The organism is Acetomicrobium sp. UBA5826, from assembly GCF_002433005.1.
GTDB lineage: Bacteria > Synergistota > Synergistia > Synergistales > Acetomicrobiaceae > Acetomicrobium.
Genome location: NZ_DJHF01000022.1, coordinates 57672 through 115342, shown reverse-complemented (window position 1 = coordinate 115342; position 57671 = coordinate 57672). Strand labels below are relative to the sequence as shown.

Here is a 57671-nt window from a genome sequence, read left to right as displayed (position 1 = left end):
CTCGGGTAAGGCCGAAAACTACAACGTCCGGGGTATATGCACTACCGGTTCGGCTAGAAAGCTTTATGAGCGCATCCTCGTTAGCCAATCGAAGAAAAGGGTCCTTGAATCCGAGGGCTTTATAGTCCTTGACGGTGCCGTAGATGAAATCACCTGCCATGCCGTTGGCATTAAACATCACGATCCGGCCATAGATACCATTTTCGAAATAGGCGGCCAGGACATGAAGTTTACGACCTTTAAGGTAAAAGGCAGTGTGCCCACAGATGAGATTGAGGAAGCTCGCATGAACTATTCCTGTCAGGCAGGAGCGGGTCAGACCCTTGAGAATATGGCACAGCTTTTGGACCTCGACGTTAAATCCAGCCTCCAGGAGGCGGCGCTCAAGGCCGATACAGTTCCTCTGATAGATTCAACTTGCGGCGTCTTTATGGAGATGGAAGAAAACAGGCTCATAGCAGAGGGCTTCTCAAAGGAACAGATTGCAGCGGCGATCATAAGGGCTACGGCTGCTAGCTATTTCAACAAGTTCGTGGGAGGGCCGCAGCACGTAAAAAGCAAATGCTCATGCCAGGGCGGTCCCGCTTTGGGGTTGGCCTTTCTGGCTGCAATGGCCCAGGTCACGGGCAAGGAGATATATGCATATCCCCATAGAGAGCTTTTCGGCGCTTGGGGAGCAGGTCTATTTTTGCGCAACAGGATATTGCAGCTGCAAACCGAAGGAAAGGAAGTACGATCCGCCTTCAGGGGTTTCGAAGTGGTTGACATGAAATTCGAGAAACGGGATGTCCTGTGCAGCGACCACTTTGGGCCTTTGTCCTGTGGAATGAGAAACTGTAAGCTTAAGATATTTTCCATAGGAGGAGAAGAGGTTATAACAGGAGGATTCTGTCCCAGGGGAAACAGCGAGGGGGCTGGTCAAAGCAGAAAGGATTACGTCGAAATCTATCATAAGTTATTGGATGAACACTTCGACGGCATTTTATATGAAGACCTGGATGAGCTCGATGGATTGGATTTGCCCACGATTGGAATACATAGAAGCGGCGTCACCCTGGGCGATTTGGGCATATGGTCGTCGGCTGTCTTTAAAAAGCTGGGATTTCTACCCGTGTTCACGCCGAAATCGGATGACGAGATAGCCCAAGTAGGCATAAACATCGCTCCCACGGAGTTTTGCATTGCCATGAAGCTTGTAATAGGACATGCTGCATTACTTTATCACGACAGAAGGATCAAGCATATTTTCAACCCCTGTTTCATAGAGGAAACCAGGCCCGAGAAGCCCCATCGCAAGTTTTGCATCTATACTGAAGCTGAGGGCTATCTCCTGCAGGATATATTGGGAATAGAGCCCGAAAGGGAGTTTTTAAGCGTGCTCTACCTTGGCGACGACGAAAGATCAGCCAAATCTTTACACGAAGAATTTCGCAGGCTCGGCTACGATTTCAGCGTTGAAAGAATTTTGGAGGCCATGTCCTATGCAAAAGAGAAGCTCAAGGCTTTCAAAGAAGCAGTTTATAAATACGGCGACGAATTCTTGGAGGAGCTGGAAAGGTCAGGCGAAGTGGGCTATGTGGGATTGGGAAGGGATTACGTGATTTTGGATCCCCAGGCCTCGTCAAACTCGGGGTCGATGTTCTCGAAGCAGCGGGGCATGAGGTATATTCCCCAAAGTTTTCTCGAGAAATACTATCACGATATCCCCATCGATGAGCTATGCTACAACGAATATTGGTATCAAAATGCCCACATACTTCAGGCTGCTATATATACGGCAAGACATCCCAGACTGTTCCCGATCAGGCAGATGAACTTCGCCTGCGGTCCCGATTCCATGAAGTTTTATCATGAGAGCGAGATCTTCAGGAGGGCGGAAAAACCCTTTCTTCATCTTGTTACCGATGCCCAGACAAATAACGCCCCCTTCGTCACGAGGGCCGAAGCTCATGAGCGCGTCGTCCAAAGGGCAAAGCCCAAGACGGACATGCCTCTGTCCGACTTTGTACTTTTTCCTCATGACGGGGAAAAGGAAAAGGTGAGCTTAGGGTCCCGCGTATGGTTAATACCTTACATGGGTGAGGCCAGTCGTTTTGGAGCTGCCGTCTTGCGACACTATGGCGTCAATGCCATGGCCATGCCCACGGCCACCAGCGCATCCAAGGACGCCGCAAGCAGGTTCATAACGACGGAGACGTGTTTCCCCCTTCGCGGGGTAGTTGGTGACGTGATGGCTTCCATAGAGGAGCTTGCCCGAGAAAGGGGAAAGGAGTGGGTCAGAGACAACATCGTTATATTTTTACCGACCACGTCGGGTCCCTGCAGGTTCGGCAAATACGGAGAGGTATTAAAGATATTTTTGAAACAGGAAGGACTTGACTCTGTTCCCATAGTGAGCCCCTCCACGGACAGCAGCTACATAGAGATAGAAGCCCCCGAGCAATTCGGCGGAACATTGGGAAAGGCCAATGCCCTTATAAACGTTTTTAGGGCCATTAAAATGGCGGATATGGTGGATGATCTTATCCGCAAGTTCCGCCCCTATAGCGACGACAAAAAGGCCTTCGACGAGCTGTGCAAGCAGAGATTGGATCTGCTGGAACATTTGTTAGTTGAAAATAGCGCTTCTTATGCAACGCTGAAGCGGTGGACGAAGGAGACCATGGTCCTTTTTATGAAAGAAGCCCCAAAGGCCAAACATCATTCCTTGCCCCTCATCCTCTACGTGGGAGAAATTTACACGCGGCAACACGATCCCTACACGGAATACGTGATAAAAAGGCTGGAGGAAGAGGGTTTGGAAGTGGTCAGGGGGAGCATCACGGAGTGGCTCNNTACGAATATATCAACTATCTGACGATCAGGGACAACCCCAAATTTCCTTATAAGTTTGCTCAATTTTACATGGAATACGCCGATTGGCGATTCAAGCGGATCTTCGGAGAGACCGCCAAGGAAAGGGAGGTCCTGCCTAAACCCAGCGTCATAATAGAAGACCTCCAAAAAAGCAGGAGATACCACGGAGATATCACCGGTGAATCTCCTTTGGTAATAGGCATCTTTTTGAAGTTTTTGCGAGGGGAATTACCAGGCAACGGGCAGAAGGTCTGCGGGATATTCCATGTGGGTCCCTTTACCTGCATGCAAGAAGGCGTCGCCATGGCCAAGATGGATGCCATGTTGAAGGAAGAGACCAAAGACAACCACGGTTTGATCGTGCCCGTGGTCCATGCCTTTTTCGGAGACTCGGCCAACACCAACCTGGAGGCGGAAATAGCCGCCTTCAGAGAGCAGTGCCGTCTTAAGGCCAGGATGAACGGTTCCGTGGGTTTTAAAAGCAAAAGAACGAGCCCTGCCGTAAAGGGTAATCTCGTGATTCAAGAAAGGTCTTAGCACTGAAATAACGAGCTTTTGTCAGACCTTTGCCCGGCTCGGAGCGATGAGTGGAACTTTCCACGATTTGCTCCGAGCCGGGATTTTTTGTTGACTACTTATGCTATTATCTGCTAGTATCAGCTATAGCATATTGCGGGAGGAATAGGTCATGAATCGCGCAGAAAGGCTTGAGAAAATCGAAGAAATTCTGAAAAACGCCTCCTCGCCCGTAAGCGGCTCCTATCTTGCTGATCTTTTTGGGGTCAGCCGTCAGGCCATAGTTCAGGATATAGCGATCTTACGAACCCAAGGCCTGGAGGTCATATCCACTCCTTCAGGATACTATCTAGACAGGATAAAAAAATTACGGAGGATTATAGCCGTTAGACACAGCAAGGAGGAGATATTCGATGAACTTCTGGCCATCGTCGAAGCCGGAGGGAGAGTGCTCGACGTTATGGTCGATCATCCTCTATATGGCGAGATAAGGGGAAGCATAGGAGTGGCATCGCGTAACGAGGTAACCCGTTTCGTAAATATGCTCGAAAGTTCAGGCCAGGAACCGCTGCTTTCCCTTGCAAGGGGCTTTCACTTGCATACTGTCGAAGCCGATGACGAGGAGACCATGAAAAGGGTAGAAGAGGCCCTTAAGAAGCTGGGCTTTCTATTTTTGGGTTAATAAAACTTGAGGGAGTGTGATCATCCTTGGTCGAGAAAGAAAGATATTTGATTGTTCTGGCTTTGGGCCTTGCCCTTTGCAACTTGATCGTTCCCTATTGTTTTCTGAGAGAAAGCGGGTCCTTTCTGTTTTGGATATTGACCACCCTCTTCATGATTGTAGCTGGGACCGCCTATACCAGAAATTGGGGCAGAAAAAAGGAGAAGACCTCATGACAGCCTCCCTTTTAATGGCAAGCGTTGGTTTATGGTTCGTCATCGGCTCCTATATATCCTACTCTTCGCGCCAGAGGGGAAAAATCGATTTGGCGGATTACTTTTTGGGCAGTCGAAGGATAAACGGCTTTGTTTCCGCAATGACCTATAGTGCCACTACATACAGCGCCTTCATGATGGTGGGGCTTGTGGGGTTGACATATCGTTATGGCGTAGCAGCCCTTGGGTTTGAGCTTACCTACCTCATGGGTACGGTTATTCTACTCGTCCTCTTTGCGCCAAGATATTGGATTGCAGGGAGGAAATACGATCTTATAAGCCCGTCGGAGCTGTTGAGTTTCAGATACGAAAATAAAAGCGTAGGTGCGCTGAATTCTTTGTTGTGTATAGTTATGTTGATACCTTACGCCTCTGTGCAGTTAATTGGAGCAGGCTATCTCGTCGAAACTTTATCAGACGGCTCTTTAAGTTATACGACTGGGACCGTCATTGCTGCCATTGTCACCTTTGTTTTTTGTTGGTGGGCAGGTCTCCGTTCGGTGGCCCGCACCGACGCTCTCCAGGCGGTTATCATGTTCGTAGCCAGCCTCATGCTTGTAGGTTATCTGGCCTTGAAGTTGGGTGGTGGCGGTTTTCACAGGGTCCTCGTCGCCGAAAGAAGTGATTTGCTTCGCCTTAACTGGTCGCCCTCCTTTTTTGTGGGATTGACATTACCCTGGGCTTTTTTTGCAATCACCAACCCGCAGGTGGTACAACGCCTTTTCATTCCAAAGGATTGCGTCAGCATAAGAAGGATGATAGTGGGTTTTTCCTATTTCGGTTTCTTTTACACCGTGATTTGCTGCATATTGGGGTTGATGGCCGCGTTGATGGTGCCGGGCCTTGATCTTCCCGATAATGCAATGCCCATGTTGTTGAAAGAAGTTCCGCCGGCCATTTCGGTGGTGGTATTTGTGAGCATATTGGCTGCGGCGGTATCGACGATGAATTCCATCGTCCTTACCTTGAGCAACATGTTCGGAAGGGATTTGCTCAAGGCCTATAACCCGGGCCTTTCTGAAGAAAGAGAGCTAGCCATTTCCAAAATCATCATAGTATGCCTAATAGCCGCATGCCTTTTATTTTCTCAGCTTAAGCTCGACTTGATCGTCGTACTGTCCTCGCTTGCTTCGGGGGGGTTGCTCGTGCAATTGCCCTCGATCATTGGAGCCTTCTTTTGGAAAAAGTCCAGCGCCAAGGGAGCGGTGGCCAGTATATTGGTTGGCGGGATTACTGTAGGCTTTTTGACGGTCGCCAACCTAAAACCCTTAGGGCAGTGGCCTGCCATTTGGGGACTGCTGACATCCTCCGTCGCATTCGTCCTTATTAGCAAAAAGACCCAACCCCCAAAGGGGGCAGAGTCTTTTTTAAGGGAACTTAAGGAAGATTTAACGGCCAAGTTTGGCTTTTAATTCTCTCTTCCCAACTGCCTTTCCGCTTCGTCGCAAGCGTCTCGGGCAAGGCGCTGTGCTTTAAGAGAAGCATCGCGTATGGCCTTCATGAAGGCAGTCCTCACCTTGCCGTCCTCAAGTGCATAAATGGCATCTATAGTGACGCCCCCGGGCGTCACCACCATATCTCTCAACTCGGCAGGGTGTTTCCCGGAGCTCAAGAGAAGGTGAGAAGCTCCTATGACGGACCATGCCGCAGCTCTGAGGGCGAGATCTCTTGGCAATCCCACTTGAAGTGCCCCGTATATCATGGCTTCTACTACTGTGTAAAGATAGGCCGGGCTTGAGCCTGCCATAGCCGTCAAAACGTCGAGGTGCTGCTCGTCCACTTCTTCGTATTCACCCATGTCCCCGAAGATTTTTGTGATGACGTTCTTGTCTGAGTCGGTTACGTTTTTCCCGCAAGAATATACGGTATATCCTTCCTTTACCTGAACGGCAATATTGGTCATAGCTCTGACCACTCGAGAGTCGGGAATTACACGTTGCATCAAGTCAAGGTTTATGGATGCCGCGAAGGAGATCACCAGCTTATCCTTGAGGCAGTGAGAGAGATTTTTCAAGAGAGGTATCACCTGATAGGGCTTTACGGATATGACGATGACCTCTGCTTCCGATACCGCCTTATCGTTGTCGGAAGTTATGTTGATGCCCTTTTCGGCTAGAGGGGACAACCTCTCGATTTTGCGCCTAGTGGCAGTAACCTGAAAATCATCGCTTATGGCGCAGGCTATAGCCCCACCAATGACTCCTGCGCCTATAATGGCCACTTTTTCCCTTTCCATTGCGATCCTATCCTCCTGTCTGTGTATATCTTGAAAGGGATTATTGTCTATATTAGCCCGATCAAGAATTTTTCTCGCCATTATAACAGCTAAATCTCCTTTGCGCACCTACCTTTTGCCAGTTGAGTCGCTGTCCGTCTATGGTAAGATAACAGAGAGTGTCGAGGAAAGGAGGGACCTTCGTGCTCGTGAGGGCGCATCTTTGGCTTACGGGAAGGGTGCAGGGGGTGGCCTTCAGGTATTATGCAGCCGCTAAAGCGAAAGAACTAATGGTTTCCGGTTTTATAAGAAATCTGGACGATGGAAGGGTTGAGGTCGTGATCCAGGGAGAGCCGGAGAGCGTGGAGAAGATGATCCATTGGTGCAGAAAAGGACCCCCTCACGCTATTGTAAAAGATGCGATCATGGTCTACGAAGACCCCGATCCGGAGTGGAAAAATTTTGAGATAAGAGGTTGATCGACTAAATGGAAGAGATCACGGTTTTTGGCGCCGGCAGTTGGGGTACGGCTTTGGCAAATTTGCTCGGGGAATTGGGACATCGGGTTGTCCTATGGTGCAGGAGGTCCGATCAGGCCCGGGCTATAAATTTGTTGGGCGAAAATCCGAATTATCTCAGAGGATACAGAATCTCTTCAAATGTAACGGCTACTTCCAATATCGACGAGGCAATTGAGTCGCCGAAATGGGTTTTGGCGCTCCCAACTCAGGCCGTAAGAGGCTTTTTGATGGAACTTTCTGGGAATATGGCACCCCAAAGGCCTGAAATATGCAACGTTGCCAAGGGTATAGAAATAGATTCGGTGTCCACCGTCAGCGAAATAGTAAAAAATGTCTTGGGCGATGTTTCCTATTCTGTGTTGTCCGGCCCCAGCCACGCCGAAGAGGTAATCCGGGGTTTTCCCACGGCAGTGGTGGTCGCTTCCTTGAAGGTAGAGGCTGCCGAGATGTGGCAAAACGTCTTTTCTCGTCCCACCTTCAGGGTTTATACTTCAAACGATGTCGTCGGGGTGGAAATCGGCGGGGCGGTCAAAAACGTCATAGCCATCGCTGCCGGGATTGCAAAAGCCATGGAATTGGGAGATAATGCTTTGGCAGCTCTTGTAAGCAGAGGGCTGGCCGAAATAATGCGGCTTGGAGCGAAGTTGGGAGCTAATCCCCTGACGCTTTCCGGCCTTGCGGGCGTTGGAGACTTGATCGTTACTTGTTTCAGCAGCCACTCGAGGAATATGCGCCTGGGTTTTGCCGTCGGCATGGGAAAATCCATGAAAGAAGCGTCGGATGAACTGGGTCAAGTCGCAGAGGGAATCTATACCGTTAAAGCTTTGAAGAAAATGGCACAACAGGTGGGAGTGGAACTTCCTATCGTCGAAGAGGTGTACGCCATATTGTACGAGGGCCTTTCGCCCAATGAGGCATTGAGCAACCTTCTGTTGAGGGATCCAAAGCCCGAGTTGCCCCCGGCTATGCAATGGATGTAAAATTTTACATGATTGTAGCTTTTGAAAATAACTTCAACAAAAAAATAGGAGGGATTTTTCATGGCAAAAGCGGTAGTTGATAGGGATACCTGTATAGGATGTGAAGCATGTGTTGGTGTTTGCCCGGCCGAGGCGATCAGCATTGAGGACGGGAAAGCTAAAGTGGACCCCGATACCTGCATAGAGTGTGGAGCCTGCGTGTCCACCTGCCCGGTATCGGCAATATCCCAATAGCATAGTTGAGTTCTAATATTTTTGGGCCTAGGCGACTAGGCCCCTTTTGTTAAGCAAATGTCAAAAGATAAACTGGCAAAATCATGCGACATTTTGTGCCTTTTCGAGAAAGGCGGTTTTGAGGCCTACATAGTAGGAGGAACCGTAAGGGATTTGGCAATGGGATCCCCCTTTGGCGACGTCGATATTGCGACATCGGCAAAGCCCATGGATATAGCGAGCCTCTTTCCGGAGGCCAAAAAAGTGGGCCGTGATCCTCTCTGTACCTTCGTCATTCCTCAGAATGGATGGACTGTCGAGATAACGCCTTTGCAAGGTGAAATACTATCAGAAGACCTATCGCGAAGGGATTTCACCATAAATGCCATGGCCTTAAATAGGTTTGGAGATCTCTATGACCCCTTTGGCGGTATGAAAGACCTTGTAAATAAGGTTCTTCGTTTTACCGGCTCTCCGAGAGAGCGAATTGAAGAAGACCCCGTCCGCTGCATAAGGTTGTTCAGATTCGCCTCAACTTTGAGGGAGTTCGAAGTTTCCCACTCCTCTATGGATGCTGTAAGGGAGAGTTTATCACTCTTTAAGGACGTTCCCCTTGAGCGAATAGGCAAAGAAGTCTACAAAGCCTTAAGAGGAAGCCCATTTACGTTCTTAAAGCTTTTGGAAGATACCGGATTTCTTGCCTCAACCCTTCCTCACGTCTATGCACTTCGTGGGGTTCCTCAGGATCCCCAATTTCATCCCGAAGGCGATGTCTATGAACACACCAAGCTGTGTTTGAAATATGCCGAAAAGATCACGAAAAGGTGTGATGTGCGGGCGGCAGCTTTGTTTCATGACATAGCAAAACCGTACACGATGAAAGAGGATGAAGAAAGGCTGCGATTCATAGATCACGAGAAGAAAGGGGGGGCTTTGGCCAAGGAGATAATGGGTCAGTGGGCATGGCCGGCCTATTTCGTGAAAAAAGTTTCGGCCTTGGTCAGATGGCATATGGTCCCTTTGATCTCGACAGCTCCAAAGCGCATTCCCCGTCTTTATCTTGAGTATGGCAAAGCCTGGTTGGATGGACTCTTCCTCCTTTCATATATAGATATAAGTTCAAGCAACAGAGATTATTCCAAATGGGTAGAGAATCGACAGATTGCCCTGTCGTGTCTTTTTAAACTTTCTGATGATGAGAAGTTGATATCTGGCAGAGATGTCATGGATATACTAAAAATCGAAGAAGGCCCTGAAGTGGGGCGTATCATATTTGAAATATACGAGATGATGGCAAAGGGCGATATTAAAAGCCGGGAAGATGCCATTGATTACCTAAAGAAATTAAATGAAAGTTAAAGAGAAGCTGTAAGACATTTTCGAGTATATTTGATAAAATATAATTGGTTCGTTATCAGTAAACAATATACAAGCGAGGTGAATTGCGATGGCTTGGAACCCCAGAGAAATTATGAAAGAGCTTGAAAGCGGTGTGAAAGAAATCGGCCGTGAACGCCCAGAAGTGGAGGCCTTTATAGAGTTCACGGGTAAGCTGATGACGCCAAGATCTTTGGATCTCAAGACCAAAGAGCTGATATGCGTTGCCGTGGCAGTATACACCAATTGTAAATATTGCATTGTCACCCATGTCTATAATGCCCTTAAGGCCGGCGCCACCGGAGATGAAGTCATGGAAGCTGCTCTGGTTGCCTCGCAGTTTGGAGGCGGTCCAGCCGTAGGCCATAGCGTCACCTTGGTAAACGAAGCTATCAAGGAGTTCGCCGGCGACTTCGGGAAGAAGTCTTAACTAATTCAAGCTTCTTTGATGCCGTAAAACATATCTTCAAGCGGTTTTTGGATCGCCCTTCGCTGCCAGTTTATCGGGAAGGGCGATCCTTTATAGGGGTCACAGAAGTTGACAAGGCAAACCTAGAAGACAGGAGGGTAATTCTTGCAAGAAAGGCAAAAAGTCAAGATAAGTTCGAAGTATTGGCTGGGGATGGTCAAAGAACGGGGCGGTCATTTCATGATTGCCATGCGTACCAATATAGCTGGCTGATGAATGGCTTATGTAGGCCCGGCGGGCCTCATAGGCAGCCCCGATGAAGCGGATAGAGAAAATTTCATACCCTTCGTCGTAGAGGGAGAGGATGACATAACCTGTTGGATCCATAAAGAGGTATTAGAACATTTAAAAGAGGTCTCCCCAACGCGGGAAGGTGACTACTTATTTGCTTCCGACGGAGCAGGGAGGCTGAGATTCAGGTTCTGCGATCGAAGTTAAGTGCAGCTGCCGGGCATTTGAAGAAAGAAAGCGATTCATCTTTGCTTTTAGAGCTTTACTTTGCCTGATGTGCAAAAGGCGATAAATTCATCCTTTTCTAGAGGAGGGCTGTATAGGTAACCCTGAACGTATCTTATGCCTAAGTTCCTTAATATTTCGAGCTGTTCCTTCCTTTCCACTCCCTCGGCTATTACTTCCATGCCCATAACTTCGCCGACCTTTGCTATTCCCCTCACGATAACCCTGTCCCTTTCGTCGGTTTCGATGTTATCGACGAAGGATTTGTCGATTTTTAATATATCTACTGGAAAATCTTTTAAATAGGAAAGGGAGGAATAGCCGGTGCCGAAGTCGTCAATGGCAACCCCGATTCCCAAGGTTTTCAACCTTTTGAACAGCTCTTTTATCTTGTTCCTGTCCTCCATGAGCACGCTTTCCGTTATCTCCAACATTATCCTCTCGGGATTTACGTCGGCATCGGAAATTATCTTAAATACCCTTTCGAGGAAGGTCTCGTTGTGGCACTGTGAGGCCGATACATTGATCGAAAGCTTTCCGAGCTCAATGCCTTGGCTAATCCATTCTGACATCCTTTGGCAACATTCCTTGAAAACCCAAAATCCTATGTCTGGCATAATGCTTATTTCCTCTGCTACCGGCAAAAATAATGCGGGAGAGATGTTCTCACCGTTATGTCTCCACCTCAACAGGGCTTCGGCACCGAAGACCCTGCCCGTCGAAACATCTATCTGTGGTTGAAAGGTCATTCTGAATTCTTTTCTCTCAAGAGCGGACAAAAGGGCATTTTCGAGGCTAAGTCTACTTCTGTATTGTTTTTCAGAATAATTATCGTAAAATGCGAAACTATTGCCTCCCCTGGATTTCGCCTTATTCAGCGCGATTTCAGCTTTTCTCATTAGCTCGGATTCTTTCGTCCCGTCAACAGGCGCAATGACTATTCCCATGCTCAATCGAACGTATATGGGGCCTTTATCGCTGGCGAAATGGTCCTGCATGACCTCGATAAGATCCCTGCCTATTCGCCTGGCCTCAAGGGGGTTTTCTAAAGTTGCTATAAGAGCAAACTCGTCTTCTCCTAAGCGGTATAACGTGTCATTTCTATGCTTTTTGTTCGATGACAGACGTTTTGAAACGAGCTGCAGAATGTGATCTCCGTAAAGATAGCCAAAGGTGCTGTTTATTAATTTGAAACGGTCTAAATCCATTAAAAAAATGCCGACCTGTTTCGTCGAATTAAGGGCATCGCCTACCTTCGATTTCAGGTCCTTCAAAAAATAATTCCTGTTATAAAGGCCGGTAAGAGGGTCCACGTAAAGGTAATTGTGAAGTTGCCGGTCTTTTGCCTTCACGTCGGTCAGATCGGTGAAGATGCTTACGAAATATCTGGTTACGCTACGATGATCCTTTAAGGCATATATGGAAAGCAATTCCGGGTAAACTTCCCCGGACTTGCGCCTGTTCCAAATTTCCTGTTCCCAGAAACCATCCGTCAAAATTGAGTCCCAGAGGTTTTTGTAGAATGAATGGTCGTGATAGTCAGATTTTAAAATTCTGGGATTTTGTCCGATGGCCTCCTCGGCGGAATACCCGGTAATTGTCGTAAATGAGGGATTTACCCAAACGATAGCCCCGCCCGTATCGGTGACGACAACCCCCTCCTTGATGTTATTGACAATCAACTCGAGCATGGGAAAGTGGAAATAGGAATTTATACTGTTCAGTTTATCGCTCATGATGAACCCCGCGTCGTTTTTTAATCAGCCCCAAAAAGGCATCCAAGGATTGTGCATTTGCAACGTCTTCGACGGTTAGCCATGCCCGCCTTGCCTGGGCCACCCCGAAGAACATGTGCTCCTCTTCTGCCGTATCATGGGCATCGGTGCTTATCACGAACATACAGCCGTAACTGGAAGCCTGCTTTATCCTTTTTTCCGACAGATCGAGCCTGCTTGGATGGGCATTTATCTCAAGAAGAGTTCCCGTCGAGGCGGCAGTCTTGAAAATCTCCTCCCAATCCGCCTCCGCTTCCTCCCTTGATCCGAAAAGCCTGCCCGTTGGGTGAGCCAGGATGTGAACGAGGGGATGAGAGATCGCCCTTATATATCGCTCGGTCAGTTGATCTCTATCCTGTCTCAAATTTGAGTGGATGGCAGCTACTACCACATCGAAGCTCTTTAAAAGCTCATCGTCATAGTCTAAAGAACCGTCAGCTTTTACCTCTACCTCCGTTCCTTTAAGTATCACTATTTTACCTGCGAGCATTTCGTTCAGCTCGTCTATTTCGCGCCACTGTTGTGTAAGTCTGTCGGGAGTAAGCCCCTTAGCTACGCCCAAACCCTGAGAATGATCGGTTATCAGGATATAGCTTCGGCCAAGCTCGCAGGCTTTCTCTACCATCTCTTTTAAGGGCCTCTTTCCGTCGCTCCAATTGGAGTGTATTTGAAGGTCGCCCTTTATATCCTCTGTCTCTATCAATTTTGGGAGTTTCTTTTCCAGGGCAAGCTTGATTTCCACGGTTCCCTCTCTCAGTTCAGGCGGTATCCATGACATCCCAAGCCTTCCGTATACGTCTTCCTCTTTTGGGCAAAGTATTTCTACGCTGCTTATTGTATCCGTCAACGCATATTCGCTCAAGCTCAAGTTCTTTTTCAGGGCCGCCTCTCTCAATAAGATATTGTGCTGCTGGCTTCCCGTAAAGTATTGCAGCGCCGTTCCCCATCTTGCGGGTTCAACTATGCGCAAATCGGCCTGCAACCCTCCTTTTAGCCTCATGCTGGTCTTCGTCGGACCCGATAAGATGACCTCATCCACGATCCAGAGATTTGTAAAAGTATTCGTAATTTTTTCCGATGCCTCGGCTTCGGCTGCGACGAGAATGTCCAAATCTCCCACGGTTTCTTTCATACGTCTCAATGAGCCGGCGGGGGAGATGGCGATTATGCCCTCGCAGTTTTTCATGTGATCTAAAATGACCTGTAAATACTTCCACGCCTCGCCCAGGGGAAATCTCGAGCTTAGACGCTTTTCTTTAAAGGCCTTGATGCCTTCGAGTATTTTTCGCTCGACCTTCGGTCCAAAACCCGGCAAATCCTTGAGTTTTCCCTCTCGCGCCGCTCTTTCAAGTTCCTCCGGCGTTTCGATGCCGAGCATTTCCCAAACCGTTTTTATTCTCTTTGGGCCCATCTCCGGTATTTCATAGAGGGAAAGCAGCTTATCGGGGACTTCCTCCGTCAGTTTTTCGTAAAATTCCAATTTCCCGCTTTCCAGAAGTTCGCAGATTTTCTGTTCTATGGCCTTTCCGACCCCGGGAATTTCCTTTAACTTTCCCTCTCTGTAGAGTGCATATATGTCTCTGCTTTCGTTTCTCAAACTTTCGGCAACGCGTCTATATGCATTAATTTTGAACCTATCCTCTCCCTTTATCTCCAAGAGGAGGGCTATACGCTCAAAGATCTCCGCGACGGCATTTGAGTCGATATTTCCTTCCATCCTATTTACCTCCTGTTTGAACAACATGTTTCATTGTCCGATAGAAAAGTTAGTAATATTATAAATGCAAAAGATTTCCATGCATCGACTGCACCCGTAAGATTTATCAAATTATTAAATTAGAGGCTGAGTTTTGATGAAAGATAAAAAAGGTACGTTGCCATTACTTATGCCATTTCTGGTCTTGGGAGCGGGAGTCATAGCCGTATCGACGGGAGCAACAATCATCCGTCTTGCGGAGGCGCCGGCTTTGGTAATATCCGCCTATCGCGTGGGGCTTGCCAGCCTTCTCCTATTTCCCTTTGCCTGTCATTATGCCAAGGAAGAGATAAAATCGTTGACGTTAAAGGACCTAAAAGTTGCAGTTGCTTCAGGTGCTTTTTTAAGCCTGCATTTTGCTTTTTGGATATCTTCGCTCGATTATACGACAGTAGCAAGTAGCGTAGTGCTGGTCAATACAAACCCCATTTGGGTTGCCCTGCTTACGCCCTTCATGAGCAGTGACAGGCTAAGAGGGATGTCTCTGCTGGGAGTGGCTTTCAGCGTGATAGGGAGCGCTGTGATAAGCGCAGGCGATTTTGCTCTCGGGGGGAAAGCCCTTTACGGGGACTTTCTTGCCATAGCCGGAAGCTGGTGCGCTGCCTTTTATCTTCTGTTCGGTCGCAGGCTGAGGCAAAAGCTGTCTCTGCTTTCATATATAACAATTTGTTATTCCACTGCAGCGGTGATCTTGTTCGCCCTAATCGTATGCCTTGGCTATCCTCTCTTCGGTTATCCCAAAAAGACGTGGCTATGTTTCTGGGGGTTAGCGCTCTTTCCTCAGATCATCGGACACAGCAGTTACAACTGGTCCCTCAAATATTTTTCAGCAGGTTTTGTGGCAATCGCCTTGTTGGGAGAGCCCGTGGTAAGCCCTATTTTGGCCTACTTTGCGTTGGGCGAGGCGATAATGCCCATTACGATATTCGGCGGATCGCTGGTATTGGCGGGAATTGTTCTGGCTGCTTTAGGAGAAAACAGAGGAAAACAGGAGTCTTAGTTCAAATACACTAATATAGTGACAACATATCGGTTTTTAAGACGATCTCTTCACTTTTTAGTATCGAAGTGATATCATATACGTAAATAAGGGGATTATTATCGGGGGATTGGAGCAAATAAGGGGGAATTTTAATGCTAAGCGCTACGTCAAACGGAGCGATAGAGGATTTGCTCTGTCGTTATGAAAAAAATCCGCGTTTCTTATTACAGCTGCTTCTCGATGTCCAAGAAAGATTTCGTTACGTGCCAACCGAAGCAATGCGTTCAATTGCCAGATATTTCGATATTCCGGAAAGCAGAGTCTTTGCTGTTGCCACTTTTTACAAGGTTTTGAGCCTGGTCCCCAAAGGAGAAAAGACGATAAAGGTCTGTCAGGGGACAGCTTGTCATCTGCGAGGCGGAAAACAGGTATTAAATGTTATTGGCGAAAAGTTGGGTATTGCCGCCGGGGAGACCACCGAGGACGGAATTTTTACCTTGGAAACGGTGAATTGCCTCGGATGTTGTGCCATGGCTCCCGTTATGATGGTTGGCGATAAGGTTTACGGCAAGCTGACCGTGGATGACGTAAGCAGGATATTGGAGGCGGAAAAAGAAGATGCAATCCTTTCTAAGACCAGATGACCTTCGCATTTACAGGCAAAACTTAAAAGAAGCCAGAGCAAAAGTTTGCGATACCCCAATGGTGCGCGTTTGCTGCGGGACCGGATGTGTATCGAATGGCAGTATGGAGGTCTTGAAAGCCTTCGAGGAGGCTTTACGGGGAGTGGGCGAAGTCGAGGCTATGGCGAAATTTACAGGTTGCCACGGCTTTTGCGAGAGAGGACCCATAGTGATCGTTTCTCCCGGCGAGATATTTTATCAAAACGTAAAGCCGAAGGATGTTAATGAAATTGTGCAGAGGACGATTCTAGGAGGCGAAGTTGTAGAGCGCCTGCTTTACCGTGACCCGGTAACAAAGAAGACATTTAAAAAGGACCACGAAATTCCCTTTTACGCCAATCAGCATAGGCTGGTTCTCAGGAGGTCGGGGCATATAGATCCCACATCAATAGAAGATTATATAGCTACGGACGGCTACGAAGGATTGGCGCTGGCTTTAGAGCTAGGCCCCGACGAGATTATAAGGCGGGTTACTGATTCCTACCTGCGAGGACGCGGAGGAGGAGGTTTCAGGACGGGGTACAAATGGAAGTCGTGCAGGGATGCGGAAGATTTCCCCAAATACGTGATAGCTAACGGTGATGAAGGCGACCCGGGTGCTTTCATGGACAGAAGCTTAATGGAAGGAGACCCCCACAGCGTCATTGAGGGGATGATAATCGGGGCTTATGCCGTTGGGGCACGGGAAGGTTATATTTACGTGAGGAATGAATATCCTCTTGCGGTTAGAAGGCTGGAGATAGCTATAGAGAAGGCGCGAGAATGGGGTTTGTTGGGCAAAAACATACTGGGTTCGGCTTTTGATTTTGACATACAGATATGCAAGGGCGGCGGAGCTTTCGTGTGCGGCGAATCATCGGCTCTGATGCGATCGATAGAAGGCTTTCCCGGCGTCCCCAGGGTTAAGTACATTCATGCTACCGAACAGGGCCTCTGGGATAAGCCAACGGTGCTCAATAACGTCGAAACCTGGGCTAACGTTCCCATCATTTTGATGAAGGGTGTCGAGTGGTACAAAACATTGGGTACGGATAGAAATCACGGCACAAAGATCTTCGCCTTGGTGGGCAAAGTTAAAAACACAGGGCTTGTAGAGGTTCCAATGGGAGTTACGCTGCGCAAAATAATATACGATATAGGCGGCGGAACTTTGAAGGACAAGGCTTTCAAGGCAGTTCAAACGGGAGGTCCTTCTGGAGGTTGCATACCCGCATCTTTGCTTGATCTGCCTGTGGACTTCGATACCTTGGTCAAATCAGGATCTATGATGGGTTCGGGCGGTATGATCGTAATGGACGAGAGGTCGTGCATGGTCGACGTCGCCAAGTATTTCATAGATTTTCTCGTCGAGGAGTCCTGTGGCAAATGCACTCCCTGCCGCGAGGGGCTCAAGGTGTTGCAAAAGTTGCTGCACGATTTGAGCGAAGGAAAGGGCAGTTTGGAGGATGTTGCGCTTTTGGAGGATATGGCTAAGGAATTGAGCAAGACTGCACTATGCGGATTGGGAAAGACGGCGGCCAATCCAGTGTTATCCACTTTAAAGTACTTTTATGAAGAATACGAGGAACATGTCGAAGGTTATTGTCGTGCAGGGGTGTGTCAGGGGCTTTTCGTGGCAAGCATAGATCAGGGCAGCTGCATCGGTTGCGGACAGTGCGCCAAGATGTGTCCTGCAAAGGCCATTTCGGGCGAAGTTCGCAAACCTCACGTCGTCGATGCGTTAAAATGCATCGGTTGCGGACAGTGTATGGACATCTGTCCTACCAACTCGATTACCTCCTCGAGGAGGGGTGAAATTGCATAATTTCGTGGACTTAAACATAGACGGGAAGGATTTATCGGTTCCTTCGGGGACGACCATATTGGAGGCTGCAGGGATGGTGGGCATAGAGATCCCTACGCTTTGTTATCATCCTGCATTGCAGCCCGACGGCAATTGCAGGCTCTGCATGGTCGAGATATTCAGACCGGGCAAAGGGGGCGAACTTGCCATATCCTGCATGTATCCTATACGAGCCCCAATTGAGGTGCGAACGAAAAGCGATGAAGTGGTGAAGGCGCGTAGGTTCGTCATAGGGCTTTTGCTCTCTCGAGCGCCTGAATCGGAAAAGTTAAAGGCGTTAGCGGAGGAATACAGTGTAAAAGAGGACCCTCGCTTCTCATTTGATCCGGACAATTGCATAAGGTGCGACAGATGTGTAAGGGCCTGCGAAACGCTGGGACCCAGTGCCATAGGACCGGCGTGGAGGGGATTTAACAAAAAAATTGTTACGCCCTTCGTGGAACCGCCAAAAAGTTGCATAGGGTGTGGGGGCTGTGCCGAAGTGTGCCCTACCGGCTACATAGAGTGCGTCGACGAGGGCGACAAAAGGACGATATGGGACCGCGAATTTACCTTGATCCGATGTCCGGATTGCGGTGAGGTCTATACCACCGAGGAAGCATTGAGGTTTACAGGAATAGAGGATCCCGATGCCAAGCTCTGCCCGAGGTGCAGAAAGCGGGAATATGCTTCTAAGTTCAGGATCTTTTGATATTTGGAATTTAAATAGTAAATAGGTTTGGGCCTGTTTAAGGGGGAATAGGCCTGTGCGAAAGTTAATAAAAAATATAGAGGGGGGATTGGAAATGGAGAAAGTGCTTCTCATTTCTCCCGAGAAGTGCGTAGGCTGTGGCAGTTGTGAGCTGGCATGCTCCTTGGCCAAAGAAAACGAATTCAGACCTTCTTTGGCACGCGTAACGGTCTACAGGTTTGAGGCGGGAGCAAACGTGCCCATGACTTGTCAGCAATGCGATGACGCTCCTTGCATCGGCGTCTGTAAGACGGGAGCCCTTTCCAGGGACGACAATAACGTGGTTCAGGTGGATGCGTCCAAGTGTATAGGATGCAGAATGTGTGTGATGGCTTGTCCCTTTGGCAACATGTCTTACCATTGGGAAGAGAATACTGCCATCAAATGCGATCAGTGCGATGGAAGTCCCTACTGTGTGGAATTTTGTCCGACTAAGGCTTTGGACTATGTGCCGGCGGATGCTATAAGCCTCCAGAAGAAAAAAGAGTTTTCTGCTAAGTTCGCCAAAATAGCCCAGGAGGTGAGCGAGTGATGTTTGGGTACATGGGCAAAGTCCTACGCGTAAATTTGTCGACCAAGAAGATTACTACGGAACCTCTGAGGATGGATTGGGCCAAGGATTTCTTAGGAGCTAGAGGTTTGGGAAGCAGGTATTTTGTCGAGGAGGTCGATCCCAAGGTCGATCCTTTAAGCCCCGACAACAAACTCATATTCGCTGCCGGACCTGTTACCGGCACGCTTGCTACATCGGCGGGGAGATTTAACGTCGTAACAAAAGGCCCTTTGACGGGTACGATAGCTGCTTCGAACTCGGGAGGTTATTTTGGTCCCGAGTTGAAGTATGCGGGCTACGACATGATAATTTTCGAAGGGAAATCTGCAAATCCGGTGTATTTGTGGATCTATAACGATCACGTAGAGCTTAAAGATGCCTCTCACGTTTGGGGCAAAGACAGCTACGAGACCACAGATACTCTTTTATCCGAGACTGATCCCGAAGCTAAGGTGGCCTGCATCGGTCCTGCAGGAGAAAAGCTGGTGCTTTTTGCCTGCGTTATGAACGATAAGCACAGGGCGGCCGGCAGGACCGGGGTTGGAGTTGTCATGGGCTCTAAAAACCTGAAGGCCGTGGTGGTAAGAGGAACGGGTGGGATAAAGGTCACGGATAAAGAGGGATTTTTGGAGGCAGTTAGGAAGGCCCGCAAGAAGATAGCCGAACACCCAGTGACCGGCGGAGGGTTGCCGGCCTACGGCACGAACGTCTTGGTGAACGTGATCAATGCCGCCGGTGCGCTTCCGACGAGGAACTTTAAAGAGGCGTGGTTTGAAGGGGCCGATAAAATTTCCGGCGAGACCATGACCGCAACCATCCTTCTGAAAAACAAGGCTTGCGCAAGCTGTGCGTCCGCTTGCGGAAGGGTTACTAAAGCTATGGGAGAAATAGGGGAAGGTCCGGAATACGAGGCAGTTTGGGCCTACGGAGCGCAGTGCGGCGTGGACAATCTGGAAGCCATCTCCAAGGCAAACTTCATCTGCAACAAGCTTGGCATGGATCCTATAACCATGGGAAGCACTATAGGGTGTGCGATGGAGCTTGCGGAACGAGGTTTGATAAAGGAGAAAAAAGCAGGTGTTTCACTGCATTGGGGAAACGCTGAGGCGATAGTGAAACTGACGGAAGACACGGGCTATAAACGAGGCTTTGGGGAGGAATTGGCGCTAGGATCGTATAGGTTGGCCGAAAAGTACGGACACCCAGAACTCTCCATGTCGGCCAAAAAGCAGGAGATGCCCGCTTACGATCCGAGAGCTCTTCAGGGCATGGGTTTGGAATATGCCACGAGCAACAGAGGAGGGTGTCACGTAAGGGGATACTTAACTTCGCCCGAAGTCCTCGGCATACCAGAAAAACTAGATCCTACCGATACTGCATCCAAACCGCAATGGACTAAAGTCTTCCAGGATTTGACGGCTGCTGTCGATTCATTGGGCTTTTGCCTGTTTTTGACCTTTGCCTTGGATGCAGGCGATCTGGCCTCTGAGGTTGCACCTATCATCGGCAGAGAGGTAACCGCGGAAGATTTGCTCCTTGCCGGCGAAAGGATATGGAACTTGGAAAGGCTTTTTAACTTGACGGCTGGCATATCTCCGAAGGAAGACACTTTACCTCCTAGGTTGCTTAATGAGCCGATTCCGGCCGGTCCGTCCAAGGGAAGGGTGAACAGGCTTCACGAAATGCTTCCCAAATATTACGAACTCAGGGGATGGAGCAAGGAAGGAATACCTACAAAGGAAAAGCTAAAAAGCCTTGGGCTGCTTGACATCGCAGCAAAATATTCGCTGTAGTTTTAGCTTTATATAACACTTAAATCTGCTAAGAAAAAACTCAGGGAAGGGACTTCCTTCCCTGAGTTTTTTTGGATAACATGCGATAGTATGTTTGACATGGACAAGGAAAATATTTGCCATAAATTATGCAGCCGAAATCAGATGGAGAGAAAAGACGATGAAAGTGTTGGCGGCCTATTTCTTGGATTTAGCGTTAGGGGATCCCGAGGGTTATCCCCATCCCGTAGTTATCATAGGTAAAGCCGTTACCTGGCTGGAAGAAGAACTGAGAAGGCGGGCCAAAAACCCTAGAGAATTAAAAACAGCCGGCTTTGCCCTGTGTTTTTTGATAGTCGCTTCATCTTTCATCTCATCTTATGCGCTCATCCTTTTGGCCCGCTTAATACATCCTTATCTTGGAGATTTATTAGAGATTTTTATTATATACACATGTCTTGCCACCAGGGAGCTTGGCAGGGCCGCAAACAGGGTGTATGATGCTCTGATAAGGGGCGAACTTGCAGAAGCCAGGACAAGATTGTCCTATATAGTGAGCAGAGACACGCACAGGATGAACCAAGAAGAGATTTCAAGGGGCGCAGTAGAGACAGTAGCGGAAAATATATCCGATGCCATCATAGCTCCCTTGTTTTACGCATTTATCGGAGGAGCGCCTTTAGCGCTTTTTTATAAAGCAACGAACACTTTGGACTCCATGGTCGGTTACACCAACGAAAAATATAGGGATATAGGATACGCTTCGGCAAAGCTGGACGATATATTGAATTTTATACCTGCCCGCATAACTGCTCTTTTGATAGTATTAGCTTCTTTTCTTATGGGTTATGATTATAAAAACTGCTGGCACGTCCTTCTCAGAGACAGGTTAAGGCATAAAAGTCCAAATAGCGCTCATGGCGAAGCGGCCGTAGCCGGTGCTTTGAACATTCAGCTAGGTGGCATTAACTACTATTTTGGAAGACCTGAAATGAGGCCGATCCTTGGCGATAAAAGAACAGAAATTTCGCCAGGGCATATAAAAGACAGCATAAGGATCATGTACGCTTCCTCGATATTGGGGATCGTGTCCTTCTATGCGTTGGCCTTATTGTTTTGACGTTAACGGAGGCTTGCAATTTGCTGGGACAAGCTGAGGAGGAATGAGTATGCGTCCCTATGAACACGGTGGCAATGTTTATGACTACGAAGGCGAGTTAATCGATTTCAGCTCGAATATCAATCCCTTGGGGATGCCGAAATGCGTCTTCGATATCGTAAAAAAGGCAGATCTTACCAGATATCCAGATATAAAATATCGCAACCTTAAAGAGTCAATAGCACAATACACGGGCATTTCTCGAGAGAGCATTATCGTTGGAAATGGTGCTTCAGAGCTCATACATCTTTTTGTGAGAACCTTTAAAGTAAAAAGACCCATCATACCATCGCCTTCCTTTTTGGAGTACGAAAGGGCTACATGCGTAAACGACGGAGAACCCATATGCTTTAGGTTAGAGGAGGAAGAGGGTTTCAAGCTAAATTTAGGCGATCTCATTTCACGTCTGCAATGTGGGGATTCTTTGATTATAGGTAATCCGAATAATCCTACCGGACAGGTAATCTCGGCCGATGAAGCGACGGATCTTTTGAAAGCTGCCGATGCTTTGAACATGCCCGTTATGATAGACGAAGCTTTTATAGAGTTCGTTAAAGAGTGCAAAAACTACGAATCCCTTTCTCTGGTCGAAAAATATGACAACTTGTTTGTCGTAAGGGCAACAACCAAGTTTTTCGGAATGCCGGGACTGAGATTGGGATACGGCATTGGAAACCCTAATCTTATTGAAAGGCTGGACAGCAACAAGGAACCGTGGACGGTCAACGCCTTTGCCGATCTTGTGGGCAGGGAAATTTTTAAGGACAGCTCCTATATAGAGGAAAGCAGGATGTATATCAATAACGAAATAGATTATATGCTTAGTGCGCTGAATAAGATAGATAATTTAGTTGCCTTTGATACGAAAGTTAATTTCCTTTTGTTAAAATCCAAATATGCGAAGGCGAGCCTGATCAAGGAAAGACTAGTCGAGAGGGGCATATTGATCAGAGATGCCTCCAACTTCAAGTATCTGGACGATCGCTTTTTCAGGGTGGCCGTCAAGCGCCGAGAAGAGAACGAAAGGCTCATAGAAGCGTTGAAAGGCATTCTGCCTTAATTTTCCCGTGGAGAGTTATTCCTTATGGAAGACCGGTACGATTTAAAGATAAGGGCGCGTTATGCTCGTAGGGTTATATCGATTGGCTTGGTATGCAATTTGTTGCTGATGATTTTTAAATTGACGGTAGGGCTGTGGGGCAAGAGCAGCGCCCTTGTGGCCGACGCCGTCAATTCCTTGTCCGACTCCATAACCGATGCCGTAGCGTTGATAGGCTTTTGTATTACCGGAAAGCCTCGTGATGCCACCCATGATTTTGGACATGCCAAGTTTGAGACACTATCCACTTTGGTAATAGGCATTTTCCTCATCGCAGCTGCCGGGTTCATATTGTGGAACAGCATAGACAAGATAATTTCCGTGGCCGGAGGAGTGTCTATAGAGAAGATAAGCGTCATAACCTTGATTCCGGCGGCCTTTACAATGGGAGTCAAAGAGCTATTGTATGTATATACTAACGGAATGGCGAAAAAGCTGGATAGCAGCACCTTGAAGCTCAAGGCGTGGGACCACAGAAGCGACGTCTTTCTCGCAGGAGGAACTTTTTTGGGTATCGCCGGAGCAGTGCTCTTGGGCGAAAAATGGCGCGTATTGGATCCCATAACAGCGGCAATTTTGGGAATGATCATATTGAGGCTCGCCATTCCGCTGGCAATGGAGAGCATAAACGAACTGTTAGAGGCTTCTCTCCCCGAGCAGGAGGAGAAGGACATTCTTGATATCATATGGAACATACCTGATGTAAAGGGAATTCACGATTTGAAGACACGCCGTTTAGGGCCCCATATCGCCGTGAGCGTTCACATCATGCTAGAAAGCGGGATGACGCTTAATAGGGCACACGACATAACGGTTCAATTGGAGAGAGATTTTAAAAGGCGCTTCGGTCCCCATAGCATTATAACGATACATATGGAACCGGCAGATAGCAGGAGGTTGTCGAAAAGTTACCCGAAGCCCGAGGAAAAAGAAAGTTAAGGCAAGCCATGATGGATAGGAAGTTCCCCAATCCCCGTCCTTCACTGCTTGCCTTTTGGACTTAAGCCACCTCAGGGCGATAAAATACGGCTTTTTTAAAAGGGCTCAAATCCCATCTCTGTCATGAAATCTTTGTGCATTTGTTGAAGTTGGGAGTCTATTATCGACATATGCTCAGCTTCCCAGTTTGCCAGCATATTTAAGACCTTTTTCCCGTCGGTATTATCAATTTTTTCGGCAGCCTTCTTGTAGAAGTTGTTGAAATCGCGCTCCAAAGCCAAGGCCATTCTAAGCAAACTTATATCGGATACGCTGGATACGAGGGAGCTTTGAAGCTCTCCTTCTATCCAGGGTTTTCTCAAGAACTCCCGGGCGGACTCTTCGTCCATTTCCGTCGCGGCGGCAGGATCCCATTTGCCGGCGCTTTCGATTTTTTTCAGTTGATCTTGAATGAAATTACAATGAGACAGTTCCCAATCGGCCAGATAGTTCACGAGCGATTTGGCCGTGGGATCGTTAACTTTATTTTTGGCGTTCAGATAAAAATCCCTCGCTTCGCCTTCCATTTTTAGGGCAAATTCCAATATTTTTTTCTCCATTTCCAATACTATTCCTCCCTTGATGTCCTGGTTTCCTTTTAAGTATACCACTCTTTTCCTATTTAGCCTCCGGCTCTTAAGAATCGCAACCTAAATTTGCTCATAAAATCATCGTATTTATCGTCCTCGACGACAATTTTAATGCGTATGGAGATAAAGTTCATAGCGCCAAGTTTGATATTTTTAGGTTCGTCTATATGGGCATTCCAGAATGGTCCTTTGTAAACATCGGGTTCCTCTTCCTTTCCCCCCATTTGGCGAAACCATTCGATGAACTCATCCTTTTTAATTGTCCTCATCTCAAGGAGTATCTCTTTACTCATTGCGAGACCACCTTATCGTTAAATAATGTTAACTTCGTTATCAATTCCGATACAGCACATTAACGAACAATGCAAATCCTGTTTTTGCCCTCCTTTTTTGCTTTATATAGAGCTTCGTCAGCTCTCTTGAAAATTTCGTCTAAAGACTCACCGGGATTTGCGTGAGTGAGACCAATACATACTGTGGGCGATACCTCTTCCATGAAAAAAGCCTCTTCGATAATATGTTTTAACCTCTCGGCCATAGGGATCGTTTGATCGATGGAGTTTTGGCAGAATATCAGAAATTCGTCTCCCCCCCATCGTACGAATATGTCATTCTTTCTCAAAGACTTCTTTATGGCTTCTCCAAATTTTGAAAGAATCGCATCCCCCATAAGGTGTCCGTAAGTGTCGTTTATAAGTTTAAAGTTGTCCAAATCGATCATTATTAAGGAAAATGGGCAGCCAGGTTCTTGATTTAAGCCTCCATTATTCATTTTATCCAAAATGCGCTTTATATAAGCCTCTCCGGTCCACCTAACCAAAGCACCCGTAAGGCTATCGGTTGTGGCGACGCTGTAGAGATCGCTGATGATTTGTTCCTGCCTCAAAACTTTACTTTTATAGCCCGTTATGTCGACCATAACAGCTGCGATTTTAGCCGGTTCGCCCGAATCGAAGTCCTTTTCGATGGGCCTAGCTTTCCATTCCAACCAGATATACTCATCATTTGGTTTTTTGATCCTAAATTGTAGGACAAATATTGCGTTTCTTACCAGGCATGCATATAAGCCAGATATGAAATGTTCCCTATCATCGGGATGTATCAAATTGACAAATTTGTCCAAAGAACCGAGATAAACAGTACTTTCATATCCTAATAACTGGAGTAGGGTATCGCTAATATAAATTTCGTTAGTTTTCATATCGAGTTCCATGTAGGCGATACTTCCTATCTCAAGGGCAAGTTTCAGGCGGTTCTCTTCTGCGATAAGCTTTTCCTGGGCTTTTTTTAATTCGGTTATATCTATGATTATTCCGACTATTCCCAATATTTCTCCTTTTTGGTCGCTTATAGCCCTTTTCCGCTCGATGACATAGTACTTTTTGCCGTTTATAATTCTTACACTTTCGTAGGTGACACAGTCAGTTCCTTTGGGATCAAAAAGAGGTTTTTCCTTTTCGGCGCAGGTTTTTGCGTCCTCCGAAGTGAGTATTTCAAATACGCTTTTGCCTATAATATCTTCTTTTTTTAAATGCAGAAAATTTTGAAGAGCTTTGTTGCAGATCAAAATGACCCCCCTGTTGTCTTTTAGGTAAATCGGTTCCGGCAAAAGATCTATCAGGGTGAACAAAAAAATTCCGTCATAAAGCCTGTCTGAGAGAGGTTTGGCGTGTCTTTTGCGATGATTAACCACCAAAATCGTTATATATACAGAAATTACCAACAAAAACAAAAAGAGGATAACGATATGATAAATAAGTTTAGGTCCTTCCGCCGAATTTGACACCAATAAGGTTTTTAATACATTCATAATTGAGATTAACAAACCCCTTTCAAAAAGCATTACAATCATACATTGGAAATAAGTGAGCATTCGATCTGATATGAAAACTTATCCCGGTATTGATAGCGCTTCATAATTGACGAACCAGGATATCCGCAAAAGCCCGAAATTATCGCAAAAACTTTGTGCAAAGGTGGTATAATTTAAAAGAATTATAAATGCTTACAGGAGGGATGTAAAATGGCCCGGATGGCAGAAGCAAAATTCACCATGCCCCATATCGGTCACGAAGAGCATCTTTGCTATTTGGAAAACGTAAGATATATCGATTCTAATTTAGAGGAGTATAAAAAATTAGTCAGAAACCCCAAATTCGTCTGTCGAAGATGCGGCAGGGCGGCTGCAAAAGCCGAAAATCTTTGCGATCCTGAAGCACTGTAAAATAAATTCATTTAATGTGGATCAAGGCGGGATAATTTATCCCGCCTTGATCTGTCTTTTTACAGGCCCAGTAACGTTTCGACCTCTTCCTCGTGATGCATTTCCTCACCCATTATATGGCGTATCACGTGGAACGTAACGGGATCTTTGGCTGTTTTCTGCAAGAAGTTAATGATGTCTGCATATACCCCTATAGCGCCTTGTTCGGCAACGTGGACTGCTTTCAATATGCTCTCGTAATCGGATCTGTCCTTGGGTATATCGACTTTTGGGTAATTGGCCTTTTTGGTTATCTCGTCCCAGTCGTCAATGGGTTCTCCGCCTAGCTGTATTATGCGTTCTGCCAGCTCTTCCGAGTGTTCCATTTCTTCCTTGGCAATCTCTTCGAGCTGATCAGCCACAGTTTTGGCGTGAATTCCCTTAACTAAAAGGGCGGCAGTTTTGTAATAAAAATAGGCTACAAGTTCATCGGCATAAGCTTTGTTCAACAGCTCTATCAGTTTGTCTGCATGTTCTTCTACCAGCTTCCTCGTTTTCTGTGCCATTCCTCATCCCTCCTAAAAGGTAAAGTTTTCATACTTTTATAAAAATATTTTAGCCCAAATATTTTATTTACACAACGAATCGACGAAGAGTGGGTCGAGTAAACTAAAGTTCCGATATAAGCCCTACCCTACACTGAATTTGCACATAGTGGTATACTAGAATAAAATGTAAGTGAGACGATGAGAGAGTTTAGAGATAAATCGTCAACGCGATATGCAGATAGCAAATCTGCAAGGAGGTAAGAATGATGAGCGTTATCAAGACAGGAGTGAAGTATGTATATCGCTTTGACGAGGGTAACGCCGGAATGGTGGACCTTCTGGGCGGCAAGGGGGCTAATTTGGCCGAGATGAAATCGCTAGGTTTGCCCGTCCCAAACGGGTTCATCATATCGACCGAGGCTTGCCGTGCCTATATGAAAGAAGGCCTCGGACTGCTTGATCAACTGTGGCCTAAAGTCGTAGAGCATATGCATTATCTTGAGCATGTCAGCGGAAAGACCTTTGGGGGAGAAGAAAACCCGCTTTTGGTGTCGGTTCGCTCGGGAGCTCCCATATCCATGCCGGGCATGATGGATACCATATTAAACCTTGGGCTTAACGACCGTACGGTTCTAGCTCTTGCCGAAAACTCCAGGGATCCGCGTTTTGCCCACGATTGTTACCGAAGGTTTATACAAATGTTCGCTAACGTGGTATTAGGTATCGACCTTGATCATTTCGAGAAGGTTTTAAGCGAACATAAAAAACAACTTAACATCAAATTTGATCATCAGATACCTGAAGAAAATTTGGCGAAAATAATCAGTCATTTCAAGGAGATAGTGAAATCGGAAAGCGGAGAACCCTTTCCTCAAGATCCTTGGGCCCAGTTAAAGATGGCCATCGAGGCTGTATTTAGGAGTTGGAACAACAAGAGAGCGGTAACCTACAGGAAAATTGCCAATATACCCGATGATTTGGGAACGGCTGTCACGGTAATGGAAATGGTCTTTGGAAACTTGGGGAGCGACTGTGGCACGGGCGTGTTATTTTCCCGCAACCCCTCTACGGGCGATAAGGAGCTTTTCGGCGAGTTTTTGATTAATGCTCAGGGCGAAGATGTCGTGGCAGGAATAAGAACTCCCCAACCTATAGGAGCATTAAAGGAGGTCAGTCCACATATTTACGAAGAACTTAAAATTGTCGCCGAAAAGCTTGAAAGACATTTCAAAGACATGCAGGACATAGAGTTTACGGTAGAGAGGGGCAAGCTATATATACTCCAAACTCGAAACGGGAAGCGCACGGCTAAGGCTGCAGTAAGGATAGCATCGGACATGGTCAAGGAGGGCATAGTCGATGCCCGCACAGCGGTGACCAGGGTAACGCCAAAAGAGATCGAACAGCTGCTCCATCGACAAGTCGATCCTTCGGCAGATTTATCTTCCATAGCAGAAGGTATAGCCGCATCTCCCGGCGCCGCTACAGGAAAGGTGGTTTTCGATGTAGACGAGGCCGAAGAGCGCGGCAAAAGCGGAGAACCTGTAATACTCGTAAGGCCTGAAACGACGCCCGAGGATATACACGGTCTTTCCAGGGCAGCCGGGTTGCTTACGAGCAGGGGAGGGCAGACGAGCCACGCCGCTTTAGTTGCCCGTTCATTGGGAATTCCCTGTGTTGTAGGATGTGAGGCGGTAAACATCGACCTTATCGGAGAGAGATTTACCGTAGGAGAATTTACCGTTAAAAAAGATGATGTAATAACGATCGACGGAACCAGCGGAAAGGTGTACCCGGGAGAGGCTCCCTTAATCGAGCCCTCCATGCACGAAGAATATCTTCACCACTTCCTGGATATGGCCGACATGTTCGCCAGGCTTCAGGTGTGGGCAAACTGTGATACCCCTGAAGAAGCGCGGCAGGCTCGAAAGCTTGGCGCAAAAGGAGTCGGGCTGTGCAGGACGGAACATATGTTTAGAGAAAGCGATCGCCTTTCCATAATGCAGCAGGTTATTGTGGCGGAAAAGGTCGAAGACAGAATGGATGCATTGGAAAAGCTCGCCAGATTGCAGAAGGATGATTTCGTGGAAATTTTTGAGGTGATGCAAGGCCTTCCCGTTATTGTGAGATTGTTGGACCCCCCTCTAAACGAGTTTTTGCCGAAGGGTAAGGATGTAGCCAAGAAGTTAGCCCAGCTTTGGTCCGAGGGCAGAGGAGAATCTCCAGAAGCGCAGAGACTGGAGATCCTTTTGAAGAGGATTGAAGGGCTTCAAGAGGGCAACCCTATGTTGGGCTTCAGGGGTTGCCGTATCGGCGTGCTCTACCCCGAAATATACGAAGCTCAGGCGAAGGCCATTGCTCAGGCGGCCTGCGAGCTGATTAAAAGAGGCGTTGACGTCAAGGTCAAAATCATGGTTCCGCTGGTCGCGACCGGGCAGGAGATGTGCATGCTTCGGGCGAACATAGAAAAGGCAGTTGCCGAAATTGCCGAATCTTACGGAGAGAATTGGAGATGCAAAATAGGCACGATGATCGAGTTACCAAGGGCAGCTATAGTCGCCGATGAGATAGCTGAATACGCCGACTTCTTCAGCTTCGGCACCAACGATCTCACTCAGACAACTTTAGGCGTATCCCGGGATGATGCGGAGGGTAAATTTTTGGCAGCCTACGTGCGTCTGGGGATATATACGGAAGATCCCTTCCGCACTTTAGACCGCAAAGGGGTGGGAGCCTTGATGAAGATGGCAGTCGAAAAAGGCAGAAGCGCGAAAAAAGACCTAGAGCTTGGTATATGCGGAGAACACGGCGGGGATCCGTCGAGCATTGCCTTTTGCGACCGCATTGGGCTTGATTACGTCAGCTGTTCGGCAATGCGTATTCCCGTAGCGAGGCTTTCGGCCGCCCATTCATCGCTGGGTCTGCTAAATTAGATCTTCGACCTTCGCATCATATCGGGGATCCAGGCATGAAAAGGGTTTAATGTCGATTACGGGGGTGCCGTCTATTGCCTCCAAGCCGATAAGATCTATATAGTAATTCCTCAAAGCGATCAGGCGGCACCTGTTTGTTCCTATCGAATTTGGCCTCGTCGGAGAACAGGTTGCAAATACCCCCCGCAAAGGCTTCGAAGTATCTCCCCTCGGATGTACCAGAAGGGGAGATTTCTCAATATTGAGATTGAGGTGAAACAAAAACATCACGAGGACTTCTCTTTCTTCTTCTAAGCCTAACAATCCTTCCTTGAACTCGGGATATATTTCCACGGAGCATCTGACGTTGTGAAATAAATCCGGTTTGACAGGCTCCTTTATGGGGGATAAAACTTTTCCTATAGGAGAGATTCCCCACAAACCACTCACACTTGTTCCTCCTTATCCTCGTAGGATTTTATCTGTTCCAGGAATTTAAGGTTCCTGCTCTGCTGGTATTCCTCTGGGTTAAACTTTCTGATCGGCTTGTAGGTTTCCTTAAGTAGTGGCGAGGAAATCAGATAATCTGCCGTAGATCTGTCGCAGGCAGTAGGTATGTTGTAGACGACCGATATCCTCAGCAGTGCCCTTACGTCAGGATCGTGGGGTTGAATGTTAAGGGGGTCCCAAAAAAAGATCAATATATCGATCAAGCCATCGGCAATTCGAGCTCCCAACTGTTGGTCTCCACCCAGAGGGCCCGATTTGAATTTGAAAACCGGAACCCCAAGCTCTCTTTCCAGCAAGAAACCAGTGGTTCCTGTAGAGTAGAGGTCGTGTTCCGTTAGGGTGCCTTTATTATAAAGTGCCCACTCGATGATGTCACCCTTCATGCTGTCGTGAGCGACCAAAGCAATTCTTTTCCTGTACACAGCTTTTCACTCCCCTTTGTTACTTTCACGATATAAAATGACAGAACGTCTAAAATGCTATAATCATTCCCGGGTGATGTCAAGTGAAAAATGGCGATGATAAGAGGTTCGAAGAGATATTTGTACTTCTATATTCCGCGGCCAAGTGGGGTATTCTCTCCCTGTTGGCGGGTTTAATTGTAGGAGGGGCGGCTTCTATCTTTTTGCATCTCCTAGAAGGTTCTGTTACCTTCGTGGGCGGGCTGCCGCCTTTTTGGCGTATTTTGCTGCTGCCCCTGGGGCTTCTGGCAAGCGCCTTTTTGATAAAGACCTTTGCCCCAGAGGCTCACGGGCACGGAACGGAAAAGGTCATCGAAGCCGTCCATTACAAGCAAGGATATATTCCTTTAAAGGTAGTTCCCGTTAAGCTTGCGGCCACTATAACGACTCTGGCTTCAGGGGGCTCTGCAGGCAAAGAGGGTCCCTGTGCTCAAATAGGCGGAGGCTTGATGTCCTGGCTGGCAGGTCTTCTTCGCCTGGACGTAGAGGACAGAAAAAAATTGGTAGTTTGTGGTATATCTGCCGGTTTTTCGGCGGTCTTCGGAACCCCGATCTCCGGTGCGGTATTCGGGGTGGAGGTGCTGTACATAGGACAGATGCTTTACGATGTATTGTTGCCGTCTTTCATAAGTGGTATTATAGCCAGAATCGTTGCAACCAGTTTTGGCATTCCAGGTTTAGCCGGTAGAATTATCCCGATCTCGTTAGAATGGAAGGTCATTTTATTATCGGTAATGGCAGGCATTTTTTTCGGATTTGTTTCAATTATGCATATCGAAATGCTTAATTACACGGAAAGCAGGTTCAAAAAGCTCGATATGTCTTGGTGGAAAAAGCCCCTTTTTGGCGGATTTTTGCTGTTGGCTATGGCTTTGACGCTGGGTACCAGATATCTCGGTCTTGGTATGGATACGGTTTACGAAGCCCTTTCAGGCTCCAGTGTTCCCCTGTTTGCTTTTTTTATAAAGTCCCTTGCCATGGCGATCACCCTTTCCTGCGGAGGTAGCGGGGGTGTGTTGACCCCCACCTTTTTCGTGGGTGCGACGGCAGGAGCAACCTTTGCGCGACTTACGGGATCCGATCCGATTTTATTGAGCGTAATGGGGTTTACGGCCGTGCTCGCCGGTGCCGCTAATACCCCTATAACCGCCAGCATTATGGCCATGGAAATAATGGGTCCCCAAGCTACACCCCTGGCTGCCATAGCTTGTGTCCTTTCCTTCGTAGTCAGCGGTCACAGGAGCATCTATCCCACGCAAGTATTGGCAAGACCCAAATCCAAAGTTTTCGAGATTCCACCCTACTCCGGCGAGCAAGCTTTTTATAAAGTTAAGATCCTTTCTTCTAAGATATTTCTGTCAAGATATATCAGGGCTTTAAGAATTAAGCAGAAAAACAAATAGCTAAACCGAGACTTTACTTTTCTAGTAAGAATAGGGGAGATGAATTTATCGATGAGGACAGGTCTTTATTTCGATGGCTGTAATTTGAGGGATTTAGCTTCAAAATACGGGACTCCTTTATATGTGGTTTCAAAAAGCATCATCAAAGATCGATGTCGAGAAATACGGGGAGATTTTCTTGGCCATTACGCAAACTCTCGTGCCTATTATGCCGGGAAGGCTTTTTTGACTATTGCTATGTGTAGTTTGATAAAAAAAGAAGGATTGGGCCTTGATGTCGTATCGGGAGGAGAGCTTCACCTGGCTTTAAAGGCCAATTTTCCTACGGCAAATATAGTGTTTCACGGTAACAACAAACTTCGCCAAGAAATCGAGACGGCTATAGACAGAGGCGTGGGAAGGATAGTCGTCGACTGGGAAGGGGAATTGGATTTAATTAATGAAATTGCATCTTCGAAGGGGCGGCGTGCGTCGATCCTTCTTAGAGTGACGCCCGAAGTGGAGGCTTTAACACATAAATATATACAAACAGGTCACAGGGGATCCAAATTCGGCATCCCTTTGGAGCGCGTACCCTATTTGGTGGAAAAGTCGCTCTCGATGGAGCACATTGCTTTGAAGGGCCTTCATTTTCACCTGGGGTCTCAGATAGAAGATCATAGGCCCTACGTACAGGCTATAGATGTCGTTACTGAGCTTATGGCAAATTTACAGAGCGATAAAAGTTTTATCCTCGAAGAGCTGGATATTGGGGGCGGTTTTGGCATCGCTACCCATGGAGATGCTTCTTCAAAACCGCTATCCTATTTCGTGGATCCTGTAATGGAAAGATTAAGGGCCAGATGTTCTGCCTTTGGGTTATCTCTGCCCTCCGTTGCTATAGAGCCCGGTCGATGGATAGTAGGTGAAGCGGGAATAACTTTGTACACCATAGGAGCCATCAAGGAAATAGCAGGTTCTACTACCTATGTAAGCGTAGACGGCGGAATGGCGGACAATCCCAGGCCCGCTCTGTACGGGGCTAAATATGACGCCGAAGTGGTGGGTAAGGAAGGCCTGCCAAAGGACAGAATCGTAACCGTGGCGGGCAGGTGTTGTGAAAGCGGTGACATTTTGATAGAAAACCTTCCTGTCCCAGACGATATTAAGCCAGGAGACCTGCTGGCGGTTTTCAACACGGGAGCATACAACTATTCTATGGCCAGCAATTATAATATGCTTCCCAGACCTGCAGTTGTTTTCGTCGAGAACGGAAAGGATTTCCTGGCCGTCGAGAGAGAAACCTACGACGATTTACTGGCCAAGCAAAGGTCGATTTGTGACGATTAAAAGCCTGTTTTACAGAATTTGTCTCTCGGCTAATAAGTGAATTATAATTTAAAAATATAGACAAATTTAAAGATAATTGCGATTAATTTGAGGGGGAATGAAATTGGCTTTCGGATACAACGGAAGGGTTTTGCACGTCGACTTATCTGCGGAAAGGATCGAAGTGGAGAATGTTAGCGACGAATTCTATAGGACCTACATGGGGGGTTCTGGTTTAATAGGCTACTATTTACTTAAGATGATGAAGCCCGGCATCGATCCTCTGGGCCCGGATAACGTTCTGGTCTTTGCCCCCGGAGCTTTAACGGGCGCACCTTTAGGAGGGATGTGTCGTTTTGCCGTGGGTGCCAAGTCGCCTTTGACAAATGCCTTTGGACAGTCTGAGGCCGGAGGTTTTTGGGGGCCTGAGCTAAAGCGTGCCGGCTTTGACGGGATTGTCATAAGGGGCAAAGCCTGTAAACCGGTTTATCTTTATATAAACGACGGAGATGTGAGCATATGCGATGCCGGAGATCTATGGGGGAAAAAGACCGGCGAAGTTCAGGATGCGATAAGAGATAGACACAAAGACCCCGCCATTAGAGTTGCCCAGATAGGGCCCGGCGGAGAAAACCTAGTAAGGTATGCCTGCATAACTAATGAATTAAAACATTTTAACGGCAGAAATGGACTTGGAGCCGTGATGGGTTCCAAGAACCTCAAAGCTATCGCTGTCCGAGGTAAAAAGCAGATTCCCATAGCGGACCATAAGCTTATGTCGGAAATATCCAAGAAATTCGGCTCTACGGTAATGGAGAATCCTCTGACCAGGGGGTTGTACGAAAGCGGAACAGCGGCTTCCGTTTTGGGAAATAATGCAGCCGGGATTTTGCCGACCAAAAATTTTCGTTACGGTGAATTCGACAGGGCCGAGGCAATCTCTGCGAAGGCTATGAATGAGAAGATATTAGTGGCAAGGGAAGGCTGCTACGCCTGCCCCGTGAGGTGTAAAAGAGCCGTTAAATCGGATCGTTATGGAGTAGAGCCACGATTCGGCGGCCCTGAGTACGAGACACTTGCTTCTTTTGGATCGCTCTGTTTAGTCGATGACATAGAAGTTATAGCTAAAGCAAATCAGATGTGCAACGAATACACCTTGGACACCATCAGCACCGGGATGACCATAGCCTTTGCCATGGAATGCTTCGAGGCAAATATTTTGACCGGAGACGATACCGACGGAATAGAGCTGACCTTTGGCAACGGCGAGGTCCTCCTGGCCATGATAGAAAAGATAGCAAAAAGAGAAGGCTTTGGCGACGTTCTCGCCGAGGGCAGCAAAAGGGCCTCCGAAATCATAGGAAAGGGTTCGGAAAAGTTTGTCTTGACGGCAAAGGGTCAGGAGTTACCGATGCATGAGCCAAGGGGGAAATATTCATTAGCCTTAGCTTACGCTGCTTCCGAAAGGGGGGCAGACCATATGGTTGCTGCCCATGATACTATGGTTGCTTCAAAGGACCAATATGGTTTCAAAGAAATAATGCCTCTGGGTATTTTGGAGCCCGAAAGTCCTACCGTCTTCTCAAACTTAAAAGTGCGGACTTTTGCCTACCTTTCCATGTGGTGGAGCTTTTTTAACGCTGCAGGTATATGTGATTTCGTGCCGGTGCCTAGAAGCTCTATGCCCATAAAAGATGTCGTAGATGCCATGTGCGCCTTCACCGGATGGCAAACGAGCGCATTTGAGCTGATGAAAGTCGGGGAGAGAGCTTTGGTGCTCGCCAGGATGTTCAATGCCCGTGAGGGTTTCGATGTCAAAGAAGATACCTTGCCGGAAAGGTTGTTTTCTCCCCTCGAAAAAGGTCCTCTTTCCGGGAATTCGCTTTCTGAGGAGGAATTTCAGGAGGCGCTGCAAATATATTACGCAATGATGAATTGGGACGAAAGGGGCATTCCTACCAGAGGAAAATTGTCGGAATTGGGGCTCGACTGGATAGCGGAAGACGATGGCCAAGGTTATAGTATTTAGCGGCGATCGATTGACGGAGCATATTGTAGAGCTGGATCGGGCCGTGACGTTGGGATATATACTCAATAAAGTAAATATTTCAAGGGAAGAAGTGGGATTTGCAATCTGTCGCTCGAAGTACATCTCCCTGGATGATCTGGTGAATCCGGAAGATGAAGTGCGGATCTTTCCTCCCTTGGGAGGGGGTTAAATGTATTATGGCTCTTAATTCTCTATACGTTAAGAAGGGGTTTGAACAAAGCATCCATGAAGGGCACCCATGGATTTACAAAAATGCGATAAACAGGATAAGGGGCGACTTTACTCCGGGCGATTTAGTCGAGATCAAGGATTGGCGGGGGAAATTCTTAGGTATAGGGTATGCCAATCCCTCTTCATACATTGTTGCACGAATCCTGACCAGAAAACAAGAAAGGATAGACGAAAGTTTTTGGCGCAAAAGGCTCAAATCTGCCCTGAACTTCAGGTGCAAGACCGGAATTGCCGAGCTTGATGCCTACAGGATGGTCTTTAGCGAAGCGGACTTTCTGCCCGGTGTAATTATTGACAAATTTGGCGATTATATAGTCTTGCAGACCCTGACGCTCGGGATGGATAGGTTCAAGGAAATCATCGTAAGGGTATTAACCGACCTCTTTCCCGTAAAAGGCATATACCACAAAAACGACGTGCCCGTGAGAGCAATCGAGGGATTGTCTCAAGAGGATTGCCTTCTCTTCGGTGAAGTGCCCGATGAAGTGATAATCGAAGAGAATGGCGTAAAGTTTTGCGTAAATATTGCCGGAGGCCAAAAAACGGGACACTTTTTGGATCAACGTCGAAACAGGGTCCTATTGAAGGATATATCAAAGGGGGCCGATGTGCTGGATGCCTTCTGTTATACTGGGGGTTTTGGCCTCAACGCTGCCAGGTTTGGCGCGAAAACCGTCTTTGGCGTAGACGTATCGGAGGATGCTGTAGCGACGGCAAGGCGCAATGCCGGCCTGAACGGATTTGACGCTGTTTGCCGATACGATGTGGCAAACGTTTTCGACCGCCTAAGGGAGTTAGAGCCAAAGGGTCAAAGGTACGACGTAATAGTTTTAGACCCGCCGGCCTTTGCCAAAAACAAAAAGGCTGTTGAGGGGGCTCTCAGGGGATATAAAGAGATCAACTTGCGAGCCATGAAAATAATCAAAGAAGGCGGTTTTCTTCTGACCTGCTCCTGCTCTCACCATATATCGTGGGATCTCTTTGAAGGGGTTATATTTGAGGCGGCGAAGGACGCCGGCAAAACACTTCGCGTCGTTGCCAGGGAGGGCCAACCGCCGGATCATCCGATGCTTATGGGCTTTGACGAGTCGCTGTACCTTAAATGTCTTCTTCTCGAAGTTTCTTGATGATTTTATTCGGGCAAAGTGCCTTGGCCGTCTCCCCGTAATTCCGCTGAGACAGCGGCCTTTTCCTTTTTTCTTATTACGGCGACAAAATACAAGCTCAGGATGGGCAAGGCACCGATGACAGCCAACGCCCAGGTGATGCCAAGGTGGTCGCCTATAATCCCCAAAGGCGGAATCAATAGGCTTCCCAATCCCCATGCAAAACCCATGACTATAGAGCTTGCCATTGCCCTCGACTCGGGCATCCATTCTTGAGAGATGGCGCCCGTTATGGGAGTCGTGGCCTCTATTAAAGCGGCTCCCAAGGTGAAAAGCAAAATCGATATGACGCCTTTTAGCAGTGCGGCAGGGATGAGTAAAGCTCCCCCCAGAGCCATACATAAGAAGATTATACTGCTTTTGCTGGTACGGTCGGCGATGTATCCCCCGATTAAAGGCGATATCGATCTTGCTATCATTATGATGAAGAGCACCTTCCCCACATCCCCGATGGTGCCTCCTTTGATGGCTATGGCTATGGGCATGAAAAATTGAATGCCCTGAATCGATGTATCCCTTATTACGGCGACGCATAGGGGCGCGAAGGTTATCTTTATAGAATGCAATATGAACTTTAAGCCCTTTGTATTGTCCGATCTGCGACTTGTCTCCTTGCTGGGGATGGAGGGTAAAAACTTAAAGACCAATACTGCATAAAGCAAGACCGGAAGGGAGGTCGCTATGGGCATGAAGGCCTCTCCCAACCTTTGGTAAAGATAGGCACCGTAAAGGGGGCTCAAGGCGCTCGCCAATATTCCTCCCATTGAAAAAATGGAAAAGGAAAAGGACAGATTTCGCGAGGATGATACGTGTCCTACCGATCCCTGACCTTGAGGATGAAAGGTAGCGCTTCCTATGGCCCACAATCCTACGAAGAAAAAGGCCAGCGCGTAGCTGGGAGACGAAGGTATAAGCGAAGCTCCCAATGCAGCAAGTATCGGGCCTACCAGGATCATCAGCGGACGCGATGTTTGGTCTGAAGCGTAGCCCAAGAGAGGCTGCAAAAAGGAGTTTATTATTCCCGACAGAAAAGTCAACATGCTGGCCTCTGTTATCGACAGCCCCAGCTTCATCATCAAGATTGGGGTGAAGGTAACCAAAAAGGCGGCATGTATATCGTTTATAAAATGACCCATGGTGAGAATGGCAAGTCCTTTATGGGCATTAGCTTTTAAATCCCCGGTCTTCAAAAGAGCATCCCCTTTTTATTAAAATTAAATGTGTTATTATTTAAATGTAATATACCAAAATAGGTAGTTTAGTCCAGAGGGGGTGTCGAATATGCCTGTAATTACTGTCAGCGGTCCGGCTTTGAGCCTAGAAAAGAAAAGAGAATTGGTTAAAGACCTTACGGAGGCGGCGAGCAAGATCATGGATATACCTAAGGAAGCCTTTGTGGTGCTGGTCTCCGAAAATCCCCAGGAAAACGTAGGAGTTGGCGGGATGCTTTTGGCCGACAAAAAACAAGATTGTTCCGAAGAAGCCCCTGCGGAAAAGCCAAAGCGTGGGGGCTGTCGAAGGAAGAAAACCGAAGCTTAGGTTATTTGAGATCTCTCCATTGCCTGGGGATAAATAATTAAAACAGCAGGATTAAGCACTCAATAACCCCCGCATAGATTACCCTTAGTAAAGGGAATCTTACGCGGGGGTTATTGATTTGCATCCTTGGTCGCCATGTTTATGTAAGTTATTTTATGTTCTTGCCAGAAAAAAGAATATCACCAAAGCAGCGATGATGACATGAATTGTATATTGACGTAATTTACCTGTATGAATTTTAGCCACTATAGTCGGACAGAGGGTCAGGATGCCGTAAAGCTTGATTAATAGAAAGTCCAGATCATAAATTTTGTGTTTTCCGGGGGTAAGGGTTTTTTTAAAGACGATAAATAAGATCCCTCCGGTGAAGATTGGGATTATGGCCGAGAGTAGAGCTTCGGTCTCGAAGAAATTTCCAAAATTCATTCCCATAAAGTTTGGAAGAAGTTGAGGGCATATTCCCAAGAAGATCGTCATAAAAGCCAAAAGGGCCATTCCCGTGTTTTGAAATATTCTCTTTTTGTAGGACAAAAGAGGGTTATAATGGGGAGCTTTTCGAACAACATCTCCTTTAAAAAAGAATCCGTAATAGCTCAACTTACAGAAAGACAATACTGTTCCGACATTTGCTGCTTGAAGGATCCAAACTACTGTATAAAATGAATTTTCTTTTAACGATGCTTTGATCATGGCTTTGCTAGCAAAACCGCTCATGCCGGGAAAGCCCGATATTGCTAAAGCTCCTACCAAAAAAAATGCGAAAGTAACGGGAAAAGCTCTCGCAGTGCCATGGCCCCAAAGGCTAAGATCTCTCGTACCGTATGCTTTTTCAATTGAACCTATGCACAAAAACAATAGACCCTTAAAGAGAGCATGAGCTACTGTGTGATATACTCCAGCAACGATGCCAAGAGCAGTCCCAGTTCCTATTGCCGTGACGATATAACCCAATTGACTTATTGTATGATAGGCCAGTAACCGTTTAGCGTCGTGTTGGGATATTGCTTGGATGATGCCGTATAAAGCCATTGATGGACCGAGGACCATGAGCACGTCTGTCGCAGGAAGAGAGGCCAGTCTGATAAGGCCATATATTCCTAATTTGACGGAAAAACCCGATAGGAGGGCACTCGTCGGTGTGGGAGCTTCGCTATGAACTTTCGGAAGCCAAAAGTGAAGCCCTAAAAGGGCGGTTTTAATGCCTAATCCCGAAAGGAACAGCCAAAGGAGATGAGGAGGGACAGGGCCCATGGCAGCGCTTCCTCTTTCGGCTATCATGATGGCTGCACCGACAAAGACTAGAAGCGATCCGGAAAGTTGAGTCAGCAAATAGTAAAGGGCTGTACGAAAATTTAAAGGCAGGATCATGAAAAATAGCATTATAGAGGACATTTCGAGAAATACCCCAAAGAAAAACCAGTCTCCAGAGAAGAGAGCCATACAGGAAAAGACACAAAACATCCAGGGAGAGAGGACGAAAAACCTACGTTCTTTGGCTTGTTTCTTTTCTACATAATCCAGAGAGAATATGGAGATTGAAATTGCCATAAAAAGGGCCAACATAGCCATAGACAAAGAAAGTTTATCGAAGACGAAAGAAAACTTTAATATTTCCATTGTCGCCACTGTGTCATCACCAGCCTAAAAAAATCGAAACCAAACATGAAGCAAGCCTCATTTTGACAACATAGTAGATATGTATTCTGCCGTATCGACTGCATTAAGGCCGATATCCGAAACCAACTTCCAGAGAGATGGAACGAGAGGAACGATTCCCAAAAAAACGCAACACAGAGCACAAGCTCCTGCTATAGCAAGGTTCCAGTAAGGGTATGTTTGTCGTGGCGGCGGATCGCCAGATGAGTAAAAAAACGATAAAACTCGCATGTAGTAAAAAGCCGAAATCACTGTTCCAAAGGCTAGGGCTAATGCTGGAATTACATTTCCTGCTTTTGTCGCAGCGAGCATCAGGTACCATTTGCTCATAAATCCGCCAAGTGGATGAATGCCTACTATTGCGGCAGTTAATAGGGAAAAGACGATGACGAACCACCGGCGATGATGGTAAAGACCTCGAAGATCGTAGATGTTGCGGGTTTTCATGTCTTCGGCGATATGCCCGGCCGCAATGAAAAGCCCCACTTTCATAAACATGTGGTTGATCGCATGAAAAAAAGCTGCAGAAATGCCAGCAGCCATTCCCGTTCCAACCCCTATAAGCACGTAACCTATCTGTGCAACCGTGGAATAAGCCAATAATCTTTTTATGTCTTCTTGTCTCAATGCCATTAAATGACCGCCCAATACGGATAGTGTTCCTACGACGGTGATAACTGTAAAGACGGCTGGTTTTGTTTCGAGGAAGAGTAGTAGAGACAGTCTGAGAAGGGTATATATCGATACCTTTACCACGACTCCCGAAAGGAGGGCACTTACGGCCGTTTGGGCGGAAGAGTGGGCATCTGGCAACCAGAAATGCACAGGAAAAGCTCCAATTTTAATAAAAAGGCCTATCAGCAAAGAGGCTGCAATAACTGTCAAAGCTTCATTCGGTATGTGGGGTAGTACCAGAGAAAGCACTGCCATATTTAACGATCCGGTGGCCATGAAAATATAGGCGATGCCCAGCAAAATAAAAAAAGCGCCAATCGTGCCGAGTACTAGATACTTCAATCCTGCTTCAATAGCTTGCCACGATATGGTAAAGGCAACGAGAAGGTATGCCGCCAGCGAAAAAACTTCGTAAAAAACGTATAGATTAAAAATGTCTCCCGTTATCAATACGCCATTCATTGAAGCCTGAAGCAGGAAAAAAATAACATAATACCTCCACGGTCCCTCCTTTAAGCGCCCGTAGGAAGCTAAAAATGCCGCTCCTCCTCCTATGGCCGAAAGAAAGAGAAAGGCAGCTGATAGTTTATCTACAATAAGGACAATGCCCAGCTCTGCAGGCCAACCCCCAAGGAAGGAAAGGGCGGATTGTTTCCATCCCGATATGGCTGCAGAGATTGTGACGAAAAAGACGGCTATGCCAAATAATAATATAGCCCTTTTTAGCCAAGTTTTTCTGAAAATATGTATCAAAGGGATTAAAAAAGCCCAAGTGAGGGGGATGAGTACAGTCAATAGTGAAATCATCCTCGAAGACCCCTTATTTTATCCAAGTCTACCGTTTTGTAACGTTGATGTAGCTTTATTACGAAAGCAAGGGCCAAAGCCAAATCGCTTGCCCCTATTACGATTGCTGTCAAGGTAAAAGCATGGGGGAGGGGGTTTACGGCAATGCCTTCTATTGGCAAAATGGGAGGACGCCCCCCCTGCACAAAGCCAGCGGCTACTATCAGCAATAAAACAGAGGATTCCATAAGGGAAAGACCTATGACCGTTTTAAAGAGGTTTCTTTTGGATATTATTGTATATAAACCAATGCAGAATAAAATTATAGCAGTGCCGTGGCTTAACGTGATTATAGTCATTTATTCTTCACCCCCGGATGCTTGGTGACCTCGAATTCCAAGAGCTTAATCATGCTGTAAAAGATAGTGGACAGCCCCGCGCTTACTTTCATGCCTACTGCGATATTTAGTAGTGGTATAGATCCGCCACTTAGAAATCTGCCTACCTCCCCCTTTGGGTAGCCAGCGGCGATATTAGCGAGAAAGCCCGCCCCGGTCCAAAGCCCAACGAATCCAATGAGAACAAACATGAGAGCTCCCGACGATTCTATCAGTTCTTTTGTCTTGGGCTTGATCATGACTGCTTCAAAGCCAGAGCCGTAAACAATACAGAAAAGGATTGTAGCGGTAGCAAAAACTGCTCCACCCTGAAAGCCTCCGCCGGGAGATATGTGTCCCATGAGCACTATCCCTGCAGCATACAATAGCAGAAAAGGAATTATAAAACTTACTCCCCTTTTCACAATGAAGGACAATCCCGTAGAAGAGATTTTGAATTTGCTTTTGGCAAATAACATCGCGATGCCGCAAACCGACGTGTAAATTACCGACGCTTCGCCTAGGGTATCTAAGGCTCTGTAATCGAAGAGTATGGCAGCAACTATGTTTGTTGCGCCCGTTTCTTCGGCGGCACTTTCGATGTAATGTGCCGCAGGGCCTATTATGATTTGGGTCGGTTCAAGGGCGAGGATGCCCTTCCAGAACTGCCATCCTAGTGCAAGGCAAAGCAAGAAAGTCACGATTCTTAAAAAACAGGACTTAGACATCACTGCTACTCCTCGTCATTTTCTCGTCTGCCTTCTTTTTGTGTTTGGCTGTAGGCGACCAAAAAAAGAGACGTGATTAATCCGGAGCTAATGACAGCCTGTGTAAGCGCAACATCGGGGGCTTGAAGCGCAACAAAGGCTATTGCCAATAATACGCTAAAAACAGAAAGACTTATCACGGCACTTAAGATGTCTTTTATCTCGGATGCCACCAAAGCGGTCAAAATCAAAAAAAAGCAGACAAAGGAGTAAAAGAGGGCACTCACCGCTCGGTCTCCTCGCCGTTGTTGTTTAAATTTTCTCCATAGTCGTCTTTATAGGAGACCGTAGGCTTTATTCCGTGCAAATAGCAGGCTCTTGCAATAGCGTGGGAGGAAATGGGATTCGTGATCAGAAAAAAGAGAGCTATGAGCAGAATTTTCGCCTTGACTTGCCATGCAGGATAGTAAAGAGCTGCTCCGACCAATGTCATTAATGCTCCTCCCGTTAGCGCCTTGGTTCCGGCGTGAATTCTGGTGTAAACGTCGGGGAATCTTATCATTCCCAGAGCAGATGTCATGGCGAAGAATACTCCAACCACCATAAAAGCGCATGCAATTGCCGAAGTGATATCAATATTCATCGGTGAAGTTCTCCGTGCTCAAAATACTTAGCCATTATAAGGACATCTGCGAAGGCTAAAATGGAAAAGGCCAAGGCAATGTCCAAAAAAATTCCATTTCCGAAATCTACGGCAAGCAAAGCCAGGACTGTTGTTAAAATAATCGTAAGAGCATCGGCAGCTACTATTCTGTCTGGAACCGTCGGTCCGATTATGACGCGCCAGAATCCCATGAGAGAAGCGATCATCAATCCCCAGAGGGCCAGTCTTATCATTCCATCATCCTCCTTAGTCGTTCCTCGAGCTCTTTGACTTCTTTGCGCACCGAGTCTGCATCTAAGGTGCGAAGATTTATGGAATGGACGAATAAATTGTGATGCGCTAAATCAATGTCGACAGTCAAAGTGCCAGGTGTTAAAGTGATCTGGTTTGCCAAGATGACTAAAGTTGTTTTGTTTCTAATTGAGGTTTCAAGTTTGACGATGCCAGGTTTTAACTCGATATGCGGTTTTAGAGCTAAGAGGGCGACCTGAGCGGTAGCCAAGAGAATATTTAAGACATATAAGGGAAAAAAGGTAATTGCTTCCCTAAATCGAAAGTGCAGAGGCGGTTCTTTGTGGCGATACAACTCGTGTACGGTGGGGAAAAAGGATAGGTGTGAAATTCGGGTAATGACAAAGCTCAAGGCCAACCCAACAACCAGAGCAGGAAGTTCTAACTTCCATGTAAAAAGAACCCAGAATAAAAAGAGAACCACGAAGAGCAAAATAGATTTTTTGCGATAGGTCCCCATATTACAGCTCCTTTTCTATCTAGAGTTTAAAGGAGTTGCAGGAGCATACGATTGACAATACAAAAATATCACAGGCTATAAGAAATTCTTGATAAGGTAGATCAGACAATCCCTTTGAATATCCTTTTGCAATTGCCGCCGCTATTTTAAGCCAACTAAAATGCTAATAGTTAGCAAAAAACAATTAATTTACCTTTGTTACTATAGAACATTAAACGAGCAGGTACGATCTTATCATGTCCTAATTTTTGAAGTCAACCCCTTTTGGGCTCTATTTCAAATAAGGCACTGGCTTTGCGTCGACGAACAAAAGGTTCCTGAAAAATGGTCTAAAATGATTTAGCAAATAACATAAGGCGCATTTAAGCTAGTGGCATTCAAAAAAGTGACGCTGGATCGACGGCATTTCCTAAAAGATAAAGCCCAAAGTGCAAGTGTGGGCCCGTGGCCCTTCCGGTCTGTCCAGAAAGAGCAATAACTTCTCCTTTTTGTACAAATTGGCCTTCTTTAACGGAGATCTCGGATAAATGCATATAGCAGGAAATGACTCCGTTCCCATGGTCGACGTACACGCTCTTTCCGCCGAAGTAATGATCTCCTGTAAGGGATACGACGCCGTCTGCGGCGCATTTTACAGGCGTTCCGACGGCTGCCCTGAAGTCGATTCCTCGGTGGGGATTTCCTGGGGTACCGTTGTAAATTCTTTTAAATCCGTAGGGTGATGTAACGATCCCATTAACGGGACGTTGTAACGGCAATTCCCAATGTCGTCGGAGAGTGACAGCGTTAATGATATCTCTTACCAATTTCGATTCCTTTTCTATCCTTTCCAGGACTTCTTTGGGAGGCGTTGCCATAGCTTGCGGTACCTTCAGTTCCTGGGTCTGATAAGATTTTGGCTTCACCTTTACATCATGCCGCAGAGTCCAAAATTTACCTCTTTCGTGATATCTCACTATCAGTTCGTGAACGCCGGGGCCTGTATCCTTTACATCTGTTCCCAAAAGCATACTCGCTTCATATTTGCCTTCCGAAAAGGCGACATTTAATGGACCTTCTTTGTCAAGCCAACGAACAGTTACGTCGGTTAAAGGGTAGGGCGAGACGAGACGCATTAAGAAAGGTTCTCCCAGGCGCGTCGCATAGGTGCATTTAAGTTCTGCGGCTTCCGCCAGCGTAGATAAGACGAAGATCGTTATAAAAGTGCTGTATAATATATTTTTTATCTTTCTATTCAAAATATTATTCAAAATATTGACCCCCCAAAGAAATTGATGTCGCCATATGTGCAAGGGAAATGGTAACATACTTGTAAAAGATATCAAAAAACCGTTATGTAACGCTGATTGAGAAACCAATAAAGATAATTGGAGGTAAAATGATGAATTATCGTAATGAAGACAGAACTGGAAGCCGCTGGCCGGGCGGGCCATCCCTTAACATGGGCTGCGGAGTCGTTCTGCCCATCGTTATTTTGGCCGTTATCTTAGGTTTTGTTCCCTTTGTTCGATTCTATACGGATTTTATCTGGTACGATGCCCTCGATTACGCTGCTGTTTTTTGGAAAAAGTTCTGGCCTCAATGGCTCCTTTTTGGCTTCGTTTTCATACTATCCATGGGTATCATCAGATTTAGCTTAACGCGGGCAAGGAAGACGGCCTTGGAAGCTGTGGTCTTTTTCGATTCCCCCTTGAACCTGCCTCGGGTAAAGATGTTGATCAACGCCTTTGCCCTAGTCGTTGCTCTTGCTTTGGCCTTCGGGGCAAAGGATCAGTGGGCGATGGTCTTGAGGTTTTTGAATCGAATGCCCTTTGACGCAAAAGATGCAATTTTCAATAAAGATATTGGATTTTATATATTCCAATACCCCTTTTATAGGTATGCACAAAGTCTTTTGTTTAAAGTCTTTTTGATTTCGTTGATAGGTACGGCTTTCATCTTCTTTATCGCCAGAGCTCAGGGAAGAGTTGACATGGAGTCCTACAGACAAATCCCCCTTTCGGCGCGAGAGCGGTTGCAATTGGGGATTTTGGCCGGCATTTTAATGCTTTTGTTGTCGTTGGGGTATTGGTTTGACCGTTACGAACTTCTCTTTTCTCCCCTGGGCGTCGTCTACGGAGCGGGATATACAGACTTGCATGCTCGCCTGTTGGCCTTAAACGTCCTTGCCACAGCCGTCGCCGTCATCGGGCTTTTTCTCCCCATAGCTGCTAGACGCAAAAGTTGGAAGTTCATAGCAGTCTTGATTGGAGTATGGATCGTTGGAACAATTGGTTTGCGGGGCATATATCCAGGGGTAATTCAAAGATATGTAGTAGAGCCCAACGAATTTCAGCGGGAAAGCCCTTACATAAGACATAACATCCTGGCCACGCAACGCGCATACGGGTTAGACGATGTAGTATTGCGCCATATCACTCCCAAAGACGGAGTGACGATGGAAGACCTTAATAAAAACATCGAAACCATAGAGAACATAAGGTTGTGGGATTACGGCCCCTTGCTTAGAAGCTACAAGCAACTTCAGGAAATTAGGACCTATTACGATTTCCCCGACATCGATATAGATCGCTACTATTTACAAAGCGAAGTGCCCAGGCAGGTGATGCTCGCCGCAAGGGAATTAGACGTTCGGCAGCTTCAAAACCCTACATGGGTGAATATGCATCTCGAGTTTACCCATGGTTATGGTATAGTAATGAATCCTGTCAATGAGGTAACCCCAACGGGTTTGCCCGTATTTTACGTTCAAGATTTGCCTCCCAGGATGACCATTCCCCTTTCCATTGAATATCCTCAAATATATTACGGAGAAATGACCGATTATTATGTTCTGGTAAAAACGACGGTTCAAGAGTTCGACTACCCCGCTGGAGACGAGAATGTCCGCTCCACCTATGAAGGCAGCGGAGGAGTTCCCGTTAATTCTTTATTACGCAGGTTGGCATTTTCCGTTCGCTTTGGCGATACTCAAATTCTTTTTACCGACGTAATCACGTCGGAGAGTAGGATCATGTATTACAGGAATATACTCGAAAGAGCTAAGCGTATTGCGCCCTTTTTGCTTTTCGATCAAGATCCCTACCTTACGGTGATGGACGGAAGGCTTGTGTGGGTGATGGACGCTTACACCATAACCGACAGATATCCCTATTCGCAGCCAACACTTCTATCGACCAAAGCCGGAAAGATACGTTTTAACTACATCAGAAACAGCGTAAAAGTTCTGGTTGATGCCTATGACGGTAACGTTGAGTTTTACATTTCCGATCCTGAGGATCCTTTGATCCTCAGTTGGAATAAGATATTTCCCGATCTGTTTAAGCCCCTGGAAGAGATGCCCCCTGAGTTGATCCTCCATCGACGTTATCCCATGGACCTTTTTCAAGTGCAGGCTCAAATATTTGCCGTGTATCACATGACGGACCCAAACACCTTTTACAACAGAGAAGACGTCTGGTCCTTCCCCACACACGGAGGATCGCAGGCATCGCCCTATTATATCGTCACGAAGCTGAGAGAAGAGGAGAGGGCTGAATATGTCTTGGTCACGCCCTATCTCCCCACAGGAAAGAACAATATGATTGCCTGGTTAGCGGGGCGTTGCGATGGAGATGCTTACGGTCAGCTGGTGGCCTATGTATTCCCGAAGCAGAAACTGATTTACGGCCCCCAGCAGATAGAGGCATTGATAAATCAACATCCCGAGATATCGGCACAGGTTTCCTTGTGGGGACAGAGAGGCTCGGACGTAATATTTGGAAGATTGCTGGTGATCCCTTTGGAGGATTCGATTTTGTACGTGCAACCTCTCTACTTAAGGGCAGAAAACAGCGATCTTCCCGAACTCAAGAGGATAATCCTTGCGGCCGGTGGCCGGGTAGTTTGGGGAGAGCGCTTCGATGACGTAATTAGCGATTTATTTGGAATTGAGGACGAAAGGGAAACCAAAGCGGCAGAATCTCCTTTGTACAAATCGGAGGGCTTGCCTGAAGGCGGTACCCTCGGGGAATTGGTAAGGAGAGCCAGGGAAACATACAATGAAGCAGAGGAAGCATTGCGAAGGGGCGATTGGGCAGGGTACGGAGAAGCTTTAAAGCGCCTGGAAGGTTACTTGCAGCGCCTGGACGATTTGACGAGACCCTTGCAGGAAGAGGAGATCAGAGATGAATATAATTTAATTGATTGAGTTTTGTTGGAAAATTATTGTAGCGTGTTGTCCCAGAAATATGATATCATTATCCAAAGGATTGATAGGGGTAGCTATGGATATACAAGTTGAGGAGGGGAGATATAAATGGAAAAAGCAAAGGTATCTGTCGTTAAGGCAAACGGAATAAAGGGAAACGGGGAATTTATGGGCGGTAAATTTGTGAGATACGATGAAGACGTAGCAGCGATAAAGGCGGCGGTCAAGAAAGCCGTGGAGTTGTCCCTGGGAAGCATCGATGCCATAGTTAAACCAGGGGATAGGGTATTGGTTAAGCCCAATTTGGCATTTCAAGCACCTCCTGAAAGTTTTGCCGTAGTAGATCCCAGAACGGTGGAAGCAGTAGTGGCTTTCCTGAAAGAGGAGTCCAAAGCTGCGGAAGTGTGGGTAGGTGATAATCCCTCTTTAGGGCTTCACGTTGGCAAGGCAAAACCAGCCTTCAAGGAATCGGGGATGGAAGAAGCTGCGTTGCGTGGCGGGGCAGATCGAGTAATATATTTCGACGAAGAGTCCACCGTCGTTGTTGAAATCCCTGAGGGAAGGGTATTTAAAAAGGCCGAGGTATTTCGTCCTGTTTTAGAGGCCGATGTTGTTATCAATTTGCCAAAGATGAAGGTTCATGTTGGCGGGACCGTTACTTTAGGCATAAAAAATTGGAACGGCATCGTTCCAAACAGGCACCCAAGCGGACAGCAACAGGGTGCCCACAGGATAGATCTTGGCCAGAAGCTGGCTGATATGCTGCGAATTAGAAAGGCGGATCTTACTATAATCGATGGGATCATCGGCATGGAGGGACAGGGACCACATGCGGGAACGCCGATCGAGATGAATTTGATAATAGCGGGTAGGGACACGGTGGCCGTAGACACAGTCACTTCGTATATCATGGGTTTTGAGCCAGGGGAAATTCCGGCCGTTAGGATAGCAGCTACAGAGGGGCTCGGAGTGGGTGATTTGGCCTCCATTGAGGTAGTAGGTGAAAAATTGGAGGATGTTAGGAAATTTTTTAAACGGGCTAATGACAACCCTGTTGGGGTATACAAAGGTTTAACGGTAATAATTCAGCAAACCTGTCCAGGTTGTTACGTGTATCTACGTGGAGCTCTCGATTCCTTCAAGAACACAGGAATTGACGTGGAAAAGATGGTTGCAGAAAAAGGCGAATGCGTCTTCATTGCAGGTGGAGTACCTGACTTCGATCCACTTTATGCAGAAGGCAAAAATCTTTTTGTCTTAGGTGACTGCTGGAAATACTTCCCTTCCAAGGAAAAGGTCGAAGAAGCGATGAAGCTTGCAAAGAAAGTCTTTACATACCCAGGTTGTGCTCCCGTTTATGTTTTCTCAAAAGTAAACACCGATCTTCAGGCCTTTGCCCAAGGAAAGGCGTAAAAACTCAATGGCTCAAGCCGGCCGGCTTGAGCCATTGAGTTTTTAGTATCACATCTACAATTCCTATTTTTGAAGAGAGAATAGAGAAGATAAAATAGGAAACTAAAGCAATTATCTTGGGAGGTGATGTCTCAGGATAGAGCTTTTTGGTTGTTCCCTTGCGGTTTTGTACAATATTTTGAGAGGGGGTTACAAAGGTGAATTTTGCTACGCTTCTTGCTTCTTTCGGTGGTGGAGTATTTGGTGCGGCTTTAGGCGGGCTGCCTGCTTTCGTGTTCACCGGTTTTGCTGTTTTGGTTGGAGCAGCAGCTGTGCTTGGGGGGTCTTCCTTTGACTTTATTTCTAATGTAGCTTTTGGCCCTGTCTTCGGCCCTCACGTCGCCTTTTGCGGGGGTGTTGCCGCTGTTGCCTATGCCGCTAAAAAGGGCATACACGGAGCAGGCAAGGACATAGTCTCCGGAGGGGCTGGGTTTAAGGATCCCATGGCATTGTTGGTGGGCGGTCTCTTTGGTATTTTAGGTTATCTTTTGGTTTCTGTCTTCAATACAATTTTTCCAGCAGGCTTCACCGATAATGTAGCTTTAACGGTGTTTTTGTCGAACGCCATAGTACGTTTGACCTTTGGAAAAACAGGACTATTTGGCACGTTGAGCGAAGAAGCTAAGGCCCGAGGTCGATTTACACCGGGAGGAAACGACGTGTGGGTGCCCCACCAGCAGGATTTCGGTCAACTTTTTATGATTTCTCTGGGAGTTAGCTTAGTCACAGCATGGTATGCTCTTGCTGTTATAGGAATAAATGAAGCATACTTCCCTGCGGCAGCCTTTGTAGGATTCGGCATCTCGGCTGCAACTTTGGTGTTCCTCTGTTTTGGGATAAACGTTCCAGTTACGCATCATATGACAATTATCGCTTCATTGGCGGCGATTTTCAGCGGTTCTTTGTTCATTGGTGCCTTGATGGGCGTAATATCAGCTTTTGTAGGTGAATTTGCCTCTCGTACCTTTGTCATACACGGCGATACCCACATTGACCCTCCTGCGACGGCTATTTTCATAATGACCTTCGTTTTGTGGGTGATCTTTTAGGCGGGTAATTTAAAGCGATTTAATTTGGCAAACAAAAACAAGACAGCATCCATTTTATCGTTGGATGCTGTCTTGTTTTTTATGTATATATGCCTTATTGCGATCGCCCCAATTTGAGCAAAAAGTACGACAATATATCTTTACAAAGAATCATTTTAAATTGAGAAAATAAAATTCTATTGGACATTTTTATCGTTTCATAGTATATTTAGTATTACATGCAATATTATTGTATGTAATAATTTGAAGAATGTTTGGGCATTCCAGATGCGGGATTTGTTCATATATTTTGTCATGCAATAGCGATACTTTATTAGGTCAGACAGCTTTGTTCTTGAGATAACTATAGGATTATAAATATCAAAGGGGGTAGTTGTGGTGGAGATATTTGGCTACATGCAAAAGTACGATTACGAGCAGGTTGTTTTGTGTCATGATGCGGCCTCAGGTTTAAAGGCCATCATTGCAATTCATGATACGACCTTAGGGCCTGCCCTTGGGGGTTGTCGTATGTGGACCTACGCATCCGAAGATGAAGCCATCGAGGATGCTTTAAGGCTCGCCAGGGGTATGACATATAAAAATGCTGCGGCCGGCCTCAATCTAGGAGGGGCCAAGACTGTCGTAATAGGAGACCCTAAAAAGGACAAATCGGAAGCGTTATTCAGGGCATTGGGCAGGTACATCGAATCTCTGGGCGGCAGATATATAACGGCGGAAGACGTAGGCACGAATGTACAAGACATGGAATATATAAGGATGGAGACCAAATATGTTGCCGGGTTGGGAGAGGGAAGCGGTGATCCGTCTCCATTTACGGCCCTGGGGGTATTTCAGGGAATAAAGGCAGCTTGCAGGGAAGTTTTCGGAAACGACGATGTAGCCGGCAGAAAGGTCGCGATCCAAGGTGTAGGGAATGTGGGATTTAACCTGGCAAAATTCCTGAAGAAAGCTGGAGCGGAACTTATCGTGACCGATATCTTCGAAGAAAACGTAAAAAGAGCGGTGAACGAACTGGGTGCAAAGGCAGTAAAACCCGATGAGATAATCGGTGCAGATTGTGACGTATTTGCACCTTGTGCGCTTGGCGCAATCATCAACGATGACACCATAAATAAACTAAAATGTAAAATAGTAGCAGGTTCTGCCAATAATCAGCTCAAGGAAGAAAGGCACGGAGATATTTTGCAACAAAAGGACATCCTTTATGTGCCGGACTATATCATCAACGCCGGAGGCGTAATTAACGTCGCTGCGGAGCTGGAGCCGGGCGGATATATAAAGGAAAAAGCCACAAGAAAAGTCGAAGCCCTGTACGATGCTGTTTTGGAGGTAATAGAGATTGCAAAGAAGGAAAACATACCAACGTACAAAGCAGCGGACAGGCTGGCTGAAAATAGGATAAATTTATTGGCAAAGGTAAAAAGCACATATATATAATAGCATTAAAGCACAGCTAACTAAAAAGAGAGCAGGTTAGCTTGCCTGCTCTCTTTTTAGTTGGCTATCGATAGAGCCTGAATCAGGCGTTTATCTTTAGGTATTTGAAGCGCTCTACTTGTTCTTTTATAGCTCTTTCTACGGGTATGCGTTCCATGCTCGATGCGCCAAAGAATCCCACGATGCCTTTGGTGTGGGCGAATATGTACTCGACGTCCTCGGGTTCAGCGATGGGTCCTCCGTGGCATATTACCATTACATCCGGGTTGACCGATTTCGCTGCGTCATGTATGTCTTGAACGCGTTTTGTTGCTTCTTCGAGCGTCAAAGCTGTCTTGGCTCCTATGCTTCCCTTTGTGGTCAACCCCATATGGGCAACTATGACGTCAGCGCCTGCCTTTGTCATGGCGATGGCTTGTTCGGCATCGAAGACGTAGGGGCAGGTAAGCATATCCAATTCGTGGGCCATAGCAATTGCTTTAACCTCAAGGTCGTAGCCCATTCCCGTTTCCTCCAAATTCTGCCTGAAGACTCCGTCGATCAGTCCTACAGTCGGAAAGTTTTGAACGCCGTCAAAACCCATCTCCTTGAGCTCTTTTAGGAATACTTTCATGAGCCTGAAGGGATCGGTTCCGCATACTCCCGCTAAAACGGGGGTGTTTTTTACGACGGGAAGAACTTCAGAAGCCATTTCCACGACTATGCCGTTTGCGTCACCATAGGGGAGAAGCCCTGCCAAGGATCCTCTTCCTCCCATACGATATCTGCCCGAGTTGTATATTATGATTAAGTCAGCTCCGCCGGCCTCCGAAAACTTGGCGGAAATCCCGGTTCCCGCACCACAGCCCACTATTGGTTTTCCTGCAGCTACGTTCGAACGCAACCTTTTCAAGGCTTCCTCTCTTGTTATGAATGGCATTTCTATTCACCTCCAGATTTATTTACCTGATAAAAACTCAAACATTTTGTCCGTCACGGCCTTGGCAAATATTGGGTCATTTATGTTGGCGTCGATTTCTATGAGGGGAATGTCTTTTCTCAAATTTTCCTTCAATGACTTAAGGAGCGCTTCGTTTGCCTCGGGCCACCAAAATTCTCCTCCCGGCGAGTCAAGTTGCGATAGGCCCTTTAGAGGAAAGAAGACAGCGGTCGGTCCCTTTGAATGGTTCAGCCTTTGAGCCATTATCTCTCCGAGTTTGGCGTTTTCCTCAGGAGTGGTACGCATCAAGGTCACATTCGGATTCCATGGGTAAAGTTTTCTCTTTTTGTACTTTTCGGGAACCGTGTCGATGGCCCAAAAATTCACCATATCAAGACATCCGGGTGCTACGACTTGAGGGATGCCCTTCAAGCCTGCTGTTATAAGCCTCTTCGGGCCCGCCGACATCACTCCTCCGCAGAGCTCATCGGCCAACTCCGTGGTAGTCAAGTCCAGAGCTGCCACGAAATAGCCGTTTTCAATCAAGTCTTCCATTGTCATTCCACCGGTGCCGGTCGAGTGAAACACCATGACTTCGTAATCTTCTTTTTCCATTATCTCCTTGCATTGATTGATCAGCTGGGTCGTATTGCCGAACATGGAGGCTGCTATCAGTGGTTTGGTTGCGACTTCGGGGACTTCAGTTTCGAGCATTCCTGTGAGGGCTCCTGCGGCTCTGGAATAGACGCCTGCGCTTATCGCGTTCACTCCCGCTACGTCTACAATTGAAGGAACCATTACTATGTCCTTGGTCCCGACGTAAGGCTTAGTATCGCCTGATGCCACAGTAGATACTAACACCTTTGGAGTTCCGAGGGGGAGAGCTCTCATAGCAGCAGATATTATGGCCGTTCCTGCGGATCCGCCCATGCCAAATAGGGCGTCAAGTTGCCCCTCTTTAAAAAGCTTTTTCGCGATTTCAGCGGCACCCTTTGTCATAACCGCCATGGCGAGGCCTTTGTCGCCCTTTCCTCTTAAAGAAGCTAAACTTTCTCCGCCTGCCTTTGCTACACTATCGGCATCTATGTCGGGTTTGAAAGAAGGATCGCCTATCACCCCTACATCTACGACGATAACTTTAAAACCCTCCGCTTCGATTCTTTTCTTGACAAAGGCGTAATCCTCACCCTTTGTATCCAGTGCGCCTACCATGACCACTTTTTTTGCCATTTGCTTCACCGCCCTCCTGTTATAGTTTTTTCTTAAGGTGGTAGTGCTATTATATGTTATAAAGATCCAAAAAAATACTCGAGAAGGAGTGGTGTGAATTGCTTTTGAATGAAGAAAGAAATTTATTAGTAGATTATGGCAAAAAACTCATAACAGCCGGACTTACCAAAGGGACGGGAGGAAACATCAGCGTTTTTAATAAAAGAGAAGGTTTAATGGCCATCTCTCCCAGCGGGATGGATTATTTCGAGACGAAACCCGAGGATATCGTTTTAATGAATCTTGAAGGCAAGATAGTCGATGGCTTAAGAAAACCATCGAGCGAATGGAGAATGCACCTGATTTTCTATCAGAACAGAGAGGACGTAAAAGCTGTAGTCCATACGCACTCCATGTTTGCCACTACCATAGCAACCTTGCGTTGGGATGTGCCTCCCGCCAGTTACCTTATAGCCTATGCGGGAAAGAAGGTCCCCTGTGCACCCTACGCTACCTTCGGCACCCAGGAGATAGCCGACGCTGCGTATAATACGATGGGCAAAGAATATAACGCCGTTCTGTTGGCTAATCATGGCCTCATAGCCGTTGGCCCCGATATGCCTTCTGCCTTCGGTATCGCAGAGATAATTGAGATGGTTTGCGAAATCTACTATAGGGCCAAGTGCGTTGGTGAACCGACGATACTCTCCGATGATGAGATGGATCTGATGCTGGAAAAGTTTAAGACCTATGGACAGAAGTGAGTGATACGAGATGAAGTTTCTAGTTGTAGGAGATGGTTTCGTAAAAAGCTTTCTCTTCGTAGATGTGTTTAGGAAGTATTTTCCCGATGCGGAATTTGTCGAACACGAAGTCCCTTGGCCCAACGAACCATTTTACGATACCGATGAAGTAAAAGAGTGTTCTGGTAACCCTGATGAGCTGATGCCTCTAGTCAAGGATGCAGATGTCTTAGTAGTCGACACGGCGCCCGTTACGGAAGCTTTATTAAAAGCTGCTTCAAAACTAAAGGCAATTGCTTGTACACGGGGCGGTCCCGTCAACGTCAACATAAAAGCCTGTACCTCAATGAAAATTCCGCTTTTCAATAGTCCCGGAAGAAACGAATCGGCAGTGGTCGAATTTACCGTTGGCGCAACGTTGGCTTTGATGAAAAACATGGCTTTAGGGCACTATGAGTTAAAACGTGGGATATGGAGGGGCGACCTATATCTTTACGACAAGGTCGGCCCTGAACTTTCCGATCTTACTGTCGGCATAGTGGGCTACGGAAAAGTAGGGCGTAACGTCGCAAAGATGTTTTCCCTATTTGGATGCCAAGTTTTAGTTTACGATCCCTATGTAACGCCTTCAATTATTGAAGAAGAAGGATACAAAAGCACAGGTTTTGAGGAGCTTTTGAAGACGGCAGATGTGGTCAGTTTGCATGTCAGGTTTTCTCCCGAGACGGAGAAGATGATGGATGAAAGTAAATTTAACTTGATGAAGTCCACTTCTTATTTCGTCAACACGGCAAGAGGCGGCATAGTGGATTACGATGCCCTCTACGAAGCTTTGGCGAAGGGGAAAATAAAGGGTGCTGCTTTAGACGTGTTTGATCCCGAACCGCTGCCCCCCGATCATCCTTTGACGAATCTGGATAACGTCCTGTTGACTCCCCACATCGCAGGGGCGTCGCAAAAAAGTGCGATCAGGGGCATTGAAACGGTCGCCGGATCGCTTTATTTGTATTTTGATAAGGGAGAGCTAAAAAATTGCGTCAATAAAGAAATATTTAGCTGATTCGCTTGGTCTTTAGTGAAAACCCAGTGAGGAGGGATAGGGATGAAAAAGTTTTTGATAGGGATCGATGCTGGTACATCTATGGTCAAAAGCGTGGTTTTTGACGACGAGGGCAATGAGCTGGCAGTGGCCAGGCAAAGGACTGCTGTGTTAAACCCAAGGCCAAATTGGGACGAACAGGATATGAACGAAGTATGGGAAGCCGTAGTCAAAACTATTAAAGAGGCCGTCACAAAAAGCGGCGTCACCGGCAAGGAGATATGCGCCATAGGAGTGACTGGACAAGGAGATGGGTGTTGGCTCATTGACGAAAAGGGCAATCCGGTGCGTCCTGCCATTTTATGGTCAGATGGAAGAGCGGGAGATTTAATTGCAAGATGGCAAGCGGAGGGCATAAGCGATAAGGCCTATAAGATTTTGGGCTCCGTTCTTTTTTCTGGGGTTCAGGCTGCAATAATTAAATGGCTCGACGAAAACGAACCGGAGTCTTTGACAAGATCGCGATGGGCCTTGTACTGCAAGGATTGGCTAAAGTACAAATTAACCGGTGAAATCACTACAGATGAGACCGACGGATGTGTTCCTCATTTCGATATAGCTAAACGCAGATATTCAGAAGAACTGTTGAAGATGTACGGGACCTTAAAGTATGAATATTTACTTCCCACTGTAAAAGCTCCCCTTGAAAATCATGCACCCCTTAGCCAAAAGGCGGCTTTGCTTCTAGGTCTTCCGTCGGGCATACCGGTAATAGGAGGACCCTTCGATGTGATCGCCACGGCTACCGGCGTGGGTGCCATACACTCTGGTGATGCCTGCTCCATAATTGGTACCACATGCTTTAACGAGGTCGTAATGGATGGTCCTTATATAGAGCCGATGAATGTCGGATTTACAATGTGTCACGGGTTTCTCGGACTGTGGGTGAGGGCCATGGGAGTCATGATGGGGACGCCCAACCTCGATTGGATTTTGGCGCAGGTGGGGAGGCCCTACGAAGAGGAAGCCGCAGAAAGAGGTATGTCCTTCTACGATGTGATAGAAGAGCACGTGAAAAAGCTTGAGATAGGAGCCGGAGGAGTGGTATATCATCCCTATCTTAGCGCTAGCGGCGAAAGAGCCCCCTTTGTCAAGCCCACTGCCAGAGCTCAGTTTTTCGGGATCACCGCTACTCACAATAGAGATAATCTTGTAAGAGCGGTAT

At 46.9% G+C, this 57671-nt stretch carries 55 protein-coding genes (2 of these 55 cut by a window edge); 34 read left to right on the top strand and 21 right to left on the bottom strand.

What is annotated here, in order from left to right; all coding sequences use genetic code 11:
• From B3N34_RS08050 to B3N34_RS08035, 4 genes are all read left to right on the top strand, one after another.
• Positions 1 to 2857, top strand: the 3' portion of a protein-coding gene (locus B3N34_RS08050) for an acyl-CoA dehydratase activase-related protein (RefSeq protein WP_286976628.1). It extends 1157 nt beyond the left edge of the window; the window shows 2857 of its 4014 coding nt (coding positions 1158-4014); the start codon falls outside the window, past its left edge; the stop codon is at positions 2855 to 2857.
• Between the two features lie 687 nt (positions 2858 to 3544).
• Positions 3545 to 4054: a transcription repressor NadR gene (locus B3N34_RS08045; protein ID WP_091461431.1), complete on the top strand. Its 510-nt coding sequence runs from the start codon at positions 3545 to 3547 to the stop codon at positions 4052 to 4054.
• Between the two features lie 26 nt (positions 4055 to 4080).
• Complete coding sequence (locus B3N34_RS08040; RefSeq protein ID WP_040348709.1) at positions 4081 to 4269, top strand: hypothetical protein; 189 nt, start codon at positions 4081 to 4083, stop codon at positions 4267 to 4269.
• Positions 4266 to 5720, top strand: a complete 1455-nt coding sequence (locus tag B3N34_RS08035; RefSeq protein WP_286976624.1) for a sodium:solute symporter family protein — start codon at positions 4266 to 4268, stop codon at positions 5718 to 5720. The genes B3N34_RS08040 and B3N34_RS08035 overlap by 4 nt, the downstream gene beginning before the upstream one ends.
• Here the strand turns inward: B3N34_RS08035 and proC are convergent.
• Positions 5717 to 6625, bottom strand: coding sequence for a pyrroline-5-carboxylate reductase (gene proC, locus B3N34_RS08030; protein ID WP_286976621.1), 909 nt, complete (start codon positions 6623 to 6625; stop codon positions 5717 to 5719). The two genes, B3N34_RS08035 and proC, sit on opposite strands and share 4 nt — an antisense overlap.
• Before the next feature lie 101 nt (positions 6626 to 6726).
• On the opposite strand from proC, the gene B3N34_RS08025 reads away from it, so the two are divergent.
• The 6 genes from B3N34_RS08025 (at position 6727) to B3N34_RS08000 (ending at position 10521) form a co-directional block, all read left to right on the top strand.
• The gene (locus B3N34_RS08025) at positions 6727 to 7002 is read left to right on the top strand and encodes an acylphosphatase (RefSeq protein ID WP_286976619.1); all 276 of its coding nucleotides are present in this window, start codon (positions 6727 to 6729) and stop codon (positions 7000 to 7002) included.
• An 8-nt stretch (positions 7003 to 7010) separates the two neighbouring features.
• Complete coding sequence (locus B3N34_RS08020; RefSeq protein ID WP_286976616.1) at positions 7011 to 8024, top strand: NAD(P)H-dependent glycerol-3-phosphate dehydrogenase; 1014 nt, start codon at positions 7011 to 7013, stop codon at positions 8022 to 8024.
• Positions 8025 to 8084: 60 nt separating this feature from the next.
• Complete coding sequence (locus B3N34_RS08015) at positions 8085 to 8258, top strand: DUF362 domain-containing protein (protein WP_009201965.1); 174 nt, start codon at positions 8085 to 8087, stop codon at positions 8256 to 8258.
• Between the two features lie 57 nt (positions 8259 to 8315).
• A complete protein-coding gene (locus tag B3N34_RS08010; protein WP_286976614.1) occupies positions 8316 to 9596 on the top strand; it encodes a CCA tRNA nucleotidyltransferase in 1281 nt (426 codons plus the stop codon).
• An 88-nt stretch (positions 9597 to 9684) separates the two neighbouring features.
• Complete coding sequence (locus B3N34_RS08005; protein ID WP_286976612.1) at positions 9685 to 10044, top strand: carboxymuconolactone decarboxylase family protein; 360 nt, start codon at positions 9685 to 9687, stop codon at positions 10042 to 10044.
• 255 nt (positions 10045 to 10299) lie between these two features.
• Complete coding sequence (locus tag B3N34_RS08000; protein ID WP_273002722.1) at positions 10300 to 10521, top strand: trimethylamine--corrinoid methyltransferase; 222 nt, start codon at positions 10300 to 10302, stop codon at positions 10519 to 10521.
• Positions 10522 to 10568: 47 nt separating this feature from the next.
• Here the strand turns inward: B3N34_RS08000 and B3N34_RS07995 are convergent, their stop codons facing one another.
• Together B3N34_RS07995 and polX are read right to left on the bottom strand one after the other, a co-directional pair.
• Positions 10569 to 12275, bottom strand: coding sequence for a putative bifunctional diguanylate cyclase/phosphodiesterase (locus B3N34_RS07995; RefSeq protein WP_286976609.1), 1707 nt, complete (start codon positions 12273 to 12275; stop codon positions 10569 to 10571).
• Positions 12265 to 14031 (bottom strand): DNA polymerase/3'-5' exonuclease PolX, encoded by a 1767-nt coding sequence (polX, locus tag B3N34_RS07990; protein ID WP_286976607.1) that lies wholly within the window; start codon positions 14029 to 14031, stop codon positions 12265 to 12267. Before polX ends, B3N34_RS07995 begins: the two co-directional genes overlap by 11 nt.
• A 136-nt stretch (positions 14032 to 14167) precedes the next feature.
• Between polX and B3N34_RS07985 the strand changes: the two genes are divergently transcribed.
• From B3N34_RS07985 to B3N34_RS07945, 9 genes are all read left to right on the top strand, one after another.
• A complete protein-coding gene (locus B3N34_RS07985; RefSeq protein WP_286976604.1) occupies positions 14168 to 15070 on the top strand; it encodes a DMT family transporter in 903 nt (300 codons plus the stop codon).
• Positions 15071 to 15204: 134 nt separating this feature from the next.
• Positions 15205 to 15696 carry an NADH-quinone oxidoreductase subunit NuoE gene (gene nuoE / locus B3N34_RS07980; protein WP_286976601.1) on the top strand — a complete coding sequence of 164 codons (492 nt, stop codon included), beginning with the start codon at positions 15205 to 15207 and terminating at the stop codon, positions 15694 to 15696.
• A gap of 58 nt (positions 15697 to 15754) precedes the next feature.
• Entirely contained in the window at positions 15755 to 17539 is a 1785-nt protein-coding gene (locus tag B3N34_RS07975; protein WP_349679706.1) for an NADH-ubiquinone oxidoreductase-F iron-sulfur binding region domain-containing protein, read from the top strand.
• Positions 17526 to 18269: a 2Fe-2S iron-sulfur cluster-binding protein gene (locus tag B3N34_RS07970; protein WP_286976596.1), complete on the top strand. Its 744-nt coding sequence runs from the start codon at positions 17526 to 17528 to the stop codon at positions 18267 to 18269. Before B3N34_RS07975 ends, B3N34_RS07970 begins: the two co-directional genes overlap by 14 nt.
• A 94-nt stretch (positions 18270 to 18363) precedes the next feature.
• Positions 18364 to 18840: a 4Fe-4S dicluster domain-containing protein gene (locus B3N34_RS07965; RefSeq protein ID WP_286976594.1), complete on the top strand. Its 477-nt coding sequence runs from the start codon at positions 18364 to 18366 to the stop codon at positions 18838 to 18840.
• Positions 18840 to 20654, top strand: a complete 1815-nt coding sequence (locus B3N34_RS07960; RefSeq protein WP_286976746.1) for an aldehyde ferredoxin oxidoreductase family protein — start codon at positions 18840 to 18842, stop codon at positions 20652 to 20654. Before B3N34_RS07965 ends, B3N34_RS07960 begins: the two co-directional genes overlap by 1 nt.
• Before the next feature lie 160 nt (positions 20655 to 20814).
• A complete protein-coding gene (gene cbiB, locus B3N34_RS07955) occupies positions 20815 to 21753 on the top strand; it encodes an adenosylcobinamide-phosphate synthase CbiB (protein WP_286976592.1) in 939 nt (312 codons plus the stop codon).
• Positions 21754 to 21802: 49 nt separating this feature from the next.
• Positions 21803 to 22852 (top strand): threonine-phosphate decarboxylase CobD, encoded by a 1050-nt coding sequence (cobD, locus tag B3N34_RS07950; RefSeq protein ID WP_286976589.1) that lies wholly within the window; start codon positions 21803 to 21805, stop codon positions 22850 to 22852.
• A gap of 24 nt (positions 22853 to 22876) precedes the next feature.
• Positions 22877 to 23830, top strand: a complete 954-nt coding sequence (locus B3N34_RS07945) for a cation diffusion facilitator family transporter (RefSeq protein ID WP_286976588.1) — start codon at positions 22877 to 22879, stop codon at positions 23828 to 23830.
• 95 nt (positions 23831 to 23925) lie between these two features.
• On the opposite strand, the gene B3N34_RS07940 is transcribed toward B3N34_RS07945, so the two are convergent.
• The 3 genes from B3N34_RS07940 to B3N34_RS07930 all read right to left on the bottom strand — a co-directional run bounded on the left by B3N34_RS07940 (position 23926) and on the right by B3N34_RS07930 (position 26026).
• Positions 23926 to 24429 (bottom strand): ferritin-like domain-containing protein, encoded by a 504-nt coding sequence (locus B3N34_RS07940; protein ID WP_234945546.1) that lies wholly within the window; start codon positions 24427 to 24429, stop codon positions 23926 to 23928.
• A 62-nt stretch (positions 24430 to 24491) separates the two neighbouring features.
• Positions 24492 to 24752 carry a hypothetical protein gene (locus B3N34_RS07935; RefSeq protein WP_286976584.1) on the bottom strand — a complete coding sequence of 87 codons (261 nt, stop codon included), beginning with the start codon at positions 24750 to 24752 and terminating at the stop codon, positions 24492 to 24494.
• 59 nt (positions 24753 to 24811) lie between these two features.
• Positions 24812 to 26026: a sensor domain-containing diguanylate cyclase gene (locus tag B3N34_RS07930; RefSeq protein WP_414632108.1), complete on the bottom strand. Its 1215-nt coding sequence runs from the start codon at positions 26024 to 26026 to the stop codon at positions 24812 to 24814.
• A 456-nt stretch (positions 26027 to 26482) separates the two neighbouring features.
• Here B3N34_RS07930 and B3N34_RS07925 point away from each other — a divergent pair, with 456 nt between their 5' ends.
• On the top strand, positions 26483 to 26683 hold the full coding sequence (locus B3N34_RS07925) for a hypothetical protein (RefSeq protein WP_091461755.1): 201 nt from the start codon (positions 26483 to 26485) through the stop codon (positions 26681 to 26683).
• A gap of 59 nt (positions 26684 to 26742) precedes the next feature.
• Here B3N34_RS07925 and B3N34_RS07920 read toward each other — a convergent pair whose 3' ends face one another.
• A complete protein-coding gene (locus tag B3N34_RS07920) occupies positions 26743 to 27228 on the bottom strand; it encodes a ferritin-like domain-containing protein (RefSeq protein WP_091461754.1) in 486 nt (161 codons plus the stop codon).
• 245 nt (positions 27229 to 27473) lie between these two features.
• Between B3N34_RS07920 and ppdK the strand changes: the two genes are divergently transcribed.
• Complete coding sequence (gene ppdK, locus B3N34_RS07915; RefSeq protein WP_286976578.1) at positions 27474 to 30143, top strand: pyruvate, phosphate dikinase; 2670 nt, start codon at positions 27474 to 27476, stop codon at positions 30141 to 30143.
• Here ppdK and tsaA read toward each other — a convergent pair.
• Both tsaA and B3N34_RS07905 read right to left on the bottom strand, forming a co-directional pair.
• Complete coding sequence (gene tsaA / locus B3N34_RS07910; RefSeq protein WP_009201889.1) at positions 30135 to 30572, bottom strand: tRNA (N6-threonylcarbamoyladenosine(37)-N6)-methyltransferase TrmO; 438 nt, start codon at positions 30570 to 30572, stop codon at positions 30135 to 30137. The genes ppdK and tsaA overlap by 9 nt on opposite strands.
• Positions 30569 to 31054, bottom strand: coding sequence for a methylglyoxal synthase (locus tag B3N34_RS07905; protein ID WP_040348289.1), 486 nt, complete (start codon positions 31052 to 31054; stop codon positions 30569 to 30571). The genes tsaA and B3N34_RS07905 overlap by 4 nt, the downstream gene beginning before the upstream one ends.
• A gap of 83 nt (positions 31055 to 31137) precedes the next feature.
• Between B3N34_RS07905 and B3N34_RS07900 the strand changes: the two genes are divergently transcribed.
• From B3N34_RS07900 to B3N34_RS07880, 5 genes are all read left to right on the top strand, one after another.
• Complete coding sequence (locus B3N34_RS07900) at positions 31138 to 32496, top strand: chloride channel protein (protein WP_286976573.1); 1359 nt, start codon at positions 31138 to 31140, stop codon at positions 32494 to 32496.
• Between the two features lie 51 nt (positions 32497 to 32547).
• Positions 32548 to 33825, top strand: coding sequence for a diaminopimelate decarboxylase (lysA, locus tag B3N34_RS07895; RefSeq protein WP_286976571.1), 1278 nt, complete (start codon positions 32548 to 32550; stop codon positions 33823 to 33825).
• 97 nt (positions 33826 to 33922) lie between these two features.
• On the top strand, positions 33923 to 35833 hold the full coding sequence (locus B3N34_RS07890; protein ID WP_286976570.1) for an aldehyde ferredoxin oxidoreductase family protein: 1911 nt from the start codon (positions 33923 to 33925) through the stop codon (positions 35831 to 35833).
• Positions 35811 to 36023, top strand: a complete 213-nt coding sequence (locus B3N34_RS07885) for a hypothetical protein (RefSeq protein WP_057941009.1) — start codon at positions 35811 to 35813, stop codon at positions 36021 to 36023. Before B3N34_RS07890 ends, B3N34_RS07885 begins: the two co-directional genes overlap by 23 nt.
• 7 nt (positions 36024 to 36030) lie before the next feature.
• Positions 36031 to 37212 carry a class I SAM-dependent rRNA methyltransferase gene (locus B3N34_RS07880; RefSeq protein WP_286976565.1) on the top strand — a complete coding sequence of 394 codons (1182 nt, stop codon included), beginning with the start codon at positions 36031 to 36033 and terminating at the stop codon, positions 37210 to 37212.
• Positions 37213 to 37217: 5 nt separating this feature from the next.
• On the opposite strand, the gene B3N34_RS07875 is transcribed toward B3N34_RS07880, so the two are convergent.
• On the bottom strand, positions 37218 to 38441 hold the full coding sequence (locus B3N34_RS07875) for an MFS transporter (RefSeq protein ID WP_286976562.1): 1224 nt from the start codon (positions 38439 to 38441) through the stop codon (positions 37218 to 37220).
• A gap of 91 nt (positions 38442 to 38532) precedes the next feature.
• Between B3N34_RS07875 and dmpI the strand changes: the two genes are divergently transcribed.
• Positions 38533 to 38790: a 4-oxalocrotonate tautomerase DmpI gene (dmpI, locus tag B3N34_RS07870; RefSeq protein WP_213698483.1), complete on the top strand. Its 258-nt coding sequence runs from the start codon at positions 38533 to 38535 to the stop codon at positions 38788 to 38790.
• Between the two features lie 153 nt (positions 38791 to 38943).
• Here dmpI and B3N34_RS07865 read toward each other — a convergent pair whose 3' ends face one another.
• The 9 genes from B3N34_RS07865 to B3N34_RS07825 form a co-directional block, all read right to left on the bottom strand.
• Positions 38944 to 40407 carry a complex I subunit 5 family protein gene (locus B3N34_RS07865; RefSeq protein ID WP_286976741.1) on the bottom strand — a complete coding sequence of 488 codons (1464 nt, stop codon included), beginning with the start codon at positions 40405 to 40407 and terminating at the stop codon, positions 38944 to 38946.
• A 57-nt stretch (positions 40408 to 40464) separates the two neighbouring features.
• Complete coding sequence (locus B3N34_RS07860) at positions 40465 to 41916, bottom strand: complex I subunit 5 family protein (RefSeq protein WP_286976559.1); 1452 nt, start codon at positions 41914 to 41916, stop codon at positions 40465 to 40467.
• An 8-nt stretch (positions 41917 to 41924) separates the two neighbouring features.
• Positions 41925 to 42266: a sodium:proton antiporter gene (locus B3N34_RS07855; protein WP_009201878.1), complete on the bottom strand. Its 342-nt coding sequence runs from the start codon at positions 42264 to 42266 to the stop codon at positions 41925 to 41927.
• Entirely contained in the window at positions 42263 to 43012 is a 750-nt protein-coding gene (gene mbhE, locus B3N34_RS07850; RefSeq protein ID WP_286976556.1) for a hydrogen gas-evolving membrane-bound hydrogenase subunit E, read from the bottom strand. The genes B3N34_RS07855 and mbhE overlap by 4 nt, the downstream gene beginning before the upstream one ends.
• 5 nt (positions 43013 to 43017) lie before the next feature.
• The gene (locus B3N34_RS07845) at positions 43018 to 43278 is read right to left on the bottom strand and encodes a Na(+)/H(+) antiporter subunit B (RefSeq protein ID WP_009201876.1); all 261 of its coding nucleotides are present in this window, start codon (positions 43276 to 43278) and stop codon (positions 43018 to 43020) included.
• Complete coding sequence (gene mnhG / locus B3N34_RS07840) at positions 43275 to 43634, bottom strand: monovalent cation/H(+) antiporter subunit G (RefSeq protein ID WP_286976554.1); 360 nt, start codon at positions 43632 to 43634, stop codon at positions 43275 to 43277. The genes B3N34_RS07845 and mnhG overlap by 4 nt, the downstream gene beginning before the upstream one ends.
• Positions 43631 to 43888 carry a monovalent cation/H+ antiporter complex subunit F gene (locus tag B3N34_RS07835; RefSeq protein ID WP_286976553.1) on the bottom strand — a complete coding sequence of 86 codons (258 nt, stop codon included), beginning with the start codon at positions 43886 to 43888 and terminating at the stop codon, positions 43631 to 43633. The genes mnhG and B3N34_RS07835 overlap by 4 nt, the downstream gene beginning before the upstream one ends.
• On the bottom strand, positions 43885 to 44406 hold the full coding sequence (locus B3N34_RS07830; protein ID WP_286976550.1) for a Na+/H+ antiporter subunit E: 522 nt from the start codon (positions 44404 to 44406) through the stop codon (positions 43885 to 43887). Before B3N34_RS07830 ends, B3N34_RS07835 begins: the two co-directional genes overlap by 4 nt.
• A 377-nt stretch (positions 44407 to 44783) precedes the next feature.
• Positions 44784 to 45656 (bottom strand): M23 family metallopeptidase, encoded by an 873-nt coding sequence (locus B3N34_RS07825; RefSeq protein ID WP_234945543.1) that lies wholly within the window; start codon positions 45654 to 45656, stop codon positions 44784 to 44786.
• Between the two features lie 131 nt (positions 45657 to 45787).
• On the opposite strand from B3N34_RS07825, the gene B3N34_RS07820 reads away from it, so the two are divergent.
• From B3N34_RS07820 to B3N34_RS07805, 4 genes are all read left to right on the top strand, one after another.
• Positions 45788 to 48595: a UPF0182 family protein gene (locus B3N34_RS07820; RefSeq protein ID WP_286976548.1), complete on the top strand. Its 2808-nt coding sequence runs from the start codon at positions 45788 to 45790 to the stop codon at positions 48593 to 48595.
• A gap of 108 nt (positions 48596 to 48703) precedes the next feature.
• On the top strand, positions 48704 to 50008 hold the full coding sequence (locus B3N34_RS07815; protein ID WP_286976547.1) for a DUF362 domain-containing protein: 1305 nt from the start codon (positions 48704 to 48706) through the stop codon (positions 50006 to 50008).
• 197 nt (positions 50009 to 50205) lie between these two features.
• Complete coding sequence (locus B3N34_RS07810; RefSeq protein WP_091461723.1) at positions 50206 to 51096, top strand: hypothetical protein; 891 nt, start codon at positions 50206 to 50208, stop codon at positions 51094 to 51096.
• A gap of 378 nt (positions 51097 to 51474) precedes the next feature.
• Entirely contained in the window at positions 51475 to 52536 is a 1062-nt protein-coding gene (locus B3N34_RS07805; RefSeq protein ID WP_286976545.1) for a Glu/Leu/Phe/Val family dehydrogenase, read from the top strand.
• An 82-nt stretch (positions 52537 to 52618) separates the two neighbouring features.
• Here the strand turns inward: B3N34_RS07805 and B3N34_RS07800 are convergent, their stop codons facing one another.
• Both B3N34_RS07800 and B3N34_RS07795 read right to left on the bottom strand, forming a co-directional pair.
• On the bottom strand, positions 52619 to 53455 hold the full coding sequence (locus tag B3N34_RS07800) for a phosphoenolpyruvate hydrolase family protein (protein WP_091461720.1): 837 nt from the start codon (positions 53453 to 53455) through the stop codon (positions 52619 to 52621).
• An 18-nt stretch (positions 53456 to 53473) separates the two neighbouring features.
• Complete coding sequence (locus B3N34_RS07795; protein WP_286976540.1) at positions 53474 to 54685, bottom strand: Tm-1-like ATP-binding domain-containing protein; 1212 nt, start codon at positions 54683 to 54685, stop codon at positions 53474 to 53476.
• 98 nt (positions 54686 to 54783) lie between these two features.
• Here B3N34_RS07795 and B3N34_RS07790 point away from each other — a divergent pair, with 98 nt between their 5' ends.
• The 3 genes in view from B3N34_RS07790 to B3N34_RS07780 are tightly spaced (at most 42 nt apart) and all read left to right on the top strand, a layout consistent with a single transcriptional unit that may run on beyond the window.
• Positions 54784 to 55428: an L-fuculose-phosphate aldolase gene (locus tag B3N34_RS07790; RefSeq protein WP_286976538.1), complete on the top strand. Its 645-nt coding sequence runs from the start codon at positions 54784 to 54786 to the stop codon at positions 55426 to 55428.
• 10 nt (positions 55429 to 55438) lie between these two features.
• Positions 55439 to 56467, top strand: coding sequence for a 2-hydroxyacid dehydrogenase (locus tag B3N34_RS07785; RefSeq protein WP_286976536.1), 1029 nt, complete (start codon positions 55439 to 55441; stop codon positions 56465 to 56467).
• 42 nt (positions 56468 to 56509) lie between these two features.
• Positions 56510 to 57671, top strand: the 5' portion of a protein-coding gene (locus B3N34_RS07780; protein ID WP_286976532.1) for an FGGY-family carbohydrate kinase. It continues 380 nt past the right edge of the window; the window shows 1162 of its 1542 coding nt (coding positions 1-1162); its start codon is at positions 56510 to 56512; its stop codon lies beyond the right edge, outside the window.

What these genes read in the sequence shown, in the direction of transcription:
- B3N34_RS08045 (WP_091461431.1), top strand. Translation starts at nt 3,545, where the DNA reads ATGAATCGCGCAGAAAGGCTTGAGAAAATCGAAGAAATTCTGAAAAAC.
- B3N34_RS08035 (WP_286976624.1), top strand. Translation starts at nt 4,266, where the DNA reads ATGACAGCCTCCCTTTTAATGGCAAGCGTTGGTTTATGGTTCGTCATC.
- proC (WP_286976621.1), bottom strand. Translation starts at nt 6,625, where the DNA reads ATGGCGAGAAAAATTCTTGATCGGGCTAATATAGACAATAATCCCTTT.
- B3N34_RS08020 (WP_286976616.1), top strand. Translation starts at nt 7,011, where the DNA reads ATGGAAGAGATCACGGTTTTTGGCGCCGGCAGTTGGGGTACGGCTTTG.
- B3N34_RS08015 (WP_009201965.1), top strand. Translation starts at nt 8,085, where the DNA reads ATGGCAAAAGCGGTAGTTGATAGGGATACCTGTATAGGATGTGAAGCA.
- B3N34_RS08010 (WP_286976614.1), top strand. Translation starts at nt 8,316, where the DNA reads ATGTCAAAAGATAAACTGGCAAAATCATGCGACATTTTGTGCCTTTTC.
- B3N34_RS08005 (WP_286976612.1), top strand. Translation starts at nt 9,685, where the DNA reads ATGGCTTGGAACCCCAGAGAAATTATGAAAGAGCTTGAAAGCGGTGTG.
- B3N34_RS08000 (WP_273002722.1), top strand. Translation starts at nt 10,300, where the DNA reads ATGGCTTATGTAGGCCCGGCGGGCCTCATAGGCAGCCCCGATGAAGCG.
- B3N34_RS07995 (WP_286976609.1), bottom strand. Translation starts at nt 12,275, where the DNA reads ATGAGCGATAAACTGAACAGTATAAATTCCTATTTCCACTTTCCCATG.
- polX (WP_286976607.1), bottom strand. Translation starts at nt 14,031, where the DNA reads ATGGAAGGAAATATCGACTCAAATGCCGTCGCGGAGATCTTTGAGCGT.
- B3N34_RS07985 (WP_286976604.1), top strand. Translation starts at nt 14,168, where the DNA reads ATGAAAGATAAAAAAGGTACGTTGCCATTACTTATGCCATTTCTGGTC.
- nuoE (WP_286976601.1), top strand. Translation starts at nt 15,205, where the DNA reads ATGCTAAGCGCTACGTCAAACGGAGCGATAGAGGATTTGCTCTGTCGT.
- B3N34_RS07975 (WP_349679706.1), top strand. Translation starts at nt 15,755, where the DNA reads ATGGTGCGCGTTTGCTGCGGGACCGGATGTGTATCGAATGGCAGTATG.
- B3N34_RS07965 (WP_286976594.1), top strand. Translation starts at nt 18,364, where the DNA reads ATGGAGAAAGTGCTTCTCATTTCTCCCGAGAAGTGCGTAGGCTGTGGC.
- B3N34_RS07960 (WP_286976746.1), top strand. Translation starts at nt 18,840, where the DNA reads ATGTTTGGGTACATGGGCAAAGTCCTACGCGTAAATTTGTCGACCAAG.
- cbiB (WP_286976592.1), top strand. Translation starts at nt 20,815, where the DNA reads ATGAAAGTGTTGGCGGCCTATTTCTTGGATTTAGCGTTAGGGGATCCC.
- cobD (WP_286976589.1), top strand. Translation starts at nt 21,803, where the DNA reads ATGCGTCCCTATGAACACGGTGGCAATGTTTATGACTACGAAGGCGAG.
- B3N34_RS07945 (WP_286976588.1), top strand. Translation starts at nt 22,877, where the DNA reads ATGGAAGACCGGTACGATTTAAAGATAAGGGCGCGTTATGCTCGTAGG.
- B3N34_RS07940 (WP_234945546.1), bottom strand. Translation starts at nt 24,429, where the DNA reads ATGGAGAAAAAAATATTGGAATTTGCCCTAAAAATGGAAGGCGAAGCG.
- B3N34_RS07935 (WP_286976584.1), bottom strand. Translation starts at nt 24,752, where the DNA reads ATGAGTAAAGAGATACTCCTTGAGATGAGGACAATTAAAAAGGATGAG.
- B3N34_RS07925 (WP_091461755.1), top strand. Translation starts at nt 26,483, where the DNA reads ATGGCCCGGATGGCAGAAGCAAAATTCACCATGCCCCATATCGGTCAC.
- B3N34_RS07920 (WP_091461754.1), bottom strand. Translation starts at nt 27,228, where the DNA reads ATGGCACAGAAAACGAGGAAGCTGGTAGAAGAACATGCAGACAAACTG.
- ppdK (WP_286976578.1), top strand. Translation starts at nt 27,474, where the DNA reads ATGATGAGCGTTATCAAGACAGGAGTGAAGTATGTATATCGCTTTGAC.
- lysA (WP_286976571.1), top strand. Translation starts at nt 32,548, where the DNA reads ATGAGGACAGGTCTTTATTTCGATGGCTGTAATTTGAGGGATTTAGCT.
- B3N34_RS07890 (WP_286976570.1), top strand. Translation starts at nt 33,923, where the DNA reads ATGAAATTGGCTTTCGGATACAACGGAAGGGTTTTGCACGTCGACTTA.
- B3N34_RS07885 (WP_057941009.1), top strand. Translation starts at nt 35,811, where the DNA reads ATGGCCAAGGTTATAGTATTTAGCGGCGATCGATTGACGGAGCATATT.
- B3N34_RS07880 (WP_286976565.1), top strand. Translation starts at nt 36,031, where the DNA reads ATGGCTCTTAATTCTCTATACGTTAAGAAGGGGTTTGAACAAAGCATC.
- dmpI (WP_213698483.1), top strand. Translation starts at nt 38,533, where the DNA reads ATGCCTGTAATTACTGTCAGCGGTCCGGCTTTGAGCCTAGAAAAGAAA.
- B3N34_RS07865 (WP_286976741.1), bottom strand. Translation starts at nt 40,407, where the DNA reads ATGGAAATATTAAAGTTTTCTTTCGTCTTCGATAAACTTTCTTTGTCT.
- B3N34_RS07855 (WP_009201878.1), bottom strand. Translation starts at nt 42,266, where the DNA reads ATGACTATAATCACGTTAAGCCACGGCACTGCTATAATTTTATTCTGC.
- mbhE (WP_286976556.1), bottom strand. Translation starts at nt 43,012, where the DNA reads ATGTCTAAGTCCTGTTTTTTAAGAATCGTGACTTTCTTGCTTTGCCTT.
- mnhG (WP_286976554.1), bottom strand. Translation starts at nt 43,634, where the DNA reads ATGAATATTGATATCACTTCGGCAATTGCATGCGCTTTTATGGTGGTT.
- B3N34_RS07835 (WP_286976553.1), bottom strand. Translation starts at nt 43,888, where the DNA reads ATGATAAGACTGGCCCTCTGGGGATTGATGATCGCTTCTCTCATGGGA.
- B3N34_RS07830 (WP_286976550.1), bottom strand. Translation starts at nt 44,406, where the DNA reads ATGGGGACCTATCGCAAAAAATCTATTTTGCTCTTCGTGGTTCTCTTT.
- B3N34_RS07820 (WP_286976548.1), top strand. Translation starts at nt 45,788, where the DNA reads ATGAATTATCGTAATGAAGACAGAACTGGAAGCCGCTGGCCGGGCGGG.
- B3N34_RS07815 (WP_286976547.1), top strand. Translation starts at nt 48,704, where the DNA reads ATGGAAAAAGCAAAGGTATCTGTCGTTAAGGCAAACGGAATAAAGGGA.
- B3N34_RS07800 (WP_091461720.1), bottom strand. Translation starts at nt 53,455, where the DNA reads ATGCCATTCATAACAAGAGAGGAAGCCTTGAAAAGGTTGCGTTCGAAC.
- B3N34_RS07795 (WP_286976540.1), bottom strand. Translation starts at nt 54,685, where the DNA reads ATGGCAAAAAAAGTGGTCATGGTAGGCGCACTGGATACAAAGGGTGAG.
- B3N34_RS07785 (WP_286976536.1), top strand. Translation starts at nt 55,439, where the DNA reads ATGAAGTTTCTAGTTGTAGGAGATGGTTTCGTAAAAAGCTTTCTCTTC.